The organism is Chitinophaga sp. 10T418 (genome assembly GCF_056394125.1).
Map to the genome: position 1 here is coordinate 403,701 of NZ_JBFTHG010000007.1, position 52,013 is coordinate 455,713.

43 protein-coding genes and 1 riboswitch (1 of these 44 only partly in view) are annotated in these 52,013 nt (G+C 45.1%); of the genes, 27 read left to right on the forward strand and 16 right to left on the reverse strand.

All coding sequences use genetic code 11. The annotated features are described in order from the left end of the window. Both AC1DCV_RS22455 and gcvT read right to left on the reverse strand, forming a co-directional pair. Window positions 1-350 carry the 5' portion of an SRPBCC family protein gene (locus AC1DCV_RS22455; RefSeq protein ID WP_441572875.1) on the reverse strand. 124 nt of this gene lie to the left of the window's left edge, so the window shows 350 of its 474 coding nt (coding positions 1-350); the start codon lies at window positions 348-350; the stop codon falls past the left edge of the window. Window positions 351-441: 91 nt separating this feature from the next. Then, entirely contained in the window at window positions 442-1,530 is a 1,089-nt protein-coding gene (gcvT, locus tag AC1DCV_RS22460; protein ID WP_441572874.1) for a glycine cleavage system aminomethyltransferase GcvT, read from the reverse strand. Window positions 1,531-1,731: 201 nt separating this feature from the next. Here gcvT and AC1DCV_RS22465 point away from each other — a divergent pair, with 201 nt between their 5' ends. The 4 genes from AC1DCV_RS22465 (at window position 1,732) to AC1DCV_RS22480 (ending at window position 4,633) form a co-directional block, all read left to right on the forward strand. After that, a complete protein-coding gene (locus tag AC1DCV_RS22465; protein WP_477025246.1) occupies window positions 1,732-3,015 on the forward strand; it encodes a M28 family peptidase in 1,284 nt (427 codons plus the stop codon). A gap of 97 nt (window positions 3,016-3,112) precedes the next feature. Continuing rightward, window positions 3,113-3,508 carry a nuclear transport factor 2 family protein gene (locus AC1DCV_RS22470; RefSeq protein ID WP_441572872.1) on the forward strand — a complete coding sequence of 132 codons (396 nt, stop codon included), beginning with the start codon at window positions 3,113-3,115 and terminating at the stop codon, window positions 3,506-3,508. Between the two features lie 12 nt (window positions 3,509-3,520). Continuing rightward, window positions 3,521-3,931 carry a hypothetical protein gene (locus tag AC1DCV_RS22475; protein ID WP_477025247.1) on the forward strand — a complete coding sequence of 137 codons (411 nt, stop codon included), beginning with the start codon at window positions 3,521-3,523 and terminating at the stop codon, window positions 3,929-3,931. 12 nt (window positions 3,932-3,943) lie between these two features. Then, window positions 3,944-4,633, forward strand: coding sequence for an NUDIX hydrolase (locus tag AC1DCV_RS22480; RefSeq protein ID WP_477025248.1), 690 nt, complete (start codon window positions 3,944-3,946; stop codon window positions 4,631-4,633). Window positions 4,634-4,700: 67 nt separating this feature from the next. Here the strand turns inward: AC1DCV_RS22480 and AC1DCV_RS22485 are convergent, their stop codons facing one another. Further along, entirely contained in the window at window positions 4,701-5,330 is a 630-nt protein-coding gene (locus AC1DCV_RS22485) for a class I SAM-dependent methyltransferase (protein WP_477025249.1), read from the reverse strand. Between the two features lie 38 nt (window positions 5,331-5,368). Further along, on the reverse strand, window positions 5,369-5,923 hold the full coding sequence (locus tag AC1DCV_RS22490) for a TetR/AcrR family transcriptional regulator (RefSeq protein ID WP_477025250.1): 555 nt from the start codon (window positions 5,921-5,923) through the stop codon (window positions 5,369-5,371). Window positions 5,924-6,156: 233 nt separating this feature from the next. Here AC1DCV_RS22490 and AC1DCV_RS22495 point away from each other — a divergent pair, with 233 nt between their 5' ends. Together AC1DCV_RS22495 and AC1DCV_RS22500 are read left to right on the forward strand one after the other, a co-directional pair. Then, window positions 6,157-7,062 (forward strand): NUDIX domain-containing protein, encoded by a 906-nt coding sequence (locus AC1DCV_RS22495; protein ID WP_477025251.1) that lies wholly within the window; start codon window positions 6,157-6,159, stop codon window positions 7,060-7,062. A 17-nt stretch (window positions 7,063-7,079) separates the two neighbouring features. After that, entirely contained in the window at window positions 7,080-8,495 is a 1,416-nt protein-coding gene (locus AC1DCV_RS22500) for a nicotinate phosphoribosyltransferase (protein ID WP_477025252.1), read from the forward strand. A gap of 130 nt (window positions 8,496-8,625) precedes the next feature. Here the strand turns inward: AC1DCV_RS22500 and AC1DCV_RS22505 are convergent, their stop codons facing one another. Then, on the reverse strand, window positions 8,626-9,195 hold the full coding sequence (locus AC1DCV_RS22505) for a hypothetical protein (RefSeq protein WP_477025253.1): 570 nt from the start codon (window positions 9,193-9,195) through the stop codon (window positions 8,626-8,628). Window positions 9,196-9,406: 211 nt separating this feature from the next. Here AC1DCV_RS22505 and AC1DCV_RS22510 point away from each other — a divergent pair, with 211 nt between their 5' ends. Beyond that, the gene (locus tag AC1DCV_RS22510; RefSeq protein WP_477025254.1) at window positions 9,407-10,993 is read left to right on the forward strand and encodes a class I SAM-dependent methyltransferase; all 1,587 of its coding nucleotides are present in this window, start codon (window positions 9,407-9,409) and stop codon (window positions 10,991-10,993) included. Between the two features lie 46 nt (window positions 10,994-11,039). Here the strand turns inward: AC1DCV_RS22510 and AC1DCV_RS22515 are convergent, their stop codons facing one another. The 7 genes from AC1DCV_RS22515 to AC1DCV_RS22545 form a co-directional block, all read right to left on the reverse strand. Then, a complete protein-coding gene (locus AC1DCV_RS22515; RefSeq protein WP_477025255.1) occupies window positions 11,040-11,915 on the reverse strand; it encodes an SMP-30/gluconolactonase/LRE family protein in 876 nt (291 codons plus the stop codon). A 159-nt stretch (window positions 11,916-12,074) separates the two neighbouring features. Next, window positions 12,075-15,257, reverse strand: coding sequence for an efflux RND transporter permease subunit (locus tag AC1DCV_RS22520; RefSeq protein ID WP_477025256.1), 3,183 nt, complete (start codon window positions 15,255-15,257; stop codon window positions 12,075-12,077). Window positions 15,258-15,298: 41 nt separating this feature from the next. Beyond that, window positions 15,299-16,369: an efflux RND transporter periplasmic adaptor subunit gene (locus AC1DCV_RS22525; protein ID WP_477025257.1), complete on the reverse strand. Its 1,071-nt coding sequence runs from the start codon at window positions 16,367-16,369 to the stop codon at window positions 15,299-15,301. A gap of 43 nt (window positions 16,370-16,412) precedes the next feature. Next, entirely contained in the window at window positions 16,413-17,768 is a 1,356-nt protein-coding gene (locus AC1DCV_RS22530; protein WP_477025258.1) for a TolC family protein, read from the reverse strand. Window positions 17,769-17,793: 25 nt separating this feature from the next. Further along, window positions 17,794-18,408 (reverse strand): TetR/AcrR family transcriptional regulator, encoded by a 615-nt coding sequence (locus AC1DCV_RS22535; RefSeq protein ID WP_477025259.1) that lies wholly within the window; start codon window positions 18,406-18,408, stop codon window positions 17,794-17,796. Between the two features lie 12 nt (window positions 18,409-18,420). Continuing rightward, complete coding sequence (locus AC1DCV_RS22540; RefSeq protein WP_477025260.1) at window positions 18,421-19,026, reverse strand: TetR/AcrR family transcriptional regulator; 606 nt, start codon at window positions 19,024-19,026, stop codon at window positions 18,421-18,423. 271 nt (window positions 19,027-19,297) lie between these two features. Beyond that, complete coding sequence (locus AC1DCV_RS22545; RefSeq protein WP_477025261.1) at window positions 19,298-20,557, reverse strand: pyridoxal phosphate-dependent aminotransferase; 1,260 nt, start codon at window positions 20,555-20,557, stop codon at window positions 19,298-19,300. 383 nt (window positions 20,558-20,940) lie between these two features. On the opposite strand from AC1DCV_RS22545, the gene dnaN reads away from it, so the two are divergent. The 3 genes from dnaN to AC1DCV_RS22560 all read left to right on the forward strand — a co-directional run bounded on the left by dnaN (window position 20,941) and on the right by AC1DCV_RS22560 (window position 23,542). Continuing rightward, window positions 20,941-22,059, forward strand: a complete 1,119-nt coding sequence (gene dnaN, locus AC1DCV_RS22550; protein ID WP_477025262.1) for a DNA polymerase III subunit beta — start codon at window positions 20,941-20,943, stop codon at window positions 22,057-22,059. Window positions 22,060-22,403: 344 nt separating this feature from the next. Beyond that, a complete protein-coding gene (locus tag AC1DCV_RS22555) occupies window positions 22,404-23,243 on the forward strand; it encodes a sterol desaturase family protein (protein WP_477025263.1) in 840 nt (279 codons plus the stop codon). 47 nt (window positions 23,244-23,290) lie between these two features. Beyond that, complete coding sequence (locus tag AC1DCV_RS22560) at window positions 23,291-23,542, forward strand: hypothetical protein (RefSeq protein WP_441572854.1); 252 nt, start codon at window positions 23,291-23,293, stop codon at window positions 23,540-23,542. 2 nt (window positions 23,543-23,544) lie between these two features. Here AC1DCV_RS22560 and AC1DCV_RS22565 read toward each other — a convergent pair whose 3' ends face one another. Continuing rightward, on the reverse strand, window positions 23,545-24,021 hold the full coding sequence (locus AC1DCV_RS22565) for a lipocalin-like domain-containing protein (RefSeq protein WP_477025264.1): 477 nt from the start codon (window positions 24,019-24,021) through the stop codon (window positions 23,545-23,547). A gap of 127 nt (window positions 24,022-24,148) precedes the next feature. Continuing rightward, window positions 24,149-24,255, forward strand: a riboswitch (TPP riboswitch). 53 nt (window positions 24,256-24,308) lie between these two features. Here AC1DCV_RS22565 and thiS point away from each other — a divergent pair. From thiS to thiH, 7 genes are all read left to right on the forward strand, one after another. Then, window positions 24,309-24,512 (forward strand): sulfur carrier protein ThiS, encoded by a 204-nt coding sequence (gene thiS / locus AC1DCV_RS22570; RefSeq protein ID WP_477025265.1) that lies wholly within the window; start codon window positions 24,309-24,311, stop codon window positions 24,510-24,512. A gap of 84 nt (window positions 24,513-24,596) precedes the next feature. After that, a complete protein-coding gene (gene thiC, locus AC1DCV_RS22575; protein WP_477025266.1) occupies window positions 24,597-26,453 on the forward strand; it encodes a phosphomethylpyrimidine synthase ThiC in 1,857 nt (618 codons plus the stop codon). Next, the gene (locus AC1DCV_RS22580; protein ID WP_477025267.1) at window positions 26,450-27,031 is read left to right on the forward strand and encodes a thiamine phosphate synthase; all 582 of its coding nucleotides are present in this window, start codon (window positions 26,450-26,452) and stop codon (window positions 27,029-27,031) included. Before thiC ends, AC1DCV_RS22580 begins: the two co-directional genes overlap by 4 nt. Continuing rightward, window positions 27,007-27,759, forward strand: coding sequence for a hydroxymethylpyrimidine/phosphomethylpyrimidine kinase (locus tag AC1DCV_RS22585; protein WP_477025268.1), 753 nt, complete (start codon window positions 27,007-27,009; stop codon window positions 27,757-27,759). Before AC1DCV_RS22580 ends, AC1DCV_RS22585 begins: the two co-directional genes overlap by 25 nt. Then, window positions 27,756-28,388, forward strand: a complete 633-nt coding sequence (locus tag AC1DCV_RS22590; protein WP_477025269.1) for a thiamine phosphate synthase — start codon at window positions 27,756-27,758, stop codon at window positions 28,386-28,388. The genes AC1DCV_RS22585 and AC1DCV_RS22590 overlap by 4 nt, the downstream gene beginning before the upstream one ends. Further along, entirely contained in the window at window positions 28,376-29,149 is a 774-nt protein-coding gene (locus AC1DCV_RS22595) for a thiazole synthase (protein ID WP_477025270.1), read from the forward strand. The genes AC1DCV_RS22590 and AC1DCV_RS22595 overlap by 13 nt, the downstream gene beginning before the upstream one ends. Window positions 29,150-29,180: 31 nt before the next feature. Next, entirely contained in the window at window positions 29,181-30,293 is a 1,113-nt protein-coding gene (gene thiH / locus AC1DCV_RS22600; protein WP_477025271.1) for a 2-iminoacetate synthase ThiH, read from the forward strand. 418 nt (window positions 30,294-30,711) lie between these two features. Here the strand turns inward: thiH and AC1DCV_RS22605 are convergent, their stop codons facing one another. After that, window positions 30,712-31,167, reverse strand: a complete 456-nt coding sequence (locus tag AC1DCV_RS22605; protein WP_477025272.1) for a ferritin-like domain-containing protein — start codon at window positions 31,165-31,167, stop codon at window positions 30,712-30,714. Window positions 31,168-31,427: 260 nt separating this feature from the next. On the opposite strand from AC1DCV_RS22605, the gene AC1DCV_RS22610 reads away from it, so the two are divergent. From AC1DCV_RS22610 to AC1DCV_RS22655, 10 genes are all read left to right on the forward strand, one after another. Next, window positions 31,428-31,580 (forward strand): lmo0937 family membrane protein, encoded by a 153-nt coding sequence (locus tag AC1DCV_RS22610; protein ID WP_477025273.1) that lies wholly within the window; start codon window positions 31,428-31,430, stop codon window positions 31,578-31,580. A gap of 262 nt (window positions 31,581-31,842) precedes the next feature. Continuing rightward, on the forward strand, window positions 31,843-32,553 hold the full coding sequence (locus tag AC1DCV_RS22615; protein WP_477025274.1) for a ferritin-like domain-containing protein: 711 nt from the start codon (window positions 31,843-31,845) through the stop codon (window positions 32,551-32,553). 29 nt (window positions 32,554-32,582) lie between these two features. Continuing rightward, window positions 32,583-33,416, forward strand: coding sequence for a ferritin-like domain-containing protein (locus tag AC1DCV_RS22620; RefSeq protein WP_477025275.1), 834 nt, complete (start codon window positions 32,583-32,585; stop codon window positions 33,414-33,416). Between the two features lie 94 nt (window positions 33,417-33,510). Further along, a complete protein-coding gene (locus AC1DCV_RS22625; RefSeq protein WP_477025276.1) occupies window positions 33,511-34,659 on the forward strand; it encodes an esterase-like activity of phytase family protein in 1,149 nt (382 codons plus the stop codon). 45 nt (window positions 34,660-34,704) lie between these two features. Then, window positions 34,705-35,151, forward strand: a complete 447-nt coding sequence (locus AC1DCV_RS22630) for a copper resistance protein NlpE (protein WP_477025277.1) — start codon at window positions 34,705-34,707, stop codon at window positions 35,149-35,151. A 125-nt stretch (window positions 35,152-35,276) separates the two neighbouring features. Further along, window positions 35,277-36,878 (forward strand): DUF6377 domain-containing protein, encoded by a 1,602-nt coding sequence (locus AC1DCV_RS22635; protein ID WP_477025278.1) that lies wholly within the window; start codon window positions 35,277-35,279, stop codon window positions 36,876-36,878. Window positions 36,879-37,266: 388 nt separating this feature from the next. Continuing rightward, window positions 37,267-40,218, forward strand: a complete 2,952-nt coding sequence (locus AC1DCV_RS22640; RefSeq protein ID WP_477025279.1) for a SusC/RagA family TonB-linked outer membrane protein — start codon at window positions 37,267-37,269, stop codon at window positions 40,216-40,218. Window positions 40,219-40,241: 23 nt separating this feature from the next. Further along, the gene (locus AC1DCV_RS22645) at window positions 40,242-41,801 is read left to right on the forward strand and encodes a RagB/SusD family nutrient uptake outer membrane protein (RefSeq protein WP_477025280.1); all 1,560 of its coding nucleotides are present in this window, start codon (window positions 40,242-40,244) and stop codon (window positions 41,799-41,801) included. A 140-nt stretch (window positions 41,802-41,941) separates the two neighbouring features. Next, window positions 41,942-44,401, forward strand: a complete 2,460-nt coding sequence (locus AC1DCV_RS22650; protein WP_477025281.1) for a glycoside hydrolase family 31 protein — start codon at window positions 41,942-41,944, stop codon at window positions 44,399-44,401. A 51-nt stretch (window positions 44,402-44,452) separates the two neighbouring features. Continuing rightward, on the forward strand, window positions 44,453-45,121 hold the full coding sequence (locus tag AC1DCV_RS22655; RefSeq protein ID WP_477025282.1) for a hypothetical protein: 669 nt from the start codon (window positions 44,453-44,455) through the stop codon (window positions 45,119-45,121). A gap of 118 nt (window positions 45,122-45,239) precedes the next feature. Here AC1DCV_RS22655 and AC1DCV_RS22660 read toward each other — a convergent pair whose 3' ends face one another. Next, window positions 45,240-49,598, reverse strand: a complete 4,359-nt coding sequence (locus tag AC1DCV_RS22660; protein WP_477025283.1) for a glycosyl hydrolase family 18 protein — start codon at window positions 49,596-49,598, stop codon at window positions 45,240-45,242. A 438-nt stretch (window positions 49,599-50,036) separates the two neighbouring features. Beyond that, window positions 50,037-52,013 (reverse strand): T9SS type B sorting domain-containing protein (locus AC1DCV_RS22665; protein WP_477025284.1); only part of this gene is annotated, 1,977 nt, incomplete at its 5' end.

Here is a 52,013-nt window from a genome sequence, read left to right on the forward strand (position 1 = left end):
CCGTAGGGCGTTCCAAAATCCATGATATCAATCATTACTGTACCGTTGCCGATTTCTTTAAAGTGATGTTCATGGTTCATATGGGTAAAGTCACCGGAAGTCATTTCATCAGTAAAGAACTCATTCTGGCGCATCGCGGTGATCTTAGTCGTCAGCTCCCTCATTTTGCCCAGATGCTTTGCTCGCCAGGTCACTGTTTCGTTATAAGATATTAGTCCGTTGGTACGACCTTTTATCGCTTCCTCCTGGCGGTGCGACATACTTTTTTTGTGCAGCGTAATGCTCCTGCTCAGGTCAAAGACCCTCTCCAGCGGAGCATGGATGACAGTAGTTAAGTGAATGGTAGGCATAGATATGGTAATAAAATATAAAAATTCCGGTGCACTGAAAACTTTCCAGGCACCGAAATTAACAACTTTAACCGGCTATTCATACATATTCCTAGCTCAGGAATGGCACTTTTACCACTTTTGCTTTCAGGGCCTTATCCCTAACGGCAATAAATATTTCGGTATCCTGCGCTGCGAAAGCTGTTTTCACATAGCCGAGACCGATAGCTTTCTGCATGGAAGGGGATTGGGTACCGGAAGTTACGCGGCCAATCACATTACCTGCTGCATCTTTAATTTCATAGTCGTGACGGGGAATGCCTTTATCCACCATTTCAAAGCCTACCAGCTTTTTGGTGATACCTTCTGCTTTCTGTTTTGCAAATAACTCGCTGGAGGTAAATGGTTTGGTGAATTTGGTAATCCAGCCCAAACCAGCTTCCATAGGGGAAGTGGTATCATCGATATCATTACCATACAGGCAGAAACCCATTTCCAGACGGAGGGTATCGCGGGCGCCCAAACCAATAGGTTTCAGTCCTTTAGGGCCACCTGCTGCGAAAATAGCGTCCCAGATCTTGTCTGCTGCGCCGTCTACGTCTTCAAAATAAATTTCAATCCCACCTGCACCGGTGTAGCCGGTAGCACTGATCACCACATTAGGTACCCCTGCAAACACGCCTTTTGTAAAGGTGTAGTACTTCATGTTGATGAGGTCTACTTCTGTGAGCGGTTGGAGGATGCTGGTAGCATTAGGCCCCTGGATGGCCAGCAGGCAGGTTTTGTCGGAAATGTTGTGCATTTCCACGTTGTTGGTGTTGAACTGGCTGATCCAGTTCCAGTCTTTTTCAATATTGCTGGCATTTACCACCAGCATGTATACTTTATTTTCTTCGATGCAATAAACCAGCAGATCGTCTACGATACCACCGTCGTTGTTGGGTAAACAGCTGTACTGAGCTTTGCCTGCAGTGAGCTTGGATGCATCATTGCTGGTAACGCGCTGAATCAGGTCCAGTGCATTTTCGCCCTTTAAAATAAATTCGCCCATGTGGCTTACATCGAACACGCCGGCGTTTGTACGCACCGCCTGATGCTCATCGTTAATACCAGTGTAGGAAATAGGCATGTTGTAACCCGCAAAGGCGGCCATCTTGGCACCCAGCGCAATGTGTTTCTCTGTAAAAGGCGTGTTTTTCATACTTTGTTTTTAAAACGGGGCAAAAATAGCGATTTGAGAATTATGAACGACCAACAGAAAGTGGCGAATGACTGTTTTAAGACGAAAGCATTACATTACAATTAGTTAGAATACAACAGGATCGTCAAAAGAACTTCACTCAATTTAGCTATTCGACACTGGTAATCCGTAATTTTGCACCAACACCCAAATCAGATTGCTGTGAAAAAGATAACCTGGCTGTTACCATTGGTGGTTGTAACCATATACGTTCATGCACAGAAGAAAGAGGACAGAAAAACCATAGGTAACCTACAATTGCACATTAATTACCTGAGCAGCGACAAGCTGGAAGGCCGTAGTACCGGGGCTCCCGGTGAACAGCTGGCCGCCGCATACATCGCCGCACAGATGCAGCAAAACGGTTTAACTCCCATGGGAGAAGATGGATTTTTACAGACTTTTACCATAAAAGAAACCCGTGAACCGGCAGCTACCTGTCACATGACCATCAATGAAGATAAGTTGCTGGCTGGCAAACAATTTCTCCCATTACCCTTCAGCGCGGAGAAACCAGCCAAAGGTGAAGCGATGCCCAGCGTAAATGAACCCGATAACATCTGGCTCATCAATGTGGCGGAAATAGATACCGACAGCCAGAAAAGCATGCTGCAGCTATATCTGCAGCAAACCCAGATCGCCGAAAAATCCGGCGCCTCCGGTGTGGTATTTTATAATGGGAAAGAAACCATTGCTGAAGTGCTGAAATGGCTCGAGCAACACCCAGCCCCTACAGGCATCCCTGCCGTTTGGGTAAGCAGTGATGTCAGCAAAAAGCTGAATGCCGAAGATGCCGGCAGCTTCCAGGTAAACATGCAGATTGCCTTTAAAGCTATTAAACGCAGCGGTACCAACGTGATCGGCTATATTAACAACAAAGCCCCCAGAACCATCATCATTGGCGCACATTATGACTACCGCGGTTGGGAAACCACGTCCAGGGCAGAAGATAATGCCAGCGGAACAGCGGCTTTGCTGGAAATAGCCCGCTTACTGAACAACTCCCGTCTCCATAACAACAACTATATTATTGTCGCCTTTTCCGGCAAGGAACAGGGCCTGTCCGGCTCAAAATATTTTGCGGCCCACAGCACCGTGAACCTTTCGCAGGTAAACTATATGATTAATATGGACGGTATCGGCCAACTGAACCCAGGCACCGCCTTACAGATCGGCGGCACCGGCACCTCCCCGGGATGGGCTGCAATTCTACAGCAGGCCACTACCAAAGAGCTGCCACTGGTATATGATTCCAGCGGTATCTACAACTCCGATCATGCATCTTTCTACAAAAAAAATATACCCGTTCTTTACTTCTCTACCAGCACGGCCACCAGCGACAACAAGATAAATTACGATGGCACCCTCAACGTGTTGAAGCTGGTATACAATATCATTGATAAAACAAACGATAAGGACAAACTCGCATTCAGCAGCATCCCCTGATTACGATCCCTTCAAAATTTGGGAGTTACATATAGGTGCGAAATGTATATTTTCGCATAAATACGTAATTCGTAAATAAATCAATTTATCCCTTTAAATGGACGAGAAACTGGCGCTTATATACCGGTATTTCCAGCTGCTGGAGAGCTTTTCAGCAGACCCCGTTGAATTTGCCAGGATTTTTCATCCCAACATTATTCAGACTGAATATCCAAATCAGCTCTCGAATGAGATCAAACAACGAAATTTTGAGATCATGCTGGAAAGCATGGCCACCAATAAAATCATTTTAAAATCCCAACACTTCAGCGTGCTGAAAGTAGTGGAATCCGGCAACACCCTCGTGGTAGAAGCCAAATGGACCGGCGAAATAGGAGTAGATGCAGGACAATTCCGCCGGGGACAAATAATGAAAGCATTCATTTGCACCATCATCGAATTTCGCGATGGCAAAATTTACCGCCAACGCAACTACGATTGTTACGAACATTAAAGCTTTGAGATCATGAATAAAATATTATCACTCCTTACTATCACGGTGGCATTGTTTGCGTGTAACCATTCCCGTAATGACGAGCACACTACAGACAAATCCGCTTACGATGTGATCAGCGAGAAATCCTACGTGTACCGCGAATTTAAACCAGCCGCCAGCGCACTGAACGATTCCGTACTGCAACTGAGAAAACAACTCACCGACTACCTGGACCAGCACCAGTTTAAAGGCCACATCGCCGCAAAAGATAGCCTGCTGTTTCACCGCGCCAACGGCCAGGAAGTGATCATAGAATTACCCACCCCTCAGGATATATGGGAACAAAGCACTATTATCGTTTTTGATCCGCAGAAAAATCCTTTGTTCGTAAATTTACATAAAGGCACTGCCCAGTTAGATCATTACATTCAAGTAAAATAATCAGATAAGAGTTTGGCGGCGATAAAACAAAACATCAGACTAACCGTGGATGCGGTAGTATTTGGATATATTCCCAAAGAAGGCATTGTGGTACTGCTTATTAAGCGCACCATACAGCCCTATCTGCACAGCTGGGCGCTGCCCGGTGGATTTGTGCTGGACGAAGAAGCCCTGGAAGAAGCAGTGACCCGTGAACTGCTCACAGAAGCCGGCGTAAACATCAACTACCTGGAACAACTGTATACTTTTGGTCTCCCGGGCCGTGATCCACGCGGCAGAGTAGTGTCTATCGCCTACTTCGGCCTGGTAAATCCCACTAACTTTAAACTGGCTGCCAGCTCTGATGCGGAAGACGCCAACTGGTTTAACATCAAAGACCTGCCCGCACTGGCCTTTGATCACGCTACCATTATTAACGTGGCCGTACAACGCCTGCGCAGCAAAATCCGCTACGAACCTATCGGCTTCGAACTCCTCGATAAAAAATTCCCGATCGCCGATCTGGAAAAACTCTATGAAACCTTGCTGGACCGGCCCATTGACCGCCGCAATTTTCAAAAGAAGATTAATCACCTGGGCATACTGATTTCACATAATGAAAAGCAAAAACAGGTGTCGCAGGGGAGACCCGCCAATCTGTTCAGCTTTGATGAGGACCGGTATTTTAAACTGAAAAAAGAAGGGATGACGTTTGAGATATAATTTCGGAGGATAGGAGCATGCTGTGAAAGGGCCGGAAACATATCCGGCCGCCCATCGATCTGCCTTATTATTCCTTCTTACATTTTATAACTATAAAACTCAATGATGCCCCATTCTCCGTCTGCTTATTAGGCTCCTCCATTTCTGAAAACGCTATCAACCCATACTTTCCAAACTCCCGCTGTATCGAATCCGCATCATAGAAAAACAGTTGTACGCCTTTCCTCGCTTCGAACCGCTCTTTACTCAGTTTCCGGCCTTTCCCGTACATAGGCGCCCTTTTTGAGATCGTCACGAAAATCATATACCCACCGGATTTCAGCTGATCATAACAATCCCTGATGAACTTTTTTCTTTCCCGGTTATTCAATAAATGGATCAGCGCAAAGCAAAATATTCCGTCATACAATTTGTTGTCAAAAGGCATGTCCGACACGGAACCGTTATAAACAGTCATGTCATCAGCTCCCAGGGCTTTTGCCAGATCTATGGCTGTTTTGGAGATCTCAATGCCGGTAACGGTAATACCATTATCATGAAAGATCTTGGCATTTCTGCCGTATCCAAATCCAGGCAGCAGTATATCGTGAACGTTGCTGGCTATAAAAAAATCCTTTGCCTGGATAGCGGAATCTGCCGGCTCCGCCCCCCACATCAATTGCTTTTCTATAAAACTTGACTCCCAGAATTCCGTCATATGGCAGGCTTTAAAAAATCAATCATGCTATTCCATTTTTAAAACGTTATGCCGACACTCCTGCTAAAAGAAAACCAGGCGAATTTCTTAATATCATTTTGCGCAACGTTACCGGATCGTAACGCATCTATGGTGGTATTGATCATACCGCCGAAGAGAACAAAGATCCACCACAGCGTAAGCTGGCTATCTATTATACCATTCTTTTGTAAGCCAGCTACCAGTGAAAACCATTTCTGCTTTACATTATCCATCTGGTCATTACAGACTTCTTCCTGTGGAGGTATGTTTTGCTGTTTCAGTTTATTCAGAAATGCATACTTATATCCGCAATCAATTCCCGCATAAAGCATCATTTCCAGTTGCGTTAAAGGATCAGTAGTGCTATTAAAAGCAGTATTCATTGCCTGCTCACAAGTCTGAAGCATCTCGGTTTTACAGCTTTCTATCAGCTGCGCACGTTCCCTAAAATACCTGTTCAATGTTCTCCGGGTTACGCCGGCTTTATCTGCAACAGCGTCTAAAGTGGCGGAAAGATTATCATTGAATACATAAATGGCAGCATCAATAACTCTTTGGGCTGTTTCTTCCATCGCTCAAAGATAAGACACATGTCTCATAAATGAGACACTCTTTTTAATCCAACAAGTGTACAACTTTCGCGCTAACTCATTACATTTATCCTATCTCAGCCTGCCATCAGATTGCATTCCACTCAATCTTACGGTAACTGATTCCTTATTTTGTGTATTTTTTACAAGAAATATTTTGTCATTCCAAACCCTCTACATACATTTGTGTAACAATTACACAAAATAGCTCGGATATGCAAAACACGAAGCCCACAGGAGTTATTATCGCCAGGTTCCAGACACCTTCCTTACACGAAGGTCATCTGGCACTGATTCAGCAAGTGAAGCAGAAGCACAACCGGGTGCTGATCATACTAGGCGTAAGCCCGGTAAGAGGCAGCCGCAAAAATCCGCTCGACTACTACACCCGCGAACGTATGATCAAACAACAGTTCCCGGAAATCATCGTATTACCACTGAGCGATCAGAAAAGCGATGCTGTATGGTCACAGAAACTGGATGAACTGCTGCATAACAACTTTCCGCACGAAAGCTTTTTGCTATACGGCAGCCGCGATAGCTTCATGGGCACTTACACCGGTAAGTATACTACCGAAGCATTGCCACCGGTGAAAGATTATAACGCCACCGCTATGCGGGAAGCCTTATCCGACAGGGTGTTTGACACAGAAGAATTTCGCGCAGGCATTATATACAATACCTATAACCTGTTTCCTTCTGTATACGCAACCGTAGATATTGCACTGTTCAGAAACAATAAACAAGAGCTACTGTTAGGTCGTAAGCCCAACGAAAAAGCATGGAGATTGCCTGGCGGATTTTCCGACCCAACAGACGATAATTTCGAAATGGCCGCTGCCAGAGAGTTACAGGAAGAATGTGGCAAACTGGAAATTGGCCCCATGGAATACGTCGCCTCCCTGCGGGTGAACGACTGGCGGTATCGCTCTGAAGTGAACAAAATCATTACCACCCTGTTCAGTACAGACCTGGTGGATGGCACTCCCGCCGCCGGTGACGACCTGGCCGAAGTAAAATGGGTAACAGTAAAGAATATACCGGATTTAATGACCCAGGGAGAAATTGCAGATACACATCTCCCTTTACTCGCCAAACTGATAGAAAAATATTCTTACTAAGACTAAAATATTGAGATATGACAAAGGAAAACCTAATCCTCCTCGCAGATGCTTACAAATACTCCCACCACAAACTATATATTCCCGGCACCGAATACATCTACTCTTACCTCGAAAGCAGAGGTGGTAAATTTGATGAAACCGTTTTCTATGGCCTCCAATACTTTCTGAAAGAATATTTAGCCGGAGAAGTATTCACCAAAGAAAAGCTGGATGAAGCAGAAACCATGCTCACAGAGGTTTTCGGCCGCAAAGATATTTTTGACCGCAGCCGCTTTGAATACATCATTAACAAACATGGTGGTAAACTTCCTATCCGCATCAAAGCAGTAGCAGAAGGTACGGTAGTGCCTGTACGAAATGTGCTGATGACCATCGAAAACACCGACCCTGAATGTTTCTGGCTCACCAACTTCCTCGAAACACTGCTCATGCAGGTATGGTACCCCTGCACCGTAGCATCTGTATCCCGCGAAATTAAAAAAGTAGTAAAGAAATATTATGACGAAACCGCCAGCCAGGAAGCTTTCGCCGGAATTGATTTTGTACTCAACGACTTTGGCTTCCGCGGCGCCAGCTCTGTAGAAAGTGCCGGTATAGGCGGTAGCGCCCACCTGGTTAACTTCGCTGGTAGCGATACCATCCCCGGATCCCTGTTTGCCAAAAGATATTATGATGCCCCCACTGCACCCGGTCTGTCCATTCCTGCCACCGAACACTCAGTTGTTACTTTATTAGGAGAAGAAGGAGAACTGGAAATATTCAAACATATACTGGATACTTATCCCACCGGCACCATTGCCTGTGTATCCGACTCCTACAATATTTTCCGGGCATGTGAAGAATACTGGGGGACTGCTTTAAAAGAACAAATACTGAAGAGAGATGGTACCCTTGTTATCCGCCCCGATAGCGGAGATCCGGTACAAACCCTCCTGAAAATCTTCAGCATACTGATGGATAAGTTTGGCTTTACTACCAATGAAAAAGGTTTTAAAGTATTGCCTCCACAGGTAAGGGTAATACAAGGCGATGGCATCAGCTACTCTTCTATACCCGGCATATTTGAAGCCTTGAAACAAGCAGGTATCAGTGCTGAAAACCTCGTACTGGGTATGGGCGGTGCATTGCTCCAACGCGTAAACCGCGACACGCAGGAATTTGCCCTCAAATGCGCTTATGCTGTGGTAAACGGAGCACCCATCAATGTACAAAAGATGCCGGTAGAGTTAGATGCCACCGGCCACTTACGCACCTCTTTCAAAAAATCAAAAGCCGGAAAACTCAGGCTCGTAAAAGATAATAACACCTTCAAAACAGTCAGCGAAGCAGAAGCTACCGCCTCCGCCGACCTGCTGCAAACGGTATTCGAAAACGGTAAGGTCATCAAGAGCTATACTTTCGATGAAGTCCGCAAAACTGCCGTTCTCTAAAATCATCCCTATTTCTTCCAACAAGTTTGCCTCAGCTCCTGGCCGCCTCAGATAAGAGGCGGTCTTTTACTTTACCGCAAATGAAAAAGGTGCCCCAGGAATGAGACACCTTACACTTATAAAAAAACGATTAGTCCTTGTTGTGGCCATGACCATTACCATTGCCGTTCCCATGCCCATTACCATTATTCCCATGTCCGTTATTCCCATGTCCCTTGTCTTTATACTTTTTGCCATTGTTATCATCGCCGTAGTATTTCTTCTGGTTACCCTTTCCGTTCATGGGATGGCCCTTTACTACATAATACCTTTCATCTCTGCTATCCCTGATAATCTCCTGTTGATTATAATTCCCTTTATATTTACCATACTTGTTCCTGTATATGTCCGGATGCAGATAAGGTCTCGGTTCATTCACTACTACTTTGTAACTCCTGTATGGATCGTAGTGATACCTGGCTGGTAATGCAGAAGCGAACACCCACCGGCCTCCGTTCAGATAGATATATTGATGATTGGGTACATAATAGTAAGCATCTGCGTCAGGCAGGTAGTAATATTCGGCGTAATCATATCCAACTGGTCCCCATACCGGCTGGCTCCCGATGTTTACATTCACATTTAATTTCACCTGCGCACTCAGGCTTCCGTAGAAGAAACCACTGATAATTAAGCAGGTGACCAATATTATTTTTTTCATATGACACGTTTTTAATACTCGTTAAAAAAGATGACATCATGCAGGCATAACCATCTGTTACCAGACAAGAATCATGCTAGCTAAAATGGTCTTCCACAGCAGGTTATAAGGCATTCAGCAATACATGGAATCATGACAAAATATTAAATTGTTATACTTTTTTTAACGAATATGACTTATGATAATTCATCTCATTGCTTAACTTCACAACATGTATCTACTCATACCTGGTCGCCATCACCTGCTAACAGATTTTCAGTTCAAATACCTGAACCGCCTTATCAAATGCAAACTGGAAGGCGAAAAAGACGTGTATGGCAACCCGTTAGCCACACAGGAAATAGACGGTGTTATCTTCGCTGTTACTTCCGCCAATCACCTGGGTACCAAGCGGAACCCGGTGCCGTTCTACCTCCGCGCTATGATCATCCAGGAATTCTCCAACTCGCTGGATGTACCTGCATTTGTGTATGGTATCGATGACGTAGGCGTGATCAACGATTTTACAGAATATACGGTAAAGACTATACGACATTCCAGCGAAGGAGTACACCAGCTGAACCCGGAAAATACCCTGGTTATTTGTTCTACTGCGGTGAAGGAAATGTACCTCCATCATGGCTACACCGTTTTACCGGCAGAATGGGACCCTGCCAGTAATCAGTTTACACAACCCATGCCATGGGATATTGTAAAACTGGTGGCACACTCCGGCGACTGGCGCAAAAACAAAACTATCCTCGACCAGATGCACCCGGCGTCTTTTAAAATATGGTCGCTGTATGGAGTAGGGGAGAAGGTGCAGCATATCCTGAAAGATCCTATCATTGGCGCAGACGGCGATCTCACCGCTACCCGCGATTACAACGTGTACGTAAAACAAATGGACGATATCGCGGCCGACAAATACCGCGAAACGGCACCTTACATTCAGCCCGGCACTATCGGCGACATCGGTTGCGCAGTAGGCTCCTGGATTAAAATGGCCTGCGAAGATGATCGTCTCCATGAGTGCGACTTCTACGGCATTGAAGTATCCCGGCATTTATACGATATCTGCCTGCAACGAAAACATAACGGAGAATTCGCCAATCCATCAGTTTTCTTCTCACAAAAAAATGCGGTGACAAGCCTCGTATTTGAAGCCGGCAGCATGAATACCATTCATACCTCTTCCCTCACACATGAAATAGAATCGTATGGTAGCAGGGAAGATTTAATAGCGTTTATTCGTAATCGTTATAGCGAACTGGTTCCCGGCGGTGTGTGGATTAACAGAGACGTGGTAGGACCAGAGAATAAAGAAGAAACGGTTTTATTATGGCTCAACGATACCGATGGAGAGAACAATTTGCCTAAACCTGAAAATGCCAATACACATGAGCTGGCAGCCTGGCTGGGTAAACTATCTACTATGGCTATTTTCAAACAATTCGTAAAAGATTTCCGTCATCACGAAGGATTTCAATTACCTCATGAATGGGTAACCATCGCAGATAAAACCTATGCGCAGTTATCTATGCAGAATGCCTGTGAGTTTCTTTTCAAAAAAGATTACCACGATAACTGGCTCAGTGAAATGCATGAAACGTTTTGCTTCTGGAATTACAGCGACTGGAAAGCAGCGCTGGAGGAAGCAGGACTAAGATTAGATAATCTATCTTCCACCTGGCGGAATGAATGGATTGTGAAAAACAGGCTGGAAGGAAAGGTACAACTGATGCGCCCGTGCAATAATGATGTACCCTTACCTATCCCATTTCCTGTATCACATATGTTATTGATGGCCAGAAAATAATAAAAAGCAGAAAGCTGCTGGCCACAGCTTTCTGCTTCGCCCTGCCTTACAACCCTAATTTCTTCAGTGATACAATTTCCAATCTATTATCCAGCAATTGCGGGATCAGCAAATCATGCTTCTTTACATCCAATGCGATATCTGCAGGAGAGCGTTTCGTCTCTATTTTTGTGTACTGTTTTTTATCCAGGTCGTACACGTATAAATTGCCTTTCACCGGATCTTTAATAGTGATCCAGTCAGATACCAGCAAACGGTGATCATCTAACTGTACAATACCATCAAAAAGCCCTATAGGAGAACCTTCCATTGGCTCAAAGGCAGCATTGTCGTCATGCAGCTTCTTTGAAAATAATTTACCGGTACCATCCAAATCAGCACCCATGGAGCATACATATACTTCGTCCCGCTGCGCGTTATATAAAATACCATTGGGCACCATCATATCTCCCTTTAGTATTATCCAGGAAGCGGTATTTACATTTATCAGTAATGCATGACTTTTAAAAGAGTCTGTTATCACCAGCAAACTATCATCCACCTTGCTCAAATCGTTCAGCAGTACCGCTTTTCCTTCCAGATTTAAATCAAATACTTTTTGGCGGGTGGAAATATTATACCCTTTCAGGTGGTCAATATCTGCCACATATATTACATCGCCAATGATCTCCAGGCCTTTAGGAGCATTCAGTGAATCATTAAAATACTTTAACTCCTGCAGCTTGCCCGCGCTGTTCACGTAGGAGATGGCACCATCACCGTCTTTGGCGGTGGGATCGAGTTTGGTCCCGATGTCTGATACAAAATAGCCACCTTTATAAGCTACTACGCTTTCAGGTAAAGCAAGTCCTGTTATGGTTTGCTGGGCCTGCGTAATAAATGGCAGCACTAATAATGATAAAATGGGGATATATTTTTTCATGAGGATGATTTATATCCACAAAAGTAATACGCCGTAAATAAAGATGGAATGTGAAAAGGAAAGAACTACTTGTTAATATCAAAGAAAAAAGAAAGCCGGGATATGACTATCCCGGCTATTACCTAAACCTACAACTGTTACACTGTTAGTAACATATCTTTAATTCGAATGAATATCACTCAGCGGTACTTCTTCATAAGCAGCCACCATACGTTGTCTGATATAACGTTTGGTAGACAGCTTACCAATTCCAAACTTCGCCATCACCTTATCTACCACCATGTATACCACCGGTACCACAATGAGGGTCAGGAACATGGAGCTGATCAAACCACCGATGATGGCCCAGGCTAAACCATTTTTGATAGCACCTACACCACCCGTTGCCAATGCAATAGGTAACATACCGATCACCATCGCGATAGTGGTCATCAGGATCGGACGCAAACGTGCATTATTGGCATGTATCAGCGCCTGATACGTGCTTTGGCCTTCCTCCTTCATCTGGTTGGTAAAGTCCACCAGGATGATCGCGTTCTTCGCCACCAACCCAATCAACATGATGATACCTAATATGGTGAAGATGTTCAGCGTATTGTTGGTCAATGCCAGTGCCAGCAGGGCACCGATAATCGCCAGCGGGATAGAGAACAATACCACAAACGGATAAATGTAGTTGTCGTACAGCGCCACCATGATCAGGTATACCAGTACAATAGAGATCAGCAACGCCGCGCCCAGTGTACCAAAGGAATCCCCCTGGTTTTMAGCATCCCCGCCAAACAGGTAACTGATGCCTGTTGGTTTACCCATCTTAGCCAGCTTGTCGGTAAACTCCTGCGTTACCGTACCGGAAGGACGACCCATTACCTGTGCCTGCACAGATACAGAGGTGTTCTTATCCCTTCTTTCCAGGTGGCTCGGGCCGGAGCCTTCTGTTACAGCCGCAAACTGCGACAACTTAATCAGCTGGCCTTTATCATTGATGAACTGTATATTGGATACATCGTCCAGGTTCTTTCTGCTGAAATCATCAAAACGGATGTTGATATCGTATTCATAATCGCCCTGGCGGAATTTCACTTTAGAATCATCTGCAGTACCACTGAAGGCCGTTTGCATGGTTCCTCCCACGGCATCCAGGGTAAGCCCCAGCGCGGCCATCTTATCACGATCTACCTGTACGTTGATTTCCGGATTACCATCTTCTACAGACAGTTTTACTTCCGTGGCACCACTGATGGTTTTAAGGGTATCCATCGCTCTTTTAGCGTAGTTCATTACACTATCGAGTTCCGTGCCCATTACGATCAGCTCTACCGGCGCTCTCTCCGCTGTACCCATGATACTCACTGCCGTAGTTTTCACTTTAACGCCCGGTAAGATGTTCTTCAGCTCTTTCTTAATCTTTGCCGCATAAATATCTGAAGCATCCGCACGTTTCTCCGGATCTACCAGCATTACCGTGATCTCTGATTTATAGGCGGTAGACTGTGAATTACCAAAACCATCTTCACTGGTTTGACCAACGGTAGTGATCAAACGGGTGATTTCCGGTTTCTTGTTGAGATATTTTTCAGCAGTCCTGGTAGCGAGATTGGTTTGATCTACAGACGCATCCTTTGGCATTTCCAACATCACAATGAATTGCCCGCGGTCACCCTTAGGGATAAACTCACCTCCGATATATCCTTTACCTAATAGCATGAAAGAGGCGAACAATAAGCCTACCGCCACTATCAGGGTAATGGCCTTATGCGCCAGCGCCCAGCGCAGGATATCAGTCATCCAGCTGGTGAACTTCGACAACTGCGCTTCAAACCAGAGGATAAATTTCTCAAACCAGTTTTTCCCAGTGATATGTTCCAGTCTACCAAAGCGGGAAGACAACAACGGTACAATCATAAAGGAGGAGAGCAAACTCAACATGGTAGATATCATTACCACCACGCAGAACTCACGCAAAATTTTTGATACCAGCTCATTGGTTAAAGAGATCGGCAGGAACACCACCACAATTACCAATGTAATGGAAGTAACGGTGAATCCTATTTCTTTTACCCCATCAAATGCAGCACGTACACGGTTTTTACCCATCTCCATGTGGCGATAGATATTTTCCAGTACCACAATGGCATCATCCACCAGGATACCTACCACCAGCGACAAGCCCAGCAAAGACATGAGGTTAAGCGAGAAGCCCATCAGCTTCATACCAATAAAAGTAGCGATCAGGGAAGCCGGAATGGAGATCATTACGAAGATGGCACTGCGCACACTATGCAGGAACAACAGCATTACCACTGCCACCAGCGCTACCGCCAGGATAAGGTCATGTATTACGGAGTCGGCTGATTCCAGCGTAAAGTCGGAGGAATCATTTGCCACCAGCATCTTCAGATCATTAGCAGCATAGTCTTTTTCTATCTGAGCGATCGTCTTCTTCATTTCCTCACTCACTGTTACCGCGTTGGCATCCGTTTGTTTCTGCACCTGCAGTGCAATGGAACTCACGCCATCTACACGGGCAATACGATCCGCATCTTTCTGGGCATCCTGTACATCAGCTACATCTGTCAAACGCACCTGTGTGCCATTTTCTGTTGTTTTCAACACCAGGTTGCGGAGCTGATCTACGTTTTTATATTTACCCGCCAAACGGATCAGGATCTGCTCATTGGCAGTTTTCACTTTACCGGTTGGGAAGTCCAGGTTGGCATTGGTGATCAGCTGACGCAGCTGCAGAATAGATAAATTAAATGCCTGCATTTTCTTCGGATCCACATTCACCTGTATTTCCCGCTCCTGGCCGCCAATCAGCGATACCTGGGCCACACCCGGCAACCGGGATAATAAAGGTTGCAGTTTCTTATCTACCAGGTCATAAAACTGCTTGTCGTCCATTTTAGCGGTGGCAGACAGCGTCATGATAGGTAAATCATCCAGTGAGAATTTGTTGAGGGAAGGAGGTTTCGCATCGCCTGGCAAGTCCGCCAGGATAGCATTTACCTTACGTTGCGCATCCTGTAATGCAATATCCACATTGGCATCGTTATTCAACTCAACGGTAATAACAGACAAGCTTTCAGAGGATTTGGAAGTGATCTTTTTGATCTTTTCCATGGATGCAATCGCATCTTCAATCTTCTTGGTAACACTGCTCTCTACCTCGTTGGGAGACGCTCCCGGGTAAATAGTAGCTATCGTTACGATAGGGGAGCTGAACTTAGGCAACAGCTCATAGTTCAACGATTTATAACTCATCACCCCCAACAGTGTGAGGATGGTAAATACCACCACCACAATCGTAGGTCGCTTAATCGATACTTCAGTAATCTTCATGTTGCAAAAATTTGTTCAAACACCAGATACATTTTCCTCGCTTACTTCGTGGCGGCTTGAACCGCTACCGTAGCACCTTCTGTCAGGTTAATCTGACCACTGGTGATAACGGTATCACCTTCGTTTAGCCCTTCCCGTATTTCTACCTGGTCACCGATAATACGACCGGCAACCACTTTACGTTTCTTGGCCACATTACCGTCCATGATATATATTTCGTTGCTGTTTACGCCACCAACAAAAGCAGTGCGTGCAATGAAAATAGTTTTATCCGCTTTAGGATCTACGAAGTGTGCAGTACCGTACATGCCTGCTTTCAGATCTTTGCCCTGTACATTGCTTACTTCCATTTCCACGGGGTAGTTCAGGGAGTTGTCGCCTTTGGCAGCGATAAAGGTGATGGTACCTTCATACTTTGTTTCCGGGAAAACGTTGCTGGTAACAGCTACTTTCTGACCGGTTTTGAGTGTTACCACCTGACCTTCCGGAACAGATACCGCGAGTTTCAGCCGGGATACATCTACGATGTCGAACATTTTGTTGCCAACAGAAAGGTAAGCACCTTGTTCAATGTATTTTTTGTTGATGATACCGGAGATAGGTGCCTTCACATACGTATCGCTCACGCGGCGGCTTGCAGCCTCATAGCGTGTTTTAGCGATGTCGTACTGCAGGCGGGCATCGTCCATTTGTTTTTGTGTAACGCCACCTGTCTGGAAGGCGCTTTCATATCTTTCTTTATCTACTTTCAACTGGTTGAGGTTAGCTTTCGCAGATTCGAGATCTGTGCTTACGATCTGTGCATCTATATAAGCAATAGGTTGTCCCTGTCTTACTACACTACCTTCATCTACCAGTAATTTGGTAATGCGGCCGGCTGTTTCTGCCAGGTAAGACAGCTCACGAACAGGTGCAAAGTTTCCATTGGCCAGGAAGCCCTGTGAGAAATCGTTGCGGGTTACTTTCTGCACCAGCACAGGGATATCGCCAATATTACTTTGTTTTACGAATTCAGTTTTGGCCTCATTGGCTTTTTTATTAGCGTTGAGCTTCCACATGATCAGTACCACTGCACCTATTGTCACTACGCCCCAGATTATAAACTTTTTCATCTGCAAATAGTTTGATTGTCTATCGTTATTTTCGTTTATACGTTTAGTTGAGGAGGTCTTTTAAACTTCCTTTGCTTTTTATGATTTCCAGCTCTGCCAGTTTATACTGCAGCAGGGCCTCGTTGTAGCTGTTCTGTGCATCTGCCAGGGAAGTTTCTGCATTCAGCAGATCCGTTAAACCAGCCAGACCGAGTTTGTAGTTATTCTGCGTAGAATAATATACTTCGTTGGCCAGGTCCATATTTTCCTTTTGAGTGCTGATGGTAGATAAATTACTACGCACCATCAGTTTGGCATTTTCATAATCTGTATTGAGCGACAGTTCCGTGTCTTCCAGTTGTTTGCCCAGCTGACGCAGGGTAACATTTTGCTGGTTTACTTTAGAGCGGCGGCCAAAACCATCGAAGATGGGAATCTTCAATGACACACCGATAGCGGCGGCACCAAACCAACTGGTAGAATTAGATGGATCTTTCGAAAAGGCGAATTGCTGACTCATCCCGTTGTAGGAATATCTTCCAAATAATGACAGTGATGGATAGTATTCTGCGAGATAAGCTTTCTTCTGAAACAACTGTAACTCTTCCTGCTTCTTCAGTAATTTGTATTCTGTTCTGTTGGCCAGGTTCATATCATCGTACTGTAATACGCCGGCAGCCTTGTTTTCAATATCCTTCAGAGAGGCAGGTGGCAGCAGAAACATAGATTGCAGGGGCATACCCATTACCCGTTTCAGGTTATTGGTTTGCGTAGCGTACTGGTTCAGCAGTTGTGTGCGTTGTGTAACGTAATTGGTAAGATTCACCTTGATACGGTCCAGGTCGATTTTCTTGGCCAAACCATTATCAAACTGTGATTTAGTGGCGCTTACCAATTGTGTGAGTTTCTCTATATTACTATTGGTCGTAATAATTTTCTCCTGTGTTACGAGCAACTGGTAATAAAGTTGAGATACGTTATAGATCAGGTTTTCAACAGATTGTTCTGTTTGTATCTTATAATACTCTTCTCCTGATTTAGCTGCTTTGAGGCCGGTAAATACCGCCTGGTTGAAGATCTGCTGACTCAGTTCTGCGCCAACAGTAGCATTGTATTTAACACCAAAGGCTACCAGGATAGAACTATCTGGCTTGCCAAATACAGCACCCGGAATGAGTGACTTCTGTAACATCAGGTTATCAGTGTAAGAGGCATTACCATTCAGTTGTGGCAAAGCCTGGGAGCGAACTTCCTGGGTTTTATATTTACCCATTTCTTCGTCCATCCTGGTTTTGGCCAATTGCTTGTTATTACTTAATGCAAACTTCAGAGCTTCCTGTAAGGTGAGCTGCGTTTGGGCATAGCCATTATACACCCCTATCCCCAGTAGGAGGACAAGCGTTAACTTTAATCGCTTCATAAATTAAATCAGTTAGCGTAGTAGTTTATTCTTCTTCTTTTATATGCAGATACTGGTTGGCCAGTTTGTGTCCTTTGATAGTGGCAATTCCCAGTATAAAATGGGCGGTTACCTGTTCCATTACCGCATGCATTTCAAACTGATCTGCCGGGTATTGTATCGGATCAAATGCGGCCTCCAGCTGCAGCTGACGCATACGTGCTACAATATCTATGTGGAGGTTCTGACGATATAGGCCTTCCGCCATTCCTCTTTTTAAATTTTTTTTGATGTTACATAGCATCCCATCTTCCTTAAAACTCTCAATGCTTTTCCAGGTATCCGGATGATACTTCTGGATCTCATATAACATCACCGGGTTCAGGGTTTTAGCCATATTGGTAACATACTTCATGTTACGTACCATCTCTTCAATAGCATTGTCTGTGGTTTGCAGACATTCTGTGAAATAGTTAATGTGATTAGATAACAACTGCTGCATCCCCTCATCTATCAACGCCTGTTTGTCTACAAAATGCTCATATACTGTCTTCTTCGAGATACCGCAATCACGTGCTATGTCAAACATAGTCACTCCCTTCACACCATAGGTTCTGAACATTCTCAGTGCCGTTTCCAGTATCCGTTCTCTCACCACCATGATTTCCGTTTATTACGCCTTTATTCCTTTAATGAAGATCTCCAGCAGTTGTTTTTGTTTATCTATAATATTGCCCATCATTTCATCATCGAGGTCCATATCTTCACGGATATGATCAGGAACAGAAAAGCGTAAGCCCATAAGTGCCTGTACTAATACTTCCGCTGTTAGCACGGGATCTTTTACATTAAACTCTCCTGAAGCAATACCCGCTTTAATGATGTCTGTATGGATATTAAATTCACGTTGTTTAGCTTTCTTCTTTTCTTCCAGGAAGAATTTGGAGTTGTCCTGTATTATTTTAAATATCTCGAGCCGGCAGAATTTACTGATGAAGTCTTTCCGGATATCAATGATATTATATAATGCTGTTGTTGCCGATTTCACTTCCACTGCTTCTTTTTCCATTGCCTGAAAATAGACTTCTGCAATTTTTTGCAGCACCGCGATGTGCATCGCTTTTTTATCCGGGAAGTAATAATACAGCGATGCTTTGGAGCAGTGAAGATCATCTGCTATTTCGTTCATCGTTGTTTTAGAAGCGCCATAATGAGTAAAACGCTTCAGAGCCGCCTCAAGGATCTTATCCCTCATTTCATCTTTAGCTTCTGTTTGCATCAACTTTTTGACTTTTTTAGTTTCAAGGTCAAAATTAGGAACTTTTTTGGATATAGTAACTAAAGTTGACCATTTAACAGGTATTTAACTTTTCGATGGTAAAAGTCAGAAAGTCAGAATCAGGGAAGCAAAAGGCATAAAGCAAAAAGCTACTATAGCGAGTAAGCTAAGCGATTGATAATTAATCAATAAACGCTTAAATCACTCGCTATAGTAGCTTTTTGCTTTATGCCCTCTCCTTTATGCCTGGGCTATCTATCTGCTTATTGGCTTATTTTAATTTCTCCAGTGCGGCCTGCAGTTTTTCGAGCATAGCCGGGATCTCTTCTTTCACGCAGGTACCTACGCTGAGGCGATACCATGGGGAGTTTTTAGCAGATCCGAAAGCATAGAACGGCACCAGGGCTATTTTAGCTTCATTCAGAATGTAAGAAGTAACGGCAGCCTGATCTGCAAGTGTAGTACCATCAACCGTTGTTTTGCCTACCAGGTCAAATTTAACGGTGAGGTAAATAGCGGCCTGCGGAGCAATGGCTTCTACCTGGTGACCGGCTTTTTTCAGTTTGTCGAAGCCCTGGTAGATTTTCACCAGTCGCTCTTCGATTTCACCTTTAAAATGTTTCAGGTAGGTATTCACATTCTCTTTCTGTACCAGGTAGCGGGCAGCAGCTTTTTGTTCTGCCATCGGGCTCCAGGCTCCTACGTGAGAGAGGATAGATTTCATTTTAGCGATCACGTGTGCAGGTCCTAACGCCCAACCAACTCTTACGCCGGTAGCAGCAAAGGCTTTACTCATACCATCGATGAAGATGGTGTAATTGCGCATGTCAGGACGGAGGGTCACCGGGTTGTGGTGATGTGTTTCACCGAAAGTGAGTACCCAGTACATCTGATCGAACAATACGTAGAGTGGCTTTTCGTCAGCACCCCTGCTTTTATTTTCTGCCAGTACGAGGTCGCAGATTTCTTCCAGCTGTTGTTTGCCGAAGGCAGTACCGGTTGGGTTCTGCGGTGAGCAAAGCGCCAGGAGGGTAGCTCCTTTCAGGAGTGGTTTTAATTCAGCCGCAGTGGGCATGAAATCATTTTCCGGTTTGGTTTCCAGCACTACGTGTTCTGCTTCCAGGAAGTGGGTGTAGTGGTTATTGTTCCAGGAAGGAGTAGCATACACTACTTTTTCACCACGATCCAGAATCGTTCTGAAAGTAGCGTAGATGATAGGACGACCACCGCAGGAAATAACGATTTCCTTTGCAGGATCGTAAGAGAGACCTTCACGCTCAGCTATAAAATCACCTACTGCCTGTCTTAACTCCGCGATACCATCAGCAGGAGGATAATTAGTGAGGTGCTCCTTATAGGCTGTTATGATTTCCTGTTCAAATTCAACCGGGATAGGAAATACCTTCGGGTCAAAATCGCCAATCGTGAAATTGTAGATCTTCTCACCCTTGGCCTGTTTCTCCTTTATTTCAGCTGCTAACTTAATGATTTCGGATCCAATCAGTGTTTCGGCTAAATGAGACAGTTTCATAACCTGCTTTTTTTTGTTGGTTTGGAATAATTTTTCAGCGCGGCAAAAGTAACCGATTTGAAGATAATTTAAAAGAATACCCTAATTCTTTTCACATTCATCAATAATCAATAGTAGTTATTACATCTCATCTAAACAAAAGGCGTTTTTCAATCTTTCTATCTAGCATTATATTAAAAACAAATGTATGAATACCTGCAAATCGTTGTGTAAAACCACGTTATCTTCGTGTATAAGATGTGATGAAATTAGGGAGAACGACAAAACTTTCTATCTTTGTTTACAGTACATTTGACCTTTTATGAAAGGTAACTATGTGAATCAGGGCTTGCACGCCTAAGGTTACCCAACAACAAAAAATGATAAGCAAACTTATATAAATCATGAAATTTATTGTTTCTTCCTCTACTTTATTAAAACAATTACAACAGATCAGCGGGGTTATCAATTCTAACACAGTATTGCCTATACTGGAGGATTTCCTATTCTCGATTGACAAAAACGAACTGACTGTAGTTGCTACTGACCTGGAAACTGTTATGCGGGTGAAGCTGGAGGTAGAAGCCAAGGAAACCGGACGTATCTGTATTCCGGCGAAGATCCTGATGGACTCTCTCAAAAATCTGCCTGACCAGCCACTGACTTTCCACATTGACCTGAATTCCTACGCAGTAGAAATCACTTCAGACAATGGTAAATACAAGGTAATGGGCGAAAATCCGGAAAACTTCCCGAAAGAGCCGGCAGCTGACGACACTACTTCTTTTACCATGTCCGCTACCGGTCTGGTAACCGCTATTAATAAAACACTGTTTGCCGTGAGCAACGATGACCTCCGCCCTGCTATGACAGGCGTGTTCTTCGAAATTGCACCGGACAGTCTCACCTTTGTAGCCACCGATGCACATCGCCTGGTGAAATATGTAAGAACAGATGTTACCTGCCCACAGGCCGATAGCTTCATCGTCCCTAAAAAGCCGCTGAACCTGTTGAAATCGGCCTTGCCTGATAACGATTCTCCTATCAAAATAGCTTATAGCCAGAACCACTTCTTCGTGCAGCACGAAGGCGCCCAGATGATCTGCCGCCTCATTGATGCCCGTTTCCCTGACTATAAAGTAGTAATACCAAAAGATAATCCTTACCGCCTCACCGTGGTAAAAAGCGACTTCCAGAATGCTTTAAAACGTGTAGGTGTGTTTGCCAATAAAAGCACCAACCAGGTTGCCCTTAGCATCACCGGTAGCGAATTACAGTTATCCGCTCAGGATGTGGATTTCTCTTTTGAAGGTAACGAGCGCATGAACTGCCAGTACACCGGCGATGATATGCAAATTGCTTTTAATGCGAAATTCCTCATCGAAATGCTGAACGCTGCAGAAGGCGATGAAATCTCCATCGACCTGGCTACTGCTACCAAAGCAGGTATCCTCAGACCTTCTGAAAAAGAAGAAAATGAAGATCTGCTGATGCTGGTAATGCCACTGATGCTGAATAACTAGTCGGCTACTGTTAGCTAAATGCTAAAAAGAAAAATACTTATAGCTAAAAACTTATACATAAAGCAATCTCTAACAAAGAGGTTGCTTTTTTCTTTGTCTATGGCCCAAAAGAGGCCTTTTATTATTCCCCAAATAGTTGTAATTTTTAACCGGAATCAGTGGTTGAAATACACCAGCAGGTTCATGACAGTAAGAAAGGATAATAACAGTAACGCATATATGATTGCTGTGTATTATAATATAAGATCACTTCCCCCATATCCACTGTATAGATTTTGTTGGCCTGGTCAGGAGAACCAAACATAGCGCAGAGTAACATACGACTATATATATTTTACCATCATATGGTAACCTTTTTTGAACATATTCCGTCTGTCTATCGTACTGCTATTTTAATGAGCGGCCTTCTGCTGTTATGGATCATTGAGGGCATGGCGCCCCGGTTCCGTTTCGGCAACAAACGCTATAAACATGCAGGTACCAACCTGTTTTTTACACTCACCACCGTGATTGTAAACACCGGGCTGGCCTTCCTTATTGTAAAAGCATCCCTGTGGACCAGCGCACACCGCTTTGGCCTCCTTTACCTGACACAGCTTCCTTTATGGCTTCATACCATACTCGCCCTGCTGATGCTCGATTTCATCGGCGCCTGGCTCATACATTGGGTCCAACACAAAACCGGCTGGATGTGGCAATTTCATAAAATACATCATATAGATACGCAGATAGATGCTACCACCGCCCTGCGGCATCATCCGGTGGAAAGCCTGTTCAGGGTAATCGCACTCTTTGTTGCCATCGTTGCCATGGGAGTACCCTTCTGGATGGTGATGTTTTATCAGAGCCTGTCGGCCTTAATGTCGCAGTTCAATCATGCTAATATTCACCTGCCAAAATGGTTGGATAATGCACTTAGCTGGGTGATTGTATCACCGGACATGCACAAGGTACATCACAGCCATCACCAGCCGGAAACAGATGCCAACTACGCCAATATATTCTCTATCTGGGACCGTTTGTTCGGCACTTTCGTTAAAGTACCGGATACTCTTGCCATACGCTACGGATTAGATGAATACCAGGATGCTCGCTACCAGGAAATAGGCGCCTTGTTAAAAGTACCCTGGGAACATACCAATGTGCTGGAAGAAAATGTAAGCAGTCAACATAACAACCTATAAACGATAAACAAATTATTCCTTCACCTGTTTTCAAAATACGAATACATATGCAACACTCAACAGCCTTAACAAAAACAGCCTGTATATCAGCGCTCATCATTGGCGTACTATCGGCCGCATTTGCCTTTAGCACCAAAACGCCCTCCTATGCTGTCACCGCAGGTTCAGTAGCGATCATCATAGGTTTGATATCCTTATTTATAGGAAGAAAAAATATTGACGATATGCAACTCGCCGCCGCCGGTATATTTATGGCTGTAGTAGCCTGCCTGGTAGGACTCTGGCAGCTGTACAATTGATTTTAATTATGCTTGCGGTACTTTTCTATATAGCCCTCTGCGGCTTTAACCGGGAATAATACCAGTGAAGTATCCGACAGCTCTTTAATAATAGTAGTATCCACAATAGTGGATGTGTCCTTTACACCTTCGGAATGATTCCATAATAGTAAGGTGTCGTGCGTCAACCTCCATTTTTCGTATACAAGCGTATACATATTAATGGATTTGGCGGTTCCGTTCTTTCTTAGTTGAAAACCCTGTGTTTCTTTATCCAGGCCTGCTACAGGCTGTACCCATTTCCCTATGAGCTTAACTGCATCCACATGCAGTGTATCCGCAACAGCAGCGATGCTGTCAGTAATGCCGGCATTACTGCTGTCTGCGATACTTACCAGGCTGCTATCATCCGGCAATTCCTCTTTCACCACCTCCTTATTCTTAGCCCCATTACAAGCAACGGCCAGTATCAATAAACACACTAAATTGAATCTTACCATGATTTAAAATTACGAATTACGAATTACGAATTGCAGGTTTCTGATAAATAATAATGCTGATCTTCCCACAAATCCGTAATTCATAATTCGTAATTCGCAATTTCTAAAAATTTGTATTACTTTTAGGCCTACACTTTAGGGGTGTTTATCCACTAGTATAGCGGATAAACTGAGATGATACCCTCAGTACCTGAAGCAGTTCATACTGCCGTAGGGAAAAGTAACTGAACCTTTCTCATCTTTCCACATCCTTAAAGTTTATTGTTTCACCTAAATTCCAATTTATCATGGAAGTGCATGTAAACAATAAACTTTATGCGGTGCAGCCAGGAATAACCATTGCTGCACTCTTACAGTTTATTCAACTCTCTGCTCAAAAAGGCATTGCGGTAGCCGTCAATAACCAGGTAATTCCCAAAATCCACTGGGAAAACCAATCATTATCGGCTGCGGATAGTATTACTATTATCCGGGCAACACAAGGCGGTTAATCCCGTTTCAACAAATTTCGTATAGCCTCTTCCGTAGTAATTAACTACGGAACCAACATTTCTATCTGTAAAAATCCAGACATCATGCAACAACAACCTGCGGCCATTAGCCGCACACCATTTCCTGCATCAGAAAAAATCTATGTAGACGGTAGCATCCATCCAATAAAAGTAGCCATGCGTAAAGTAACGCTCACGGATACACGTATGCACGGAAAAAATGGCGAGTCCATCCCCAATGCTCCCGTTGTCATCTACGATACCAGCGGTGCATTTTCCGACCCCAACATCGATATCGATGTCAGCACCGGCATCCCCCGCATCCGCGAAGAATGGATTAACGCGAGAAAAGACGTGGAACAACTGCCGCAATACACCAGCCCATTCGTGAGAGAACTGATGAAGGAAGGCGGAAAAATGCCGCTGATGAGCCATACACATAAACCCCTTCGCGCCAAAGCAGGGCAAAATGTAACACAACTATACTACGCACAACAGGGTATCATCACCCCTGAAATGGAATACATCGCCATTCGCGAAAACCAATGCGCCGACAAATTATATGAAGCTAATAACCCACTGTGGGAACAGCATAAAGGACAAAGCTTCGGCGCCAATACTCCCGTAAAATATATCACACCGGAATTTGTTCGCCAGGAAATTGCTGCCGGCAGAGCCATCATTCCTTCCAATATCAATCACCCCGAAAGCGAACCAATGATCATTGGCCGCAACTTCCTGGTGAAAATAAATGCCAACATCGGCAACTCCGCAGTGACCTCCAGCATTGAAGAAGAAGTGGAAAAAGCCGTATGGTCGTGTCGCTGGGGCGCCGATACCATCATGGACCTGAGCACCGGCAAAAATATCCACGAAACAAGAGAGTGGATTATCCGCAATTCACCCGTACCCATTGGCACCGTTCCTATCTATCAGGCACTCGAAAAAGTAAACGGAAAAGCAGAAGCCCTCACATGGGAAATTTTCCGCGACACCCTCATAGAACAGGCAGAACAAGGCGTTGACTATTTTACCATTCACGCGGGTGTTTTATTAAGATATATACCGCTAACGGCTAAACGTACCACCGGTATCGTATCCCGCGGTGGCTCCATTATGGCCAAATGGTGTCTGGCGCATCATAAAGAAAACTTCCTGTATACCCACTTTGAAGAAATCTGTGAAATCATGAAGGCCTATGATGTAGCATTTTCTCTGGGAGATGGACTACGCCCCGGCAGCATCGCTGATGCGAACGATGCCGCACAGTTTGCGGAACTGGAAACTCTCGGCGAACTCACCAAAATAGCCTGGAAGCACCAGGTACAGGTAATGATAGAAGGCCCCGGCCACGTGCCCATGCACCTGATCAAAATCAACATGGACAAACAACTGGAACATTGCCATGAAGCACCTTTCTATACCCTCGGTCCATTGACTACCGACATTGCACCCGGCTACGATCATATCACTTCCGGCATAGGCGCCGCCATGATAGGCTGGTTCGGCTGTGCCATGCTTTGTTATGTAACCCCTAAAGAACACCTGGGATTACCTGATAAAGAAGATGTACGTCAGGGTGTGATCACTTACAAGATAGCGGCACATGCGGCAGACCTCGCGAAAGGTCACCCCGGCGCCCAACACCGCGATAATGCCCTCAGCAAGGCCAGGTTTGAATTCCGCTGGGAAGACCAGTTTAATTTATCCCTGGATCCGGAAACTGCACGGTCTTATCACGATGAAACATTACCCGCGGAAGGTGCAAAAGTGGCGCATTTCTGCTCTATGTGCGGACCAAATTTCTGCTCCATGAAAATTACCCAGGAAGTAAGAGAGTTTGCCGCCAAACAAGGACTGGAAGCCGAAGAAGCGATGGATGCAGGTATGAAAGAAAAAGCCGCCGCCTTTGCAGAACAGGGTGGAGAGATTTATTTATGATCTGGATTGTCACATCACCGGAGCAACTACACGAAGAAGAGCGGATAATAGCAGCGCTGTTATCCGCCGGCGCTTCGCGCATAGTACTCAGGAAGCCAGGCTGGACGGCCGAACAATATGTGGCCTTGCTGGATGCCATAAACCCGGATTGTTATGATCGTCTTCTCATCCGCGATCAGCCATTACTGGCAGCCCGGTATGGGCTTGCCGGGGTACATTGGAGCGGAGAAGCGAAAGCCTTTCACGCCACCGCATTGTATCGGGAAAACAGCACAGGTATTCATTCATCAGGCGAAATAACGTTAACGGATAAACGATACAACCTGTTATTGCTGAGCCCTGTATTCAACAGCATCTCCAAACCCGGCTATCATGGCAGGGCAGGGGGCATGCTGACCAATAAAGACAGCCGTCCGGTACTCGCTTTAGGTGGTGTGAATCATACCAACATCATCTTACTAAAACAATGGCAGTTCGATGGCGCGGCTTTACTTGGCGCCATCTGGAAAACACCAGCGAAAGCTGTTGACAACTATTATCGCATTCAGCAATTATGGAACAAGAGCGACCTTACGTAATGAGCTTTGCCGGCCTGGACCCCAGCGGGGGAGCAGGTTTGCTGGCAGATATCAAAACATTTGAGCAACACCGGGTATCAGGACTGGGCGTATGCACGGCTATTACCGTACAAACACCAGAACAGTTTATATCAGTAGAATGGCTACCGGTAACGCATATACTGGCCCAGGCAAAACCCTTACTTGGCAACCAAAAAATACAGTATTGTAAAATCGGTATCATGGCAGATATACAATCCCTGCAGGAACTGGTGCGACAGGTAAAACAACTGTCTCCCGGTATCCGTATTATCCTGGACCCTGTACTCAAAGCATCTGCAGGATACACCTTCCATGACAGTATACAATATCAGGCATGGAAAGAGCTGCTGTCTGAAATATACCTGCTCACCCCTAATTACGATGAGGCGTTGATGTTATCCGGTCTTACTGACGGAGAAGCCGCCGCCAGGGAATTGTCCGCCCGGTGCGCGGTATTGCTGAAAGGTGGACATCATAAAAATAAACCGGGGTATGATACCTTATACACCGGTGATGTTATACATACTTTTAAGCCGGTGCTGAGGGAGGTTTTCCCCAAACACGGCTCTGGTTGTGTATTATCTGCCGCTATCACTGCCGCTTTAGCCCATGGTCAATCATTACATGATGCCTGTGCTAATGCGAAAATATATACGGAGCAATTACTCGCCAGTCATTCATCATTAACAGGATATCATCACATATGATCAGCACATTACATTATATATCTCAACCAGCTCATACAGACAATATCCTCGCGGCCTGCGATGCCGGCTGCAAATGGATACAGCTGCGTATCAAAAACGAAACAGCGGAAACCGTTTTACCCGTTGCCGAAGCAGTGAAAAAAATCTGTGACCGCTACCAGGCATCGCTCATCATCAATGACTATCCGCAGGTGGCGGTAGCCGTAGGAGCTGCAGGTGTACACGTAGGCAAACTGGATATGACCGTTGCTGCTGCCAGAGCCATTACCGGCAACAATATGATTGTAGGCGGCACCGCCAACACCCTGGAGGATATCCTCCAACATGTAGCAGATGGCGCCAGCTACGTGGGAGTAGGACCTTACCGGTTTACGACCACCAAGCAAAACTTAAGTCCTATACTGGGCCTGAGTGGCTATCAACAAATTTTACAGGCATTGCGACAAAGAAATATATCCATTCCCCTGGTAGCCATCGGTGGCATTTTGCTGGAAGACATTCCCGCGCTGATGGAAGCAGGTGTACATGGCGTAGCCATTAGCGGTTTAATCACCCAGGCCAGCGACAAACAAACGATCGTAGCACATATTCATCAACAGTTAAACCATACCCCTACATGGAGCCTTTAATCATTGCCGGCAAACAATTTTGTTCCCGGCTGTTTACCGGTACTGGTAAGTTTTCTTCTCCGGCCATCATGGGAAGCGCCCTGCTGGCTTCCGGCAGCGAACTGGTAACCGTAGCGCTGAAGCGGGTAGAAATGGATAACAAAGCAGATGATATGCTGCAACACCTGGTACATCCGCGGATCAACCTGCTGCCCAACACTTCCGGGGTGCGTACCGCCAAAGAAGCGGTATATGCCGCGCAACTAGCCCGGGAAGCCCTGGAAACCAACTGGATAAAACTCGAAATACATCCGGACCCCCGCTATCTCATGCCGGATCCCATAGAAACCTTACTCGCGGCCACAGAGCTGGTGAAGCTGGGCTTCGTGGTATTACCTTATGTACATGCAGATCCGGTATTATGCAAACGCCTCGAAGAAGTGGGTACAGCGGCCGTGATGCCGCTGGGCGCACCTATTGGTAGCAATAAAGGTTTAAAAACCTTCGACTTTCTGGAAATTATTATCGCACAAAGCAATATACCGGTGATCGTAGATGCAGGTATCGGCAGCCCTTCACATGCAGCACAGGCCATGGAAATGGGTGCCAGTGCAGTGTTAGTCAATACCGCCATTGCCATTGCCCGGAATCCGGTGCAGATGGCAGCTGCTTTTAAGGCAGGCGTGGAAGCAGGTCGCGTGGCTTATGAAGCAGGGCTACCTGGCAGCAGCCACCATGCCGTTGCTTCCAGCCCGTTAATCGCCTTTCTGGATGAGGCATAAATCAATTTTATCATCTAATTAATCCTTCATCATGTTTAAAAGCATATTTGATCAGTATGAGTGGAATGAGGTAAAAGCCGGTATCTATGCTAAAACATCCAGGGATGTAGAGCAGGCCCTGCACAATCAACGCCGCTCGCTGGACGATTTTGCCGCCCTTATCTCCCCGGCAGCTGCGCCTTACCTGGCACAGATGGCCGCCATCAGCAATGCCCTTACCCGGCAACGGTTTGGCAATACCATGCAGATGTACATTCCCATGTATCTTTCTAACGAGTGTCAGAACATTTGCACCTATTGCGGATTCAGCCTGGATAATAAGATCAAACGCAAAACCCTCAGTCCTGCGGAAATTTTGTTGGAAACAGCTGTTATCAAGGAAATGGGATTTGATCATGTGCTGCTTGTTACCGGGGAAGCGAATCAGCAGGTAGGAACCGACTATTTTAAGAAAGTGCTGCAATTGCTGCGTCCTCATTTCTCAAATATTTCCATGGAAGTGCAGCCAATGGATGAACAAGACTACAGGGAGTTGACAGCAGAGGGATTGCATGCTGTGCTGGTGTACCAGGAAACATATCACCAGGACGACTATAAAAAGCACCATCCCAAAGGGCGGAAGTCGAACTTCGACTACAGGCTGGAAACTCCCGACCGGCTGGGCCGGGCGGGTATTCACAAAATGGGGCTTGGCGTGTTAATAGGGCTGGAAGATTGGCGGACAGACAGCTTTTTTACGGCGTTGCACCTGAGTTACCTGGAAAAAAAGTACTGGCAAACAAAATACAGCATCTCCTTTCCGCGGCTGCGGCCCTTTTCCGGCGGACTTACCCCAAAAGTAGTCATGGATGACCGGGAGCTGGTACAACTGATTTGCGCTTATCGGTTGTTGAACCAGGAAATTGAATTGAGCATTTCTACCCGGGAAGAGGAAAAATTCAGAAATAATATTGTGCATCTGGGGATTACAGCGATGAGTGCGGCTTCCAAAACCAATCCGGGCGGTTATACGGTAGATGCACAGTCACTGGAGCAGTTTGAGATTTCGGATGAGAGGAGTGCGGCCGCGATAGCTGGAATGTTGAAAGAGCAAGGCTACGAGCCGGTTTGGAAAGATTGGGACCCCGCTTTCTCTGAAAAATAAAAAAGGTGGCTGGTTAGACCACCTGACTATTATTGTTGTTTTTCATGGGGAGGTTAAAAAGTCATACAAGAGTTACTTCTCTCAATCAGGATAAAGGTAGCACCCGGTGCAGAATATAAAAAGCGTAAAACCAAACTGAACAAAATGAACAAGCCCTAGCCGACTGAACAGGCTCTCATTTCCTAATTCACTTTTGGGGGCTGAACGGGCTTTAAATACCTAGCTTAAGGGCCATAAAAAGGGCTGCTTCAAACGCTGAAGCAGCCCTGTACCGAAAATCCCGTAGTTGCCATATTACTTATTAATATAAGTATGATTGGAATCTCATTAATTCAAAAGTAATATGGCTATCCTGAACAACCACCTTCCGCAGTGGTTTGAACAAAAAGAACAGGCACAAACCGAATGCACAAAATGCCTATTGGCTAACTACATCTCTATAACTCTTAATGGTATCGTGCGCTTCCTTCAGATTGGCCTGCTGACCTGCGATGAGCTCACGTACACTATAAGGCATGGAAGTGTCACTGCCCAGCGCATCTGCATAAGCGCGTTGTACGGCATCTTCCCCATACTCACAGGAGGAGAAAAGGGAATATCTGTCAGTTCCGGTGAAAGTAGTTTTGATAGACATCCAGGTACGATATAGTTTACCGCTGATGGTAGTATCTGTTTCTGCATCTGCTCCCTGCGCCACTAATTGTTGATTCAGTTCTGCTACATATTTCACACTATCATTAATCATATGCTGAAACAATGCTTTCACATCTGCATCATTACTGGCAGCCTTCGCATTTTTGTACCCTTCTATCCGGTCGTTATTGATTTTTACGAGATCACTTAAAAGGGTTACCAATTTTTCGTCCTGTAGCATAATCAAAAAATTTATGGTTAAAAAAAATAGGTGCTGGTATATACCAATTTCATTTTCAAAAATGCATCCATTTTACTAAACCCTTTATCATAAAGTATTTCCGGAGAGAAGTGCTTATAATTCCCGTCCTTTTTTTTCTCGGATGGTGGAGAAGCTTCCACAACACAACGGTGTCAACAATGCTGAGATGGCTGTAAACAAAGCGATTAACTTCTTGGCATAAATTTTTTAGTAGTAGAATTGAATCAAATCCTTTAAACATGAGCAACCTTCTTTATGTAATTGCCGTAATTCTTATCATAGGATGGATACTTGGTTTCTTTGTTTATTCAGCAGGAGGATTAATACATGCTTTGCTTGTGCTGGCTATTATTGCGATCCTTGTAAATATAATCAGAGGCAGGGCCTTATAGGATTACGCTGCACCTTCTTATTCCTTGTTTAGTATGTTGCACAGCACATATTAGGCAAGGAATTTTTGTTTTACCCAAGGCTGTTTTACCTACTGAAAATATTTTCACTTTTTTAAAACCGCTTTTCACAAGACCCCGTATATCACGATCAGGTGTCAGCGCGAGCGTACCTGCCGGCATCCATGAAACCCGCTACTGTTACACAACAGAGCATTGTGATCATGTATTATCTCATCACATAAAATTTTACATTATGCACATTATGAAGAACCCCTCTCGGGACGAGGGTAAGGAAGTTATGCCCAATATGCAGCGCCGGAACTTTCTGAAATACCTGGGTATGGGCTCTGCACTTGTTACCGCAGCCACTGTGGTAGCCAGTTGTAACAAAAATGATGATGACAACAACCCCGGCAGCAATGGTGTAAGTCTTGGTACCGGAGATGTTGCAGTGTTAAATTATGCTTATGCACTGGAACAACTGGAAGCCGCCTTTTACACACAGGTAGTGAATTCACCCTATGCCGGTATGACCTCCACTGAACTGGATTTCTTTCAAAATATCCGGGATCATGAAATTGGTCACCGTGAATTTTTCAAAGCAGCCCTCAGCACCAGCGCAATTATCGGACTCGAGGTAAATTTCAGTTCCATCGATTTTTCTAAAAGAGACAGTGTGCTGGCTACCGCTAAAACGTTTGAAGATCTCGGCGTTTCTGCTTACAACGGCGCCGCACAATACATCTCCAAAACCCCAACAGGACTGGTTTACCTTGGACTGGCAGGAAAAATTGTATCCGTAGAAGCACGTCATGCGGCGTATATCCGCGACCTCATTTCTCCGGGATCATTTGCTGATTCGGATGTAATTGATGCCAATGGTTTGGATATGGTGAGAACACCTGCACAGGTGTTTGCAATGGCCGGCGCATTCATTAAAACCAAAATAGATACCAACACTTTACCGAAATAAGATACTTCACCTGTTAAAACTCTGATCATATGGATCTTCTCAATATTTTCAAGGAAATCGAAAAAATCGATCCTGAAGTATACGACAGGCTGGACACCCGCCGTAACGCCATGAAGCAATTTACAAACCTCAGCGGTAAAATTGCATTGGCAGCTATTCCATTTGCACTCGGCAGTATGTTCAACAAAGCTTATGCGCAAACCAGCGGTACTTCTGTGGTAGATGTGTTGAAATACGCACTCACACTGGAATACCTCGAAGCCGCATATTATACCAAAGGCGTAAATACTGCAGGTCTTATTACTGCACCGGCCGCACAGGCAGCTATTCAAACCATACAAAAGCATGAAAATGCACACGTCGTATTTTTGAAAGGTGTATTGAGCAGTTTGGGTACTTCACTGGACAGTCCTACGTTTGACTTTACTGCCGGTGGTGCTTTCCCTACTGTTTTCAGTGACTACAATGTGTTCCTCGCCATTGCACAGGCATTTGAAGATACCGGTGTACGTGCTTATAAAGGACAGGCTGGTAATATTCAGAGCAATGCTACGGTGTTAACTGCCGCATTGAGGATTCACTCTGTAGAAGCCAGGCATGCTTCGCATATCCGTTCTATGCGCCGCGCCATCGGTCAGTTTGGCGCCACTACTGCCCTGAAACCATGGATCACACTCAATCAGAGTGGCATTGCCACTACTGCGGTAAATGCTACTTACGCCGGTGAAGAACTAACCTCACAGGCGGGTGTAAATATTTCTGCATTGGGTAATATAGGCGCAGACAGAGCGTCTGAATCATTTGATGAACCATTGTCAATGGACCAGGTATACGCCATTGCCAAACTATTTATAAAAGCTTAAATACGCTATATAAGTTGGTCAGATGGAGAAAAGGCCGGCTCTTTTGGGCTGGCCTTACTTGCGTGGTATGCGGGAGATTTCCTAACTTGCCGCCATGAAAAAATACCTGCTTTTTCTGAGTATACCCTTGCTGTTGTTCATCTCCAGCTGCAGTACCTCCCGTAAAACAACCACTGCTGCCAATGGTTTCGGACAGCTGAAATTCATAGGTCAATATATTGTTCCGCATAACCTTCCTTACAACGGCACCGTTACCGGAGGTTTGTCCGGGATAGATTATGATGCCACCACCGGCAATTACTATCTCATTTGCGATGACCGCTCAGCATTAAATCCTGCACGCTTTTATACGGCGCGGCTTTATTTTTCTGACAAATCTTTTGACAGCATACAATTTACTGCTGTCACTACTTTACGGCAACCTAACGGCAACGCCTATCCCGACAGTAAAACCAATGCTGCGCTGACTCCCGATCCGGAAGCGTTAAGATATAATGCTAAAAAACACTGTCTGGTATGGAGCAGCGAAGGGGAGCGGATCGTGAATGAAAAAGATACCATCCTTACCAACCCCGGTGTATATGAAATCACCACAGCTGGTCAATACATTGATTCCTTTATACTACCAACACAATTCAGGATGCAGGCTACCGAAAATGGGCCGCGCAGAAATGGCGTGTTTGAAGGACTGGGATTTACGCCCGGATATCAATATATGTTTGTGAGCCTGGAAGAACCCCGTTATGAAGATGGTCCACGGGCAGATGTACGCGACACAACGGCTTATACCCGTCTCATAAAATATGATAACAATACCCGGCAGCCGGTAGCACAATACGCCTATAAACTGGAACCGGTAGCATACCAGGCCAGTCCGGCCAATGCCTTTAAGGTAAATGGCATATCCGATATCATGGTACTGTCTGATCATAGAATGCTGACAATAGAAAGATCCTTTTCCACCGGCGTAAAAGATTGTACCATTAAAGTTTTTATGACAGATGTAAGTCAGGCTACTGATATCAGTGCTGTTAACTCACTCAGGGAAGACACCCATTTTAAACCAGCTACCAAAAAACTCCTGCTGGATTTTGTGAGCCTGGGAAAATATATAGACAATATTGAAGGGGTGACCTTCGGTCCTGTTTTACCTAACGGGCACCAAAGCCTGGTTTTTGTGGCAGATAATAACTTTTCGGCCATAGAGGAAAGCCAGTTCTTCGTGTTTGAAGTGATCCCGTAAAAACAATAAGGTGCAATGGTTGTTATGAACATAAAACCTGCTTTTATGAAACTCTTGCCATTACTGTTAGTATGCGTAGCCTTTGTTGCCTGTCAACATGCCGGCACTAATACTGGTGCTGTGGATAGTTCGGGCATTAACCCCACCGGTGCAGATACGGCCACGTGGATTACATATAGCGGTACCTTGCCCTGTGCAGACTGTGAGGGTATTGTGACGGAGCTGGCCCTGCACCGGCAACCCGATAATCGGTTTACACTGAAAGAAACCTACCAGGGGAAAAATCAGACCTTTCCCAGTGAAGGTACCTATTCTGTGCTGCATGGTACCCATTCCGACCCTGCCGCAACCATCATCCTGCTCAATCCGGATAAAGACAAAAACCTGCAACGCTGCTTTCAACAAATAGATGAGAATGAACTGAAGATGCTGGATATAGACATGAAAGCCATAGAAAGTAATCATAATTACACCCTAAAAAAGGTTTTATAGCATTTTTACAACAAAATTGAATGATAAACAGGCGTCGGTTTAAAATAAACCGGCGCTTTATATTATATCAAAAAAGTCGCTTAAATTTAGCGGTGACCTGTGATCTTTTATCATTCAATCATGCTATGAATCGAATTCTGGGCTATCTGTTTTTATTTATATTAATTGCTACCCACGCCTATGGCAAAACGCCTACGGACAGTTTGCTCCGGGAGCTCAATAAGGCCATGGAGAAATCTGCCATTTACGATTCCATTAAATTAAAGGGTATTGATAGTATAAAGCGCCGCTTACCAGCCGTAGCTAATAATACCACTGCGCGGTTTCACATCTACCAGCAGTTATACAACGCTTACAAGGTTTTCAATTTTGATTCAGCTTTTGTGTATGCCCGGCAGCTGGAACAACTGGCTATACAGCTGCATGACCCCGTGCTTATTATAGAATCGAAAGTAAAGATTGGCTACGTGCTATTGTCATCGGGCATGTTTACTGAAACAGCCGCCTTTGTCAATGCCATTGACGCTACCGGCGCACCAGACAGTTTAAAAATTGAGTTTTACCTGATGAAAAGCCGGCTTTACTTTGATTTGGCCGACTATAACCAGGATAAGTACTATACGCCTGATTATATTAAGCGGGCCAGCACCTATATTGACTCCGCCTTACAACTGATACCTGTCAATTCCTTTGAGTACCGGTACAATAAGGGGCTACAACTTTTTAAATTGGGAGACATCCCCGGCGCACTGGCCATCTACCCCAACCTGGATGCACCGGGTATCGGCGACCGGAGATTGGCTGTATCTGCCTGTACGTTGGGGGCTATTTATGAGGCCATGCACAATACAGATACCGCTATTGCGCTCATGACCAGATCCGCTATTGCTGATATCAGGTCCTCTACCAAAGAAACAATGGCCAGCTACAGTCTGGCTACCCTGTTGTTTGAAAGAGGCGATATCAAGAATGCCTCCCATTGTATTGAAAGAGCCATCGGAGAAGCCGTGTTTTATGGCGCCCGTCAACGCAAGGTGATGGTGAGCAGCATATTGCCGATTATTGAACATGAAAGGATTAATACCGCAGAAGAGAGAACTAAGTCACTGTTGATCTACGCCGCCATTGTTACCCTGCTGTTGGTAGCCCTTGTAGTATTGGCCATTACCGTTTTCCGGCAGGTGCAAAAACTTAAAACAGCCCAGCGGATTATCACTGCCGCGCATCTTAAACAACAGGAGATCAATAACCAGTTGCTGGAAGCCAATAAAATAAAAGAAGAGTATGTAGGCTATTGCTTTAATATCAATGCCACTTATATCGGCAAAATAGAAAAGCTCAAACAAAGCCTGGAACAAAAGCTGGCCGATAATAAACCCAATGAACTAAAGTTCCTGGTGAATAATATTAATATCCGGCAGGAACGGGAAGAACTCTTCACCAACTTTGACCGGGTGTTTCTTAAAATATTCCCTCACTTTGTAGGAGAGTTTAATGCCTTCTTCGATAAAGAGAACCAGGTGGTTTTAAAAGAGAATGAGTTACTGAATACTGACATCCGGATCTTTGCCCTGATCCGGATAGGTATCAATGACAATGAAAAAATTGCCCGTATCCTGGAGTATTCTGTTAATACCATTTACGCCTATAAAACCAAAATCAAAAAGCGCTCTTTAATCCCCAGCGAAGAGTTCGAAAACCGTATCATGGGCATCAAAGCCTTGTAAAAAAGGATGCAAAATGCTTTCATTCTATTAATATATAAATATTTTATATACAATTTTAACTGATTGATTATCAAATACCCTAACCAGATAATTTTGGTTATTCCACCTTTATTTTCTATATTTTAACTGTAATAGTTGTTGACCTGATGATAGTGTTTTTACTTTGATTCATCAGTAGAAATAGAAAACCAAAATTCTAAACATCGCAATTAAAACCATTTAAAGAAGACAAACGGCACCAGCTGTTTCTAAATCTAATGACAATTTAATCCACGTTGACAAGCTGCCGAGATATCCTCTGCAAACAACGCCTTATTTCCGTTCACTAAATAATGAAAAACATTTAATCCACGTAGCAGCACCGATGGCTGTTCAAAAAATCCACTTTATGTTTAAAACAAGATCCATCAAGAATCTTTTTCTGTGCACGCTGTTATTTGCCCTCCAGGGCATTGCCTCCGCTCAGAATAAGACCATTACCGGGAAGATCTCTGACAAGAACGGCACCGCCATTCCTGGTGCCTCAGTTCAGGTAAAAGGCACGAAGAGCGGTACTACCGCAGATGCCGAAGGGGTTTTTCATGTTTCTGTTGCCCCGGGAGCAACCGCATTAATCATTAGTTTCATTGGCTATACCCCTCAGGAGGTAAGCATTACCAACAAATCTAACGTAAACGTACAACTGATACAGGAAAATACCACCCTCACAGATGTAGTGGTAGTAGGATATGGTACCACCCGTAAAAAGGATGTAACCGGCTCCATTGCCCAGGTAAAGGCCGCCGATTTTAATAAAGGGATTACTACTGCACCTGATCAGCTGATTCAGGGTAAAGTATCCGGCCTCATGATCCTCAATAACAGCGGCGCTCCAGGTGCAGCTGCTACCGTAAGAATCAGGGGCGTATCATCTGTTCGAGCAGGTAACCAGCCTTTATACGTAGTGGATGGTATACCACTGGATGGCCGCGTGGCTCGTCCGGCAATCAATGTAGGTGGCCTCGGTCAGACCCCGGATGCCAACCCGCTCAACTTCATCAATTCCAACGACATTGCCTCCATGGACGTGTTGAAAGATGCCTCGGCTACTGCTATCTATGGCTCTCGCGGTGCGAACGGTGTTATCATCATCAGTACTAAAAAAGGTAATGTTGGTGCTACCCAACTGGATGTGAACTACTCTGTAGGGATGAGCAACATCATGAAAAAGCTGGATGTACTCAATGCTGATGAATACAGGTCAGCATTAAAAGAATATAAACTGACTACCGGCGACTATGGCGCCAACACCGATGGACTTGGATCCATCCTGAGAACAGGTGTCACCCAGAATGTGGGAGTGGCAATGAGCGGAGGAACTGAAACCAGTCGTTACAGAGCTTCCTTTGGTTTACAAAACCAGGAAGGTATTGTGAAAAAGACCGGCATGAAAAAATATACGGCTACTCTCAGCGGTCAGAATAAATTCCTGGAAAACAAGCAACTTGGTATTGACTATAATATCATGGCTGCCCAAACCGCAGAACAACTGGCACCTATTACCAATGATGCCGGCTTCACCGGAAGTTTGATTGGTCAGGCACTACAGTGGAACCCCACCAGGCCGCTCATGAACCCAGACGGTAGCTTTTATATACTACCGGTAGGACAAGCGGTGAATCCCCTGGCAATGTCAACAGCCTATGATGACAAAGCCACCATCAGTTATATTCTGGGAAGCATTTCTCCCTTCTTTAAATTCAATGATGACTGGGAACTTAGAACCACCTACAGTGTAAACCACCAGGTAGGACAACGTCGCGCACAAGCTGTTTCCTATATTAACATTAAAGAAATTAACGGACTGGGAAGTGGCTTGTACAATACAGCAGAATTAAATACCCAGTTATTTAATTCTACTTTGAACTTTAGTAAACAACTGAATCCTAATTTCCACCTGAACGCATTGGTAGGTTATGAATATCAGAAATTCGATTACTCTGGTGTGAATGTTAATGCCACCGGGTTCCCCACCTATGCGGTGCCTTACACAGATATTCTGCAGGCGCCCCCTCAGGCAAATACCAATCTCAGCTCATTCCGTAATCCATCTTCCGCATTGCAGTCATTCTTTGGCAGAGCCTCTGTTAATCTGAAAGATAAATACCTCCTGACAGCTACGATGAGAGCAGATGGTTCCAGCAAGTTTGGTGCGAATAACCGATATGGCTATTTCCCTTCCTTCGCAGGTAAATGGAATATCTCTCAGGAAGATTTCATGAAAGACAATACTTTCTTTAGTAACCTCGGATTGAGAGTAGGTTATGGTATTACCGGTAACCAGGAGTTTCCTGCAGGTGCTGCTGAAGCACAATACGAACTGGGACCAGGCGGAAGTGCCCGGTTAAGCAATGTGCCTAATCCTGACCTGAAATGGGAAACATCCAAACAGTTCAACGCAGGAATCGACTTTGCTATCATAAAAAACAGGCTTTCCGGTACAGTAGATTATTTCATTAAAAATACTACCAATCTCTTATTCAGCTTCCCCGCCATTCAACCGGCACCTGCTTCCAGCTACTGGATCAACCTACCAGGTACGATTTTAAATACCGGCGTGGAACTGTCATTGAAAGGTGATATCATCAGAAGCAAAGACTGGAACTGGACACTGGGCGTAAATGCTACCTATCTGAAAAACGAAATGAAAGATTACGTAGGCCCGGATGTTCTTACTGGAGCCATCAGCGGACAGGGGGTATCTAACGCTACTGCCCAGAAGCTGGCAAATGGTTATCCACTGAACACTTTCTATTTACCTAAATGGGAAGGACTGGATGATAAAGGTATGAGCGTGTATGCCAACAATGGCACACCTGTGTACCTGTCTAACCCCAATCCGAAAGTACTTTTAGGTATCAATACCGGCGTAAATTATAAAAAATGGGCATTATCCGCCAGCTCCCACGGTGCATTTGGCTTTGAGATCTATAACAACACCGCCAACACCGTATTACCTATTGGTAACTTAGGCTCTATTAACACGGCGAAGAAATTACTCGGCAAAGGTGAAGACCTCACCAACTCCAATGGTGTTTCTTCCAGGTACCTGGAAAAGGGTAATTTCCTTAAACTGGATAACGTCACCCTTTCTTATAGCATAGGTACTGTAGGTAAAGTGCTGAAGAATGCCACGGTGTATGTTACCGGCCAAAACCTGTTTGTAATTACCAAATACAGCGGATTTGATCCAGAGGTAAATACTGATAAAAACCTGAATGGGGTAAGTTCTTTTGGTATAGAATATTCACCCTATCCAACTGCACGGACTGTGATGTTTGGTTTATCGTTTTCCTTATAATCTTTCACCAAAAACTGAAAAAAATGTCTTTCAATATAGTTAAAGCAATAGTCGTAGTAGCCTGCTGTGTTGGTTTTACGGCCTGCACCCTGGATGAAAAGCTGGGTTCCACGCTGACCAAAGACCACGCAGACTCAATTATCAAAGCCTCTCAGCTGCTGCAAACAGCCTACAACAATTTACAGATGGCTTACCAGGATTTCTCCCAGGTATGGGGCATGTCTGAAATCGCTACAGATGAAGCCCTTGGGCCCACACGTGGTAAAGACTGGGATGATGGTGGTGTTTGGCGTGCCTTACATGAGCACAAATGGACACCAGACCATTCACATATAGCGAATAGCTTCAGCCGGCTATTACTGGAACAATTCAGTGCCACCAATGTATTAAATTTTCACCCTACTGTAGGTCAGGAAGCAGAAGCCAGGTTTTTGAGAGCATTATCTATGTACTCCGTATTAGACCTGTATGGTCAGGTTCCTGTCCGTCAACCCGGAGATGATTTGCTGAAAGCTCCTAAGGTAATGACCCCACAGGAAGCTATCGATTTCATGGTTGCGGAACTGAATGCCATTATGCCTAACCTCGGTGACAGGCCCGCTACTCCTGCTTATGTAGCTAATAAAGACGCAGCCCGTTTCCTGCTGATGAAATTATACCTGAATAAAGGCACTTTTATCAACAGGAAAACACCCACCTTCGATGCCGCTGACATGCAAAAGATCATTGCACTGGCAGACCAGATTACTGCGGTGGGCGCCTATAGCATTGGAGCTGGCGATTACTTCAAAAACTTTGCGCGGGATAATGACCTGATCTCTAAGGAAAATATCTTCACCCAACAAAACGGACCCGGTATCAGCACCGCCAGAGGTGATAATGGTAACAACGTTTATTGCCGCTGGATGTGTACGCTCCATTACAGTATGACGCCTAGCGGCTGGAATGGCTTTACCACTCTTTCTGACTTCTATCACAAATTTGAAGCTGCCGACAGCCGCATTGGTGGTGCCTATCCCGGTCTTACTGAATTAACCGGCACCAAAGTAGGTTTCCTCGTTGGACAACAATACGATAAGAATGGCAATAAAATACTGGACAGAAGTCAACGTCCGCTGATCTTTACAGAAGCTGTAGAGTTGAGAGCTACTGGTGACCAGGTAGAAATGTCAGGTATCCGGGTACTTAAATATCCACCAGACATGCTGACCACAAATAAATCATCCGGTAACAATGAAGCCAGCAACGACTTTGTATTCTTCCGTTATGCAGATGTTTTACTGATGAAAGCAGAAGCACAGTTAAGAACTGCTAATGCAGGCGCAGGTTTGCTGATCGTAAATGATCTGCGTGCCAAACGCGGTGCATCTCCGCTGCCTACCTTAACTCTCGCCAATATGCTGGATGAAAGAGGCCGCGAATTATATTGGGAAGGCTGGAGAAGACAAGACCTGATCCGATTCGGTAAATTCCTGGATCCATGGCAGCTGAAACCAACAGATGATGAGAAAAACCTGGTATATCCGATTCCTACCAGCGACCTGGCTGTAAATCCAAACCTGAAACAGAACCCAGGTTACTAATTATATTCCTTTTGCCGCAGGCAGGATCTATATGATCCTGCCTACCGGCAAAACTTCCTGCTACATGCTGTTTAATAACTTTTACGCATTACATCCGTGATGTGATAGGAAACTTTTTGCGTAGAAAATCAATCGTTCATATGTATACAAAAGCTTTGCTAAGGCGCTCAGGATGGCTACTACTGCTTACCTGCCTGTCAGCCCAGGCACAAAACCAGGTAAAAAAGATCGGCAAAGTAAACACGGTAAAGATCGCTGGTCAGCAAATCAATATCAGTGCAGAAAATGCTTTCGCAGAAATCACCGTGTACAGCCCGGCCGTGATACGGGTAAGAATGGACCAGCATCCCCTGCCCGCTGACTTCTCCTATGCCGTTATTGCCAAACCGGTTACTACGAAAGTACAGACTACGCAAAATGAAAGTGAAATAAAAGTAATCACGGACTCGCTGCAACTGCGCATCACAAAAAATCCTTTTTCCATTCATTTTTTTACCCCTTCGGGAGAAGTGATTAACGAGGATGAAGCCGGATTAACTACCTCCTGGATTGGAGATGATGTAACCACATACAAAAAAATGCAGGAAGGAGAAAGATTCATTGGACTGGGAGAAAAAACCGGTAACCTGGATCGTAAAGGAGAAGGCTATACGAACTGGAATTCAGACAAGTTCGGATATGCAGCCAACCAGGATCCTATCTACGCTACCATTCCTTTTTATGTGGGCATCCATCATCATATTAACTACGGTATTTTCTTCGACAATACTTTCCAAAGCGACTTTAACTTTGGCGCCAGCAACAACCGGTTTTCCTCTTTTGGCGCAAGAGGTGGGGAGATGAACTACTATTTCATCTATCATCCGCAAATGGCTGATATCATTGCCTCTTATACTGCTCTCACTGGTCGTATGCCTATGCCCCCCCTGTGGAGCCTGGGTTATCAGCAAAACCGCTACAGCTATTATCCGGACACCGAAGTATTACGCATTGCGCAAACCTTGCGGGAGAAAAAAATACCCGCCGATGGCATTACCCTCGACATCCATTATATGGATGCCTACAAACTATTTACCTGGAACAAAGATCGTTTCCCTAATCCGTCTCAGCTGACCAAACAACTGGACAATATGGGATTCAAAATCACCGTCATTGTAGACCCCGGCATCAAAGTAGAAGACGGCTATGCTGCTTATGAAAACGGTAAAAAAGAAAACATCTTCATTAAATACAGTGATGGTCAAAATTATACCGGCCAGGTATGGCCCGGCTGGTGCCACTTTCCAGACTTTACCAGCGCAAAAGGGCGTGACTGGTGGAAAGGCCAGATTAAATCGTATATGCGGGATGGTGTACGCGGCATATGGAACGACATGAATGAAATAGCCACCTGGGGACAGAAGATGCCAGACAACGTCATCTTCGACTACGAAGGCCATCCGGTTACCCATCAGCAGGCACATAATATTTACGGTTTACAAATGGTGCGCGCCAGCTATGAAGGCAGCAGGGAAGAGCTGAAAAAACGGCCGTTTCTTTTAACCAGGGCTGCCTATGCAGGATCCCAGCGCTATAGCGCCATATGGACGGGCGACAATCGCGCAGAAGAAGATCATATGTTACTCGGTGTTCGCCTGTTAAATAGTTTAGGCGTTAGCGGTATGCCTTTCTCCGGCATGGACATCGGTGGTTTCACCGGCAATCCTACTGTTAGCCTGTATGCCCGCTGGATGCAGATAGGCGCCTTCATTCCGTACTTCCGTAATCATACCGGCATTAATACCAAATCATCTGAGCCATGGGCATATGGAGAAGAAGTACTGGAGATTACCCGCAACTATGTTAATCTGCGCTATCGCTTACTTCCCTATCTCTATAGTTCCATGTATGAAGCCACCCGCAGCGGTATGCCCGTAATGCGTACACTGGCCCTCACCAATACTTTTGATCCCAAAGTATACGACACCCGCTTCCAGAATCAATATGGATACGGTAGCGCGTTTATGATAGCTCCTTTCGAGAGCACAAAAGAATTCGGTTCCGTTTACTTCCCGGAAGGAAAATGGTATAATCTTTACAACGACAGCACCACCAGCGGCAACCAGGAAGTGGTTACCCCACTGAATCTGAAAACGCTACCCGTATATATAAAAGAAAGCAGTATTGTACCTATGCAATCGCTGATACAAAATACTGCAGAAAAGCCGTCAGACACCCTCTTCCTCCATATCTACAAAGGAAATCAATCGCATTCCTTTGTTTATTATGAAGATGACGGAGAAAGTTTTGACAATGAAAAAGGTGTTTTCTATCAACGTACCATCACTTATAATCCTGCAGACAAGAAAATTATACTGGAAAAAGCTGCTGGTAGTTATGCCTCTAAATTTCATCACATACAACTATTACTTCACGGATTTAATGAGCAAAAAAGTATAACCGTTAACGGTAGTCCGCTATCCTTACAAACAAACGGGTATACTTTCCTTTCACCTATTTCCCGCTTTGATCCGCAAGGGTTTTCTATTCCGGCAGAGCGTTGCACTGTACAGCAGGCAACCTTTGATAATGGTAATCAGCTCATTAACGTGGATTTGTAATAAAAGGAACGGCCCCCTGGATTTTCCAGGGGGTCTTCTTTATATTTGGGCATGAAATATTTAGCCTTTATTCTTTTTTCAGGACTCACTGCTTGTCAATTTTCTTCGGGTAAACAAAGTGTAACTACAACGGATACTCGTGACTCCGTTTCCTCACCGGATATAACCCGGCTACTGAAACTCTACAAAACATTTAATTCAGATACATTAGAAATAGACTCCAAACCAGGCGAAGAAGTAACGCACTGGAAATATCGGGGTGCCCTGATAGACTCTTCTATGCTTCACCTCCTGCCGGTAAGCACCGATAGGTATGAGCCATTCTTCTATGCCTGTTATAAATTTGACCTGGATGCCAATACCGTTGGCTTAATCACAAGAACACCTTCTGAATATGAGTCTTCTTCCGTGAAATTATTTGCATGGCATAAAAAAACAAATGTCATTACCCTTGAAACGGAGCTGGCTGATTCCTGGGGAGATGCAGGTGATGCCGTAAGCAAAAGTTCCTGGCTATACCGCAATCAACAGAGAGAATGGATGGGCTTAATTGAACAGCTTAACTACAGTGAGAGTATAGATGATACTACTTTGCCTATCTCAGAAACATATGACTACTACCATTTTAAATGGAACGGCAACCGGATAGATACAATCAGTACAGATAGTTCCGCGCTGGTAGAAATTCATAAACAGATTGCTCCGCCGGAGAAAAAATAAAAAGTTCCGCAACCCGATATAAAAAAGAGCGTGTATCAAAAAATGATACACGCTCTCTTACTTAATAGTACTGATAATGGATCAGGGAATTTGATACCTTTTATTTATTCCCATCTCCCTATAACCTGATTAACTTCGTACTACTCACTTTACGGGTTTTCTGACTGGTTACCCTGATAATCCATGTACCCACGTGTACCTTACTGATATTAACACTTACGGGTTGTACACCTTTTGCAGCAGGCACATATACCTGTTGTACTACTGGTGCATTTCCTTGCAGGTCTATTACTTCTATCAGTAATTTATCGCCCGGATTACCATCTACTTTCAACCATATCTCATTGCCATTGGCTGGATTTGGATAGGACAGCAGGATAGTGGGAGTGGTTGATTTGGATAATGCCGCATCATTTGCAAAGGCTGCGCCGGTACAATCTCTCACGTATTCCCATGGCTTTCCGGAACCGGTGTTCAGGTCTGGCTGCTCGCCTTGTGTCCACCATTTGGAGTTGTATACTTTGCCGGCATATACTACCTGGCTACCGCCATTATAAGCCGTAGTAGCTACCCATGCAGCCACACCACCGCAATCACCGCCACCGGCAGGATTTACTACCACATTTACCACAGCGGAAGTAGTAGAGGCCCCACCATTATCCGTTGCTTTGGCAGTAATCGCGTAATTGCCTGCCGCTACATTGGTCCAGGTGTAGCTATAAGGAGCGATGCTATCGTAATTCAACACCGTAGTGCCATTATAAAAAGTAACGTATGCAATAGTGCCGTCTGTATCTGCGGCTGTAACGTTAACGGCTATACTGGCCGGAGCAGTAAATGTTGCATTGTTAGCAGGTGAAGTAATGCTCACGGTTGGCGGTGTGTTGCCAGGTGTGCCACCACAGTCTCTTACATATTTCCAGGGTTTACCGGAGCCGGTATTCAGGTCTGGCTGATCGCCCTGTGTCCACCACTGGGCACTGTATACTTTACCAGCATATACCACCTGGGCGCCTCCGTTATAAGCTGTAGTAGCTACCCATGCAGCAATACCATCACAACCACCGCCGCCGGCAGGATTTACAATGATATTCACTACGCTTGAAGTCGTAGATGCGCCACCGTTATCCGTTGCTTTAGCAGTAATGGCGTAGTTACCTGCTGCTACATTCGCCCAGCTATAGCTGTATGGTGCAACAGAATCTACTGACAACAAATTAGCGCCATTATAAAATTCCACCCGTACAACAGTGCCTGCACTATCTGTTGCCGTGGCGTTTATCAACACAGTAGCCGGTGCGGTATAAGTAGCATTATTGGCCGGAGCGGTAATATTTACCACTGGTGGTTTATTGCCAGGAGTATTTACTTTCACCGTAACAACAGCCGACCGGGTACTGTCTCCCTTATTATCTGTTGCCAGGGCGGTAAGATTGTAAGTACCGGCAGGTACATTGTTCCACACATAGGTATACGGAGCTACACTATCTGTTGCCAGAAGCGCATTACCGTTATAGAATTTTACGGATCTCACCGTACCATCGGCATCAGTAGCAGTAGCCTGAATAGTAATACTGGCCGGTGCATTGTAATTGGTATTGTTGGCCGGTGCCGTAATATTCACTACAGGTGGGATATTCACCGGGGTGCCGCCGAAGAAATATTCGTAGTAGTTGTTTGCAAACTCATCGGCATGTACCTTATCCCAGTTTATAGACCAGGTCATGATACCTCTGAAATTAGGATAACCACCAGGTTTACGCAGCGTATATGCACCACCGTATGCCTGTCCTTTAATTAAATAATCCAGTGCTTTTTTCACATTTGCCGGGGTGGTATAACCACCGCCTGCTGCGCTGGGAGATGCCGGTACACCGAAGGCTACCTGGTCTTCCCTAAGTGGTGGGAATACTTTACCAGTGCCGGATACCGGGAATCCCTGTAACAGAATTTCTGACATGGCAACAATGAAATCAGAAGTCGCCTGATTGTAGATGCCATTGTCGAGACCCATTACAGAACCCGTATTATAATATTGCGGATGGATGAAAGTAAGCTCTGTACGCAAACCATGAATCACCGGCAGATAAGCACCGACCAATGGTCCATAGGCAGAACCATAAGCTGTTTGTACGTAATAAGTTTCCGGCGCCATAGTCAGCCAGCAATCTTTACCGAGTCCTTTACGATAAGCGACTACTTCTTTAATAGCAGCTATCAGGTTAACTACTTTAGGGGTAGTAGGGTTGGTAAAATCATTGTCGCCGCTGTTGAGCTGCAGGTTAGCACCTCCTTCGATGTCTATATCGAAGCCATCAAAATTATACTGGTCCAGCAAGGCTTTCAGGGAAGTAACGAAAGCTTGTTTTTGCGCGGTGGTGGTGAGGTCCAACGTACCAGTTTCACCTCCAATAGACAACAATACTTTTTTGCCCTGTGACTGCAGGTAAGCAACATCGGAAGCAAATACGGCAGGCGTTGTGTTTTCCGGTACAAAACTCATAGTAGCCTTATCCGTACCACTCATAGCAAACGCAATTTCAATGACGTTGTATTTCGGATTTATATTACGGAGAGGGATATACGGAGATGCATCTGTAGGCGTACCCCAGTTTTGCCAGTACCCTACAATCACTTTTCCGGTGCTCACAGAGCCGCCGGTCACTGTAATATTAGCTACTGTGGAAGTAGTGCTGGCACCTTTATCATCCGTAGCAATAGCTTTGATAGCATAGCTGCCAACGGCAGCGCTGGTCCAGCTGTAGCTGTACGGTGCAGTACTATCAATAGCCAGCAGCGTGGTATCACGATAGAAAGCCACCCGTTTCACCACCCCATCGGTGTCACTGGCAGATGCCTGTATGTTAATCGTTGCAGGCAGGGTATAAGTGGTATTGTTAACCGGGGAAGTGAGATTTACTTTAGGCGGTATGTTGCCGACCACGTTACCTGCAAAAACCTGATTGATCTTATTCACCAGGGGAGAAGTGGTGTTAGGGCAATAGATCAGTTTTCCCTTAGGCTGTGTGGAAGCCGTCATATTAAGCATATCGCCGAATACCTGCCAGATAATCACACCCGCCAGGTTATTGTCTTTGATATACTGTGCTTTTTCACCAACAGAGCGTTCGTTGTCATAGCTGAGGAAGAAGCTGCCATTGGTTTTATAAGGTACTTTGGCAACATCATCCCAGTGGTCTGTCCAGCCGGAGCCGCTTCCTGTTTTATTGAGGATATAGCTGTAGTTGGGTGTACCATCCCACTGGTCTTTGGCCCAGTTGGTGTAGTCAGCGCAGGTTTGTATAGGACCATCAGGCTGCACGGTTTCAGCGCGTTTAACGGTAGCGCCGTTCAGGGCCGCCGCACCGCTGGTAATTACACCACGGCCATAAAAAGGGGCGCCCAGATTCACTTTACTCATGTTTACACCCAGTGCACGGAGGGCCTGTGTGGTCGCATTAAGGGAAAATCCGCTGTATTCTGCGCCAGGGTAATCATATAACGGTGCATTATGTCCGGCTTTATTGGACCAGCCACCATTATAATCATAGGTCATCATGTCAAAATAATTCATGGAATTATTGAGTCTTGCCCAGTCGAAACCCTGTAGCTTGGCGGGTGCAGCAGCAAAGCAGGCTGTGATAATCTTACTTGGGCCAATAGCGGTGCGCAGTTGCTCCACCAGTGCAGCAAAGTTAGCGAAGTCCACCGGGCCATAATGTTCGATGTTCATACCGGGATCATTGGGATACTCCCAGTCGAAGTCGATACCATCAAAACCCATGCTGATCAACTCCTGGCAGCCAGCTATAAACCGGGCTCTTTTGGTGGCATCGGCGGCCATTTCAGGGTAGTGTTTACACATGCTCCAGCCACCGATAGAAGCGACTACTTTTACGCCCTTCTGATGTGCGAGATCAATGACACCTGGTGCACCGCCCTGTTTGGGAACGGATAAAGGGAATGAACCAGATTTACCGGTGTTGACATTACTCCAGCCACCACCAGAATTGCGATAGCCCAGTGAATAAGCATAGCTGCCATCCGATATATTATAAAGGATGTCCAGTTCTCCATATAGGAGATACATGTCCCAGCTGCTGTAAATATCTGTATTTACCAAAGCTGCCGGGGCCTGTGTGGCGCCTACCTGGTAAATGTTTTTATTGCGGTAGTCGCCACTGTGCAGGGAACCGTCTACCGCTACACCAAAGAAAGAAAAATTAAGCTGGGTGTACTGCGAGTAGTCCACATTCAAGTGATTGTAACCACCTGCGGGTACAATGCCTGCAATATTTTTCCAGGCATCCCATTGGGTGATATAGCCTATCACCTGTTTGTTGTGTTGATGAGTGGTGGCTGGTACAGGCGGGCTTACCTGCGCCATCAGATTGCTACTCAGGAGGCCTGGCAGTAGCCAGCATGCGAGCAGCATCCGGCGTACTATGCCGGTTCTTAATGTAAAGAGGGAATTCATACTGTTGATTTTATTGTGGTTGAAAAAAAATCATACGTTTTGGTTGATATGGTTTGCTCTTACACACGCTACAGGTATTCCAGGCAGTGGGCGCCTCATTACAGGTTCAGTTTTTCAAACGGCAGAATTACACAATGGAATGCTCATTACAGCGGCTCTCTGAAGCGATGTCGGGAAGGAGTCCGAATAGTACCATCGGAAAGCATAAATTATTTTTCTCTTTGAAATCATTCCTTCCCCCAATCGATTGCCTGAGTGTAATCATCAAATAATTAGCTACTTAAAGAAAATCTCTCCTAACAGAGTGCGATACCTTCGCACTCTGTCAGGAGAGTTATAATAGCCAGGCGCTGTCGATCATGACTATCAATATTTTATATCATAAAAAAGGCTTTCTGCGCTTAAATGCAGAAAGCCTTTTTTAATGTTAGCACGTTACTATTTATCCCTGATGATAGTGATAAATCCTTTCACGGTGCTGTTGTTATCTTTAATAACAAGAATATAATAGTAAGTACCCTCGGCGAGCGGGTTGCCATTAGCAGTACCATCCCAGTCATTGCTATAGTTCTTGCGATGATATACCACACGACCTGCGCGATCGTAGATCGTTACTTCATTATCAGGATAGCTTGCCAGGTTATTCACTACCCATCTGTCGTTTTTCCCATCTCCATTTGGCGTCAGGATATTGGTCGCATCTATTTTTAATCCTTCTGCTACTGTAATGGTGATCTTCCCGGTATTGCTACAGCCGTTGACGTTAGTAGCAGTAACCTGGTAAGTAGTGGTGGCCAGTTGTTTCACTTTCAATACGGCCTCCTGTTGCCCACTGATAATGCCATCTGCATTTGCCCAGCTGTAGGTATTGCCTCCGCTGGCAGTCAGCTGAATCACATCTCCTTTATTGATGATAGTGCCTTTATCACTACTAATCACGACTACCGGCAAACTGCTAACCGTCACTTTAAACGTGCGTTGCAGGGCATCGATGCCACCATTGGCGGTACCGCCGTTATCCTTTACCGTCACCGTTATATTGGCCACACCACTAACACCTGCTTTTATACTATAGGAGATCAGGCCTGTGTTGCTCACTGTTAATGTGCTGAAATAAGGCTGATCCGCTGTTATAGTGTAAGTCAGCGTTTGTCCTGCTTCTACCGGTGACGCACCTGTTATTTGCAATGTTTGTACATCGCTGACATTACAAACACGCTGATCGTTGATAACATCCGTTACTGGCGCCTGATTCACCTGGTTCACGTTGATCGTCAGTACTTTTTCTACGGTTAAGCCATTGTTGCTGGTAGCCATTACCCGGATGCTTCTCGCTCCGTAGCTAAGCATGGCGGCGGTTTGCAACTGGTTGCCCACAATCAGGAAAGCACTGTTATCTGTGCTGCCGGTACCGGTTACCAGGCTATAGGTAAATGTGGCAGCAGGATCTGCACTAACAGCAGACAATGTCCCTACGAGCGTACCTGCAGGACTTCTTTCGTTGATAGTATTATTGTCGATACGGATATCTGTTGGTGGCAATAATATGGGTACCACGCTGATGCTAACGGTTTCAGTTGCACTGGTATTCAGGCCATCGCTTACCCTCACCGTTAAAGTAACGGTAGTATTTACTTTACTATCCAGAATGGTTTTGTCTTTTACAGTGATCGTTCCTGTGACAGGGTCTATAGCGAAAGCACCGCCGGAACCATCTGCTGTAATCGTCCAGTGTTGCAGTGTGCCCACTGTTTCCCTCGCGGTGAGCGTACCAGCTATTGTTCCAACCGGACTGTGTTCATTCACGTTAAATGCTTGACCAGGGGTAATCACCGGTGCAGTCAGATCAGCGGTAGTAGCTAATGTGTTGGAAGCGCTATTACCATTGCCGCCAATATTCACTGCTGCATCCGCAGGCAATGAAACGCTGATAGCTCCATCAGTTATCGGTGTGATGACGATGGTATAAGTAATATTATCAGTGGTTTGCGGTGCAGTTGCTGTAGCATTTATCAGGGAGAAATCACCCGCAGTAAGGCCGGTCACCGCTTCGCTGAATACCACATTCACTGTAAACGGTGCATTAACAATGGCCGCTGCAGTAGTGGACAACGTAACTGTTGGATGCACCGTATTTACAAATACGCCCGTGGTATTACCGATATTATTCAAGACGAGGGCAGCATTATTATTCGCTGCATCTCTAATGGTAGCACCATTCAGCGACAGACTAGTGCCAAGCGTGATGCCGTCCAGATCCAGGTCGCCATTCTGAACAGTGTAGCTGAAGGATAAATCCTGTGTACCGGTACCTCCGGTATAAACCGCTGAAACATTTGTTCCTCCTATGTTTACACTAATCGATGGCACACCGCCAGCAGTATTCACGAGCACATTTTCACTGTATGTCACTGT

Bases quoted from the DNA above. Each gene is read 5' to 3' on its own strand.
- AC1DCV_RS22635 (WP_477025278.1), top strand. From the start codon at position 35,277: ATGAATCGAATTCTGGGCTATCTGTTTTTATTTATATTAATTGCTACC.
- AC1DCV_RS22590 (WP_477025269.1), top strand. From the start codon at position 27,756: ATGATCAGCACATTACATTATATATCTCAACCAGCTCATACAGACAAT.
- AC1DCV_RS22475 (WP_477025247.1), top strand. From the start codon at position 3,521: ATGAATAAAATATTATCACTCCTTACTATCACGGTGGCATTGTTTGCG.
- AC1DCV_RS22655 (WP_477025282.1), top strand. From the start codon at position 44,453: ATGAAATATTTAGCCTTTATTCTTTTTTCAGGACTCACTGCTTGTCAA.
- AC1DCV_RS22595 (WP_477025270.1), top strand. From the start codon at position 28,376: ATGGAGCCTTTAATCATTGCCGGCAAACAATTTTGTTCCCGGCTGTTT.
- AC1DCV_RS22565 (WP_477025264.1), bottom strand. From the start codon at position 24,021: ATGGTAAGATTCAATTTAGTGTGTTTATTGATACTGGCCGTTGCTTGT.
- AC1DCV_RS22580 (WP_477025267.1), top strand. From the start codon at position 26,450: ATGATCTGGATTGTCACATCACCGGAGCAACTACACGAAGAAGAGCGG.
- AC1DCV_RS22640 (WP_477025279.1), top strand. From the start codon at position 37,267: ATGTTTAAAACAAGATCCATCAAGAATCTTTTTCTGTGCACGCTGTTA.
- gcvT (WP_441572874.1), bottom strand. From the start codon at position 1,530: ATGAAAAACACGCCTTTTACAGAGAAACACATTGCGCTGGGTGCCAAG.
- AC1DCV_RS22620 (WP_477025275.1), top strand. From the start codon at position 32,583: ATGGATCTTCTCAATATTTTCAAGGAAATCGAAAAAATCGATCCTGAA.
- AC1DCV_RS22585 (WP_477025268.1), top strand. From the start codon at position 27,007: ATGGAACAAGAGCGACCTTACGTAATGAGCTTTGCCGGCCTGGACCCC.
- AC1DCV_RS22540 (WP_477025260.1), bottom strand. From the start codon at position 19,026: ATGCAAACAGAAGCTAAAGATGAAATGAGGGATAAGATCCTTGAGGCG.
- AC1DCV_RS22605 (WP_477025272.1), bottom strand. From the start codon at position 31,167: ATGCTACAGGACGAAAAATTGGTAACCCTTTTAAGTGATCTCGTAAAA.
- AC1DCV_RS22610 (WP_477025273.1), top strand. From the start codon at position 31,428: ATGAGCAACCTTCTTTATGTAATTGCCGTAATTCTTATCATAGGATGG.
- AC1DCV_RS22555 (WP_477025263.1), top strand. From the start codon at position 22,404: ATGGTAACCTTTTTTGAACATATTCCGTCTGTCTATCGTACTGCTATT.
- thiH (WP_477025271.1), top strand. From the start codon at position 29,181: ATGTTTAAAAGCATATTTGATCAGTATGAGTGGAATGAGGTAAAAGCC.
- AC1DCV_RS22515 (WP_477025255.1), bottom strand. From the start codon at position 11,915: ATGAAAAAATATATCCCCATTTTATCATTATTAGTGCTGCCATTTATT.
- AC1DCV_RS22625 (WP_477025276.1), top strand. From the start codon at position 33,511: ATGAAAAAATACCTGCTTTTTCTGAGTATACCCTTGCTGTTGTTCATC.
- AC1DCV_RS22535 (WP_477025259.1), bottom strand. From the start codon at position 18,408: ATGGTGGTGAGAGAACGGATACTGGAAACGGCACTGAGAATGTTCAGA.
- AC1DCV_RS22490 (WP_477025250.1), bottom strand. From the start codon at position 5,923: ATGGAAGAAACAGCCCAAAGAGTTATTGATGCTGCCATTTATGTATTC.
- AC1DCV_RS22615 (WP_477025274.1), top strand. From the start codon at position 31,843: ATGAAGAACCCCTCTCGGGACGAGGGTAAGGAAGTTATGCCCAATATG.
- AC1DCV_RS22660 (WP_477025283.1), bottom strand. From the start codon at position 49,598: ATGAATTCCCTCTTTACATTAAGAACCGGCATAGTACGCCGGATGCTG.
- dnaN (WP_477025262.1), top strand. From the start codon at position 20,941: ATGAAATTTATTGTTTCTTCCTCTACTTTATTAAAACAATTACAACAG.
- AC1DCV_RS22560 (WP_441572854.1), top strand. From the start codon at position 23,291: ATGCAACACTCAACAGCCTTAACAAAAACAGCCTGTATATCAGCGCTC.
- thiS (WP_477025265.1), top strand. From the start codon at position 24,309: ATGGAAGTGCATGTAAACAATAAACTTTATGCGGTGCAGCCAGGAATA.
- AC1DCV_RS22645 (WP_477025280.1), top strand. From the start codon at position 40,242: ATGTCTTTCAATATAGTTAAAGCAATAGTCGTAGTAGCCTGCTGTGTT.
- AC1DCV_RS22530 (WP_477025258.1), bottom strand. From the start codon at position 17,768: ATGAAGCGATTAAAGTTAACGCTTGTCCTCCTACTGGGGATAGGGGTG.
- AC1DCV_RS22500 (WP_477025252.1), top strand. From the start codon at position 7,080: ATGACAAAGGAAAACCTAATCCTCCTCGCAGATGCTTACAAATACTCC.
- AC1DCV_RS22495 (WP_477025251.1), top strand. From the start codon at position 6,157: ATGCAAAACACGAAGCCCACAGGAGTTATTATCGCCAGGTTCCAGACA.
- AC1DCV_RS22525 (WP_477025257.1), bottom strand. From the start codon at position 16,369: ATGAAAAAGTTTATAATCTGGGGCGTAGTGACAATAGGTGCAGTGGTA.
- AC1DCV_RS22510 (WP_477025254.1), top strand. From the start codon at position 9,407: ATGTATCTACTCATACCTGGTCGCCATCACCTGCTAACAGATTTTCAG.
- thiC (WP_477025266.1), top strand. From the start codon at position 24,597: ATGCAACAACAACCTGCGGCCATTAGCCGCACACCATTTCCTGCATCA.
- AC1DCV_RS22650 (WP_477025281.1), top strand. From the start codon at position 41,942: ATGTATACAAAAGCTTTGCTAAGGCGCTCAGGATGGCTACTACTGCTT.
- AC1DCV_RS22630 (WP_477025277.1), top strand. From the start codon at position 34,705: ATGAAACTCTTGCCATTACTGTTAGTATGCGTAGCCTTTGTTGCCTGT.
- AC1DCV_RS22485 (WP_477025249.1), bottom strand. From the start codon at position 5,330: ATGACGGAATTCTGGGAGTCAAGTTTTATAGAAAAGCAATTGATGTGG.
- AC1DCV_RS22545 (WP_477025261.1), bottom strand. From the start codon at position 20,557: ATGAAACTGTCTCATTTAGCCGAAACACTGATTGGATCCGAAATCATT.
- AC1DCV_RS22470 (WP_441572872.1), top strand. From the start codon at position 3,113: ATGGACGAGAAACTGGCGCTTATATACCGGTATTTCCAGCTGCTGGAG.
- AC1DCV_RS22505 (WP_477025253.1), bottom strand. From the start codon at position 9,195: ATGAAAAAAATAATATTGGTCACCTGCTTAATTATCAGTGGTTTCTTC.